The following is a 44,474-nucleotide window of genomic DNA, read 5'->3' as shown; positions in this document are numbered from 1 at the left end:
GCTCCTCTCTAGAACCCCATCAGGTGACGGCCACCGCGCCGATCCCGTACAGAAGCAGGTTCCCGGCGAGAGGATGGCGCAAAAAGGGATTGACTAACCAAGCCCGTTACAGAAGCCCGCATGAGCGTAGCGACATGCGGGACAGACCTACCCGGATATCGCTACGCTCATCCGGGCTACCGGAGCTTCAGCGCGGCCTCATCGCGCCAGCCACTCCGCGACTTCCTTCTGCGACTCCGCACGCGCTACCGCATCGGTGCCGAGATGGCCGTGCTCGGGCGCGGCGGTGTCGGTGCTGCCGGCGAGCGCGTGCAGCGGCGTGTTGGCGCTGTCGAAATCGTGATAGGCGCTGGGATAGACCACGATGCGCGCGAGCGCGCTTCGGCCATGCGCGCCCTCGACCATCTGGCGACAGGCCGGCGGCGACGAGACGTCGTCATTGGCGCCGATCAGCACCAGGGTCGGCACCCGTGTGCTCCACCCCAAGCCTGCGGAAATCCTGCAGTCCGGATAGAACGCGATCGCCGCGCGGAAATCGGGACCAGCATCGCGCGCCGCACCCTGCGGACGCACGGCCCAGAGCAGCGCGCTGGCGCCATTGGCCCAGCCGATCAGGCTGACTCGCTCGCGCGCCACCCAGGCCTGCTTCATCAACCAGGCCCGCGAAGCCGCGATGTCGGCAACGCGCTCGCGCCGCGCCTTGACGCGCATCTCCTTGACGCGGCATTGCGGCCCGAGCTCGCGCGAGCCGTAGCTGTCAGGGAGCAGCACGGCATTGCCGGCCTTCAAGAGGCGCTCAGCCCAATCGCGATAGCGCGGCAGGACGGAATCGGAATGGCCGCCGAGGCCGCCGCAGCCGTGCAGCGCGATCACGGTCGGAAACGGCCCCGCGCCCTCAGGCTTATAGAGCTGCGCATGAAGCACGCCGGACGCCAGCGGAATCTCGACCGGCTGCGGCGCCGGCGACGCGTGCGCGGCCGACATCAGGAAGGTCAGGAACAGGGCGGTTAACGGAAGGCGCATCGGACTCTGCCGTTGGATCCTTCGCTCAAGCATTATCACGCGGAAACGGCGGCAAAACATCACAAACCGGTGGGTTTACCGGGCGGACAAGCCACCCTATCTATGCTACATCCCGTCCAACACATCGTGCCCTCCAGGGTCTTCCACGGAGCGGCCTTCCACGGAGACTTTCGACCGTGCTGAACAAGTTCGGCCCCTCGGGCCATGGCGAAGCGCAGGTGCAATATCTCGACGGCGACTTCCGTGTGATCTCGCCGGGGACCTTCGTGCGTTGCGCGATCACCGACACGCGCATCCCGCTCGACGAGTTGAAGTACTGGAGTGTGGACCTGCAGGAAGCCTACGCCACGCCCGCCGCCGTGCTCGAGCGGCATTACCCCGGCGCGCCGAAGCCGCAGTCGTAAGGCCGCGGCCGCACGCCTATTGTTGCTCCGTGCCATCCGCGCCCACGCAGCTCTTCACGAAATTCTTCCTGGGCTCGCCGACGATCTTCTGATCGATCGCCTGCTTCAGGCAATCGACCCGCGCCTGGGCCATACAGAGCTGCATCTGGTCGCGCTTGTCCTGTCCCTTCAAATTTTGCGTCGTAGCGAGGCACGTCACCCGCTTGGTCGCGGGAACCGGCACCGTGCTGGTCGGATTTGCCGGAGCGGCCGGCGGCGTCGTTTGTGCAAACACCGGCGCAACGATCAGACACACAAGACTGGCGGCGACGGCCGCGGACGGCGGTTTCATCGAATTCTCCTGGTCGTCTGAAACTGGTAGGAGTTTTGCGATGAATGCCGCGTGAATGGCAGGCGGCCGCAGGGTGGGCAAAGCGCAGCTGCCCTGCAGCGTAGCACGAGCCGTGCAGCAGCTTATCGCGAGCACGGGGATGGTCTGCGTCGCCGCCGCGACGATTCGTGCGCCTGACGTGTGAGTGTCACAGCAAACGATCTCCGTCGTGCCGATCCGCGTTGCATCGAATCGTACTTGCACTCCGTGGTAAAGTCATTTCGCGCTGTGGTGGAGTTTTCGGTGCGGTTCAGCGCCCTTAAGTTGTTTGACGAAGTCTTGCTGAAACAGAGGGCTGCTATGGTGCGTGTTAGGTAATTAGCCCTGTTGCTTTTATCGCGCAGACGATCAAGTCAACCAAACAGCCATTGAGCTTTGGAATTGGCGCAGTCTGTGAACGGGCTCATATCGAAGAGCCATCCGACGGGCTACGATCACCTCGAAAATTCGCGGTGGAATATTTGTAAATCGAAAATCAAACGATGGGGGTGATCATGCCCACCATATTAGACCTGCTCTATCGTGAATATTGCCGCGCCCGCCTCGCTGAAATGCGGAAACAGCTTCTGATCGCAGCTGAACGCTCTGAAGCTCCCGAAGCGCATCATCATCCGGATCAGGGTGACGATGAGAGGACGGACGCACAACGCAAGACCGATCGCGGCACGCCGAATTGAAGCAGCCCCGAGACCGGCGATCTCTCCCGCGTAGCAGTGACCAAGCAATTGGCAACAGTTTGGGAGGCAGCAATGAATGCACCCGAGTACTATACCGTCATGGTGGCCTGCGTCTCGTGCCTGACCATTATCGGATTGATGGCCGTTGGGGCGTGGTGAGCATGATTGACTGCTGAACCGCAATCGCAGACCGTTACCGAGGCCGCTGGCAAGCACGTCCGGTCGGACCTATGGCGCCGGACGCAGCACGCGCCGTACAGCATGGTCCGTCAATGGCCGCCGGAAGGCCTTCGCCTCGCCTCGGTTTGCAGACGTGATTCTTGCTGTGAGGTGAGCGTTGCCGCCGCTTCGTTCGACTGCGGCGGCTTCGCTTTAGATCCGGATGTCAGCCTCCGGGCGGGGTATACGAAGAACGCAGCTTCGCCGCGTTCTGGCGGACCTGCTTGATCTCGTTCTGCGTGAACAGCCGCGTCAATTTCACGTTCTGCAGGGTGCCCGCCGAGACGGTCAGGCCGGAGATGGCCGGAGCCGCAGCCGGATCAGGCACATCGAAAATCACCAAAACGCCTGGGCCGTCGGCCGCAACGCTGTACATCGAAATCAGCTTTCCGCCGGCCGCTTCGATGAGTTTTCTTGCCGCCTCCTGGCGATCGGTCGTGGGATTCTCCAAAATGGCATTGAGAGCGCGTGGTGTGTATTGTCCGGTGAGGCAAAAATGCATGGCATGTCCTCCTCTGGGTTTTTGGCAATGACTTTCCCGGCCGTTCCGAACTCGTCGTTACGGCCGCCGCATCTGAAATGATGAAGGTACTGCCCGCCGTGGGCATAAACGCCGCCGATAATTTCCGGGAGTTCGGCACGTCCCGGTGACGGCTCTCATGAAAGGCTACATCAACTCCCGAACGTGCGGAAGGGAATTCATCAGCCGCGACATGTCGCCACGATCAATTGACGCATCACGCCGGGTGAACTGTTTTTCCATCACACCGTGGCGTCCACAAAGGAGAGAGCGATGCGCAATCTGATCTTTCGCCGAGTCACTTTGCTTCCGGTCGTTCGGGGCGGCATGGATACGGGGCGCGTCTTCGCCTTCGCTCTCTGGGCTACGGCGGAGTCGCTTTGCCCAACCTACGAGATCATCGCCTGCTGAACCGTCGCTCGCGCGCTTTGTAGAGATGGTCGCTGATCAACTGCCGAAGCGCTGCCGGATCATCGAATTCGAGCTGGACCGCGAACGGCACGATGCTGTCGGGCACGTCTTCGCGGCCGCGCAGGCGTGCGAGATCCTTTTCCGTCGTCACCAGTGTGTGCTGCTCGCGCTGCGCCTCCGCGGCGAGAGCTGCGATCTCGTCGTTTGAAAACATGTGATGATCGGCGAAGGAGCGGGTGCGCGCGACCTCGATGCCGCTGGCGCGCAAGCTGCGGAAGAATCGTTCGGGATCGCCGATACCCGCGAATGCGAACACCGGCTTGCCCAACAGTCTTGCGACCGACTCGGCGTCGGGTCTCAGCCGCGCGCGCAGCTCCGGCTTGTTGCGCTTGGCAAGCTCGGCCGCGACACCGTTGGCGGCGCGGCCGTCGCCGATCAGCACCAGTGCGTCAGTACGCGCGAGCTGCGCGTTCAGCGGCGCGCGCAGGGGGCCGGCCGGAAATACCTTGCCGTTGCCGAGGCCACGTTCGCTGTCGATCACGATCAGCGACGCGTCCTTCAGCAGACGCGGGTTCTGAAAACCGTCGTCCATCAGGATCACGGTGGCGCCTTGCGACTTCGCCAGCGCGACACCGTCGAGGCGATCGCGCGCGACCGTAACAGGGACGTCGCGCGCCATCATCAGCGGCTCGTCTCCGATGTCGGAAGCGGTGTGACGCATCCGGTCGACCATCACCGGGCCCGTCAGGCGTCCGCCATAGCCGCGGCTGAGCACCACCGGCGTCTCGCCGAGCTCGCGCAAGAGCTTCGTCAGCGCCAGCACGGTGGGCGTTTTCCCGGCGCCGCCGACATGGTAGTTGCCGACGCAGATCACGGGGATGCCGGCGTCCACGCCTTCGCTCAGCATCCGCCGTTCCGTGATCGCGCCATAGAGCGCACCCAGCGGCCCCAATGCGTACGACTCGAGGGAACGTGGCCGGTACCAGAAGGCCGGCTCACGCATTGGCGGCCCCCATCTCGATCCGCAACTGCAACAGGTAGGGCTCGAGCGCGGCCATGGTGCGGTTGAGCGCGCCGCCGAGATCCTGGACCACGCCGGCGCCCGACCGTTGCATCTTGTCACGCAGCGCCGGATCGGCCAGCAACTGCCCGAGTTGCTTGATCAGCAGTTCCTGCGTGTCGGCCTGGCGCGCGCCGCCACTGTGATCGAGCGCCTCGTAGACATCGGCGAAATTGAAGACGTGCGGACCATGGACGATCGCAGCGCCGAGCTTGATCGCCTCGATCGGATTCTGACCGCCATGGCGGATCAGCGATCCGCCCATGAACACGATTCCCGAGAGGCGGTAGAACAGGCCGAGCTCGCCCATGGTGTCGGCGACATAAACGTCGGTGGTCGCCGTCGGCAACTCGTCGCGCGAGCGCAGGGCCGGCTTCAGGCCGGATGCCGTGATCAGGCCTGTGATCGAGGAGCCGCGATCCGGGTGGCGCGGCACGATCACCGTCAAAAGCTGCGGGAAGAAACCCGCGAGGCTGCGATGCGCCGCCACCAGCATCTCCTCCTCGCCCGGATGGGTCGAGGCCGCGACGATGATCGGACGCCCGCGCGTCATTGCCATCAGGCGTTCGAGCTTGGCGGGATCGGCCGGCGGCGCCGGAACGTCGAGCTTGAGATTGCCCGTGGTGAGCACGTCGCGGCCGCCGAGCGTCGAGAAGCGCTCGGCATCGGTCTTCGACTGCGCCAGACAAATGTCGAACCGCGACAGCAGCGCCGAGATGGTGCCGTGCATACGGCGCCATCTCGGGAAGGAACGCGGCGACATCCGCCCGTTGATCAGCACCATCGGCACGCGGCGCGCAGCGCCCGCCAGGATCAGGTTCGGCCACAAATCGGATTCGATGAACAGCGCCAGCGACGGCTTCCAATGGTCGAGGAAGCGCGCGACATAACGCGGTGAATCGTACGGCACGTATTGATGGATGACATCGGGCGGAAAGCGTTTTGCCACGACCGCGGCCGAGGTGACCGTGCCGGAGGTGAGCAGAATGCGCAGGTTCAGATCGCGCAGTCGCTCGATCAGTGCGGCCGCGGCCAGCACCTCGCCGACGCTGGCGCCGTGAATCCAGACCAGCGGGCCGTGCGGCCGCACGTCCCGGGACAGGCCCCGCCGTTCGCCGACGCGCGCGGGATCTTCCTTGCCCTGCTTCAGCCGCCGCTTGATCAGCGCAGGCGCGAGCGGCACCAGGCCGCGAGCCAGGCGCCGATACATCCGCAGCGTGATCGGCAGCGAGCCTGGCAGCGATTTAGGCATCTGCAGGTCCCGGGCGACCGAGTTGCGCATAGGCGCGGCGGGTCGCCTCGTTCAAGGTCTCTTCCAGTTCGAGCCGCAGCGCTTCCATGGTGGCGGCGTCCGCATCCGGCGGAACGTGGATTTCCTTGATGCCGACCAATGCGCCCCGCCCGAACGGCAGGTTGATGGTGGTGCGGTCCCAGTTCTTGAGCCGGACGAAGCGGCTGGTCGCCATCGCAAAAGGCATGATCGGCCGCCCCGATTCCCGTGCCAGCATGATGATGCCGAGCCCGGCCACGCGCGAGCGTTTGGGGACATCGGCCGTCAGCGCGACATTACAACCGTCCTGGAGCGTCCGCACCATTTCCTTGAAGGCGCCGACCCCACCCTTGCGGTGAAACGCGCCGCCATGGTCGCCGGACCCGCGGATGGTGCCGATGCCGAGCCGCTCGGCGGCAATCGCGTTGAACTCGCCGTCGCGGTGACGGGAGATCAGGACCCTGGCCTTGTACCAGTCCTTGTTCTTGATGAAGGGGGTGAGGAAATGCTGGCCGTGCCAGAACGCGAAGATCGCCGGGATCTGCGGCTCGACGCGGTCATAGACGTTAGGCGGATCGAACGTGAATTTGTTGGTCCGCCAGACCAGACGCAGATATTCGGCCGCCAGGATTCCGACGGCACGCTGAACGAAGCTGCTCCGTAGCGTATTGCGAAGCAGCTTTTTCAACGCGCCGGTTCTTGATTCGGGTCGAGCAGCCGATGGAGATGGACGATGAAATAGCGCATCTGCGCGTTGTCGACCGTGCTCTGCGCCTTGGCTCGCCAGGCGGCGTGGGCGGTCGCATAGTTCGGATAGAGGCCGACGATCTCGACGTCGTCGAGGTTCTTGAAGGTGTTGTGCTCGAGATCGACGAGCTCGCCGCCGACGACGAGGTGGAGCAGTTGTTGCGGGGCACTATCTGGCATGGGTTCTGTTCCTAACGGGCTGCCCGGCAAAGCAGTGTTCGACAAGCACGAGAAAGCGCTTCACGGCAAGGGGCGGTTTCGAAAATGCGCGACAATGTTCGCATGACGATCGCGGCCCGCTGCCACCAGCACCCCGTGCGTGACTTCCCGGCGGTTATAGAGGATGGGATCTCCGGAGAGGTCGCTCATCCTACCATCCGCTTCCTGCACGATCAAATCGGCCGCCGCAAGGTCCCAATCATGGCTGTTGCCCCCCGCAAAAGCCGCATCCAGCGCGCCATGGGCGACCCGGCAGAGCCGCAGCGCGAGCGAACCGATTCGCGGATGCAGCTTGATCTCGCCCAGTGACGGCTTCAGGCGCTCAACCAGGGGCTTCGGGCCCGCGACACGCGAGAAGTCGAGCTCGGATCCAGCCGTCGCCCGTACCGGCGCGTCGTTGAGGGTCGTGCCATACCCCCGGGCCGCGAAGAAGAACTCGTCGCTGGTCGGCGCGAACACCGCGGCGAGGACGGGCGAGGCATCCTCGACCAGCGCGACGCTGACGCACCATTCGTCATGACCATTGAGGTAGTTGCGGGTGCCGTCGATGGGATCGACGATCCAGGTCAGCCGCCGCGACAGCCGCACCTCGTCGTCGGCGCTCTCCTCCGACAGCCAGCCATAGTCTGGCGTCGCTGCGCGCAGGCGCGCTTCGAGAAGGTCGTTGACGGCGATGTCGGCTTCCGAGACCGGTGAGGACACGCCCTTGGTCCACTTCCTCAGCTCGGTGCGGAACATCGACTGCGCGAGCGCGCCTGCCTCCCGCACCGTGTCTTGCAGTAGCGCCGCGTCACGCGCCAGGATGGTTTCGCCTGTTGAGTTCGCGTCAACGTCCGCCAAGCGTCAAACCCTCGATGCGCACCGTCGGCGCATTGACGCCGTAGCGGAACTCGAGATTGTTCGCCGGCTGCATCGACTTGAAGATCTCGAACAGATGGCCGGCGATCGTCACCTCGCTCACGGGATAAGTGAGTTCGCCGTTCTCGATCCAGAAGCCGGAGGCGCCGCGGCTGTAATCGCCGGTGACGCCGTTGACGCCCGAGCCGATCAAATCGGTGACGTAGAAACCCTGCTTGATGTCGGCGATCAGCTCGGCCGGCGTCGGCGTGCCGGGTTCGAGATGAAGATTGTAGGGCCCGGGCGACGGCGAGGAGGAGACGCCGCGATGGGCGTGGCCGGTGGTGGTGAGGCCGAGCTCACGCGCGGTGGCGCAGTCGAGCAGCCAGGTCGTCAGCACGCCTTCGTCGATCAGCGCGATCTTCTTCACGGCAACGCCTTCGGCGTCGAACGTCTGCGAGCGCAGGCCGCGTTTGCGCAAGGGATCGTCGATGATGCGGATGTTCTTGGCGAACAGCTGCTGGCCGAGCTTGTCCTTCAAAAAGCTGGTCTTGCGCGCGATCGAAGCGCCGTTGATGGCGCCGACGACGTGACCGACCAGCGAGCCCGCGACGCGCGGATCGAACACCACCGGCACCTTGCAGGTCTCGACCTTGCGCGGATTGGCGCGCGCCACGGTGCGCTCGCCCGCGGAACGGCCGACGATCTCCGGCGACAGCAGATCGGCACCATGCGGCGCCGAGGTGAAGTCGTAGTCGCGCTCCATGCCGGTGCCTTCGCCGACAATGGCGGTGGCCGAGATGCCCTGGCTGGAACGCAGATAAGAGCCGTGGAAGCCGGTAGAGGTGACGAGCACCATGCCGCCCATGCCGGCGGAGGCCGAGGCGCCGCCGGATTTGCTCACGCCCTTCACGCCGAGCGCCGCGGCCTCGGCTTCGAGCGCGCGGCGCTCGAGCTCCAAGGTCGCGGGCACGTCAGGGTCGAGCAGATCGAGATCGGGGAAATCGTGCGCGAGCAGCGCGGGATCGGCAAGGCCGACATATTTGTCGTCGGGCGCCACGCGTGCCATCGCAACCGCACGCTCGGCAAGCTTGGTCACGGCATCGCCGCTGGCGTCGTTGGTCGAGACCACCGCCTGGCGCCGGCCGACCAGCACGCGCAGGCCGACATCGTCGCCCTCGGACCGCTCGGATTCCTCGACGCGACCGTCGCGCACTTCGACGCCTTGCGAGACGCCGCGCACCGCGACCGCATCGGCCGCATCCGCGCCGGCGCGCTTCGCAGCCTCCACCAGCCGCTGCGCGAGATCGGAGAGCGCAGACTGGTCGAACAGGTCGCGACCGGCTGTGGACGAATCCTTGGGCGAAAGCGTCGAGCTTGGTGAAGGGTTCACAAACGAAATCCTGTTGGGGCGAGGTTCGGGACCGGAACCCACAGATGTGCCCTGATAGCGCGGACTTCAAGCATTTTCAGCCCACCAAAAGCTCAGATTCGCACCTTGCGCGCAACGTCTCGTCAATCATGCGCGCCAAGGTCTTGTCAATCATGCGCGACGGTGACGCTGGATTAACCAGCCTTTTTAAGCGGTTTCGGAAAGGCCCGCGCTAAGGTCCGCGCATCGACCGGGAACATAATCCCGGCGGGGAGAACTAAAGCCGTGAGGCGTCAAACAGCAACAAGCGGGGTCACTCCCGCCGGGTCGAGCCGCAGCCTGCGGCTCGACCCCCTTTCCCTTCCGGTCCGCTTCGATGCGCATGATCCGCGCGCCGACGGCTATGTCCGGCAGATCGAGCTTCATCGCGAACGTGTCGTGCTGCGCCGTGCCGTCCGCGGCATGCGGATGGCGATCAACGTCCGCGTCAGCGACTTCACCGGCGTCGCGCTGCGCGGCAACGACGAGGCCCAGACCCTCGTCCTCGTGCACCGCGATCCCTCGCTCTCCGTTCCGCTGCTGGTCAGCGCCGATGGCGACGAACTCGTTGAGGCCTGGGCGATCTGGAGCCAGCTGTTCGCGCTTCCGCAGCTCGACGAAGGCGCGCGCAAGCCCGCGCCGCGCCGTCGCCGCGCCAATGCGATCCGCGCCCGCCGTCCGAAATTTTTGATGCGCCGCCGCACCGGTGTCGCACGGGAGTTGTCGGTGCATCGCGATGAGCGCGAGATCATCGCGCGGAATTAAGCCGCCCGCATCACCGCGTCGGCCAGCAAACCCGCAAACAGCAGCAGCCCCGCATCCCTGTTCGAATAGAACAGGCGCTTGCAGAGTTCGCCGTCGCTGATATTAAGCCGCGCGATCTGCCACGCCAAATGCACGGCGAAGGCCATAAGTCCGAGCCAGGCCGGCCAGCGCGCGTCGCCTGACGCCAGCGCCACGCCGATCAGCATCACCGCAAGGCCGTAGAACAGGATCAGCGCCTGATGGGTATGGGCGCCGAACAGGCGCGCGGTGGACTTGATGCCGATCAGCGCGTCGTCCTCGGCGTCCTGATGCGCGTAGATCGTATCGTAGCCGATCACCCAGGAAATCGCGCCGGCATAGAGCACGAGCGCGGTGACGTCGATGCGCCCGAAGGTGACGGCAAAGCCCATCAAGGCGCCCCAGGAGAAGGCGAGCCCGAGCACGATCTGCGGCCACCATGTAATGCGCTTCATGAACGGGTAGACCGCGACAATCAGCAGTGAGGCAATGCCGGTCAGAATCGCGAAGCGGTTGAACTGCAGCAACACCACGAGCCCGATCAGCGCCTGCGCGACCATGAAGGCCAGCGCCTGCTTCGCGCTCACCTGCCCCGACGGCAGGGGCCGCGAGCGGGTGCGCTCGACCTTGTCGTCGAGATCGCGGTCGGTGATGTCGTTCCAGGTACAGCCCGCTCCGCGCATGACGAAGGCGCCGATGAAGAACAGGACGATGGTGAGCGGCAGGCGGCGGACGTCGTGCGCCATGCCGGCAGCGAGCGCCGCCGACCACCAGCACGGCATCAGCAGCAGCCAGGAGCCGATCGGACGATCGAAGCGGGAGAGCCGCAAGTAAGGCCGCGCCCATCGCGGCGCGCGCGTATCGACCCAGTTGCCGGTGGAATCGGCAACGCGGGCGGATGTGTCGCTCATCGGGTCAGGACGTTGCCGTTGAGTGTGTCGAAGGTGCTGCCGCCCTTCTTGCCGGCATTGGCCTCGGGCGCCGATCCCGAACCCAGCACTTCGCTCAATGACGGACCGGCCGGACCGCGCGGCTGGTTCTGCATCTGCTGCGCAACATTGCAGACCTTCGCCGCCATGGCCTCGGTGTTCTTGTGGCCGTCCTTCATCTGCGCGCCGACCTGCGCCGGAATCCCGCACTTCGAGGCGTTGGCCTCGATGTACTTGATCATCTTGGTCTCAGCCTGGCTGAAGTTGCGGATCAGCTTGCAGGCCTCGTCAGGCGGGGCGTGACGGTCGCTCGCGGCCTTGATCAGCTTGCCGCGCTTCTCGGCATCCTCGCGCAGAGGCATGAAGGCCTTCATGCAGTCCTCGCCGGGACCGCCTTGCGTCGGCGGGGCGGCACTGAAAGCGCCGGCGCCACCACCGACGGGCGCGGCGCCGTTCACGGGGAAGGACGATTGCGGCGCGCCGCCGACGGAGGCGGTCGGCGCGGAGCCATTCACGGGCGGGAACGCGGAACTGGTTGCGGCCTGGCCGGGCAGCGGCGCAGGGAAACCCTGCGCATAGGCACCCGCGGCGCCCATCGTGACCATGGCGGCAGTGATCGGAACCATCAAATGACGGATCATCAAGGCAGTCTCTCCGGCAGGAGCTCGCGGGATTCGGCGTCTTCCCAATTGAAGCGCAACCAGCGTGCTCGCGATTTTACGATTCCCGCCGGCCCTTAACAACCCGTCGAATAGGGCAAGAGCGCGGCGCGCCGACGCACCAATTTGGCAATATTTACCCCGAAAGTACTGCATTCGGTTAAGAACGGCGCCAAATTGGACCCTTGAACGATGCCCTCCCACGATTTCCGCGGCCCCCGCCTGTTCGTCGACGCCCCCCTTGCCCAGGACGGCAGGGTCGAGCTCGACCGCGACCAGAGCAATTATCTCGGCAATGTGCTGCGGCTTGCCGCCGGGGCCGAGGTTTTGGCGTTCAACGGGCGTGACGGCGAGTGGCAGGCCGCCATTGAAGGCCGCAAGCGCCCGGACGGCCTCGTCATCCTCCAGCAGACCCGGCCGCAGGACCGACTGCCCGATCTCGCCTACGTCTTCGCCCCGCTCAAGCATGCCCGGCTCGACTACATGGTGCAGAAGGCCATCGAGATGGGCGCCGCCACACTTCAGCCGGTCTTGACCCGGTTCACCCAGGCCTCCCGGGTCAATACCGAGCGGATGCGCGCCAATGTGGTCGAGGCGGCCGAGCAATGCGGCATTCTCAGCATCGCCACCGTTGCCGAGCCGGCGCCGCTGGAGCGTTTCCTCAGCCAGCGCGCCGCCGGCAGGCTGCTGATCTTCTGCGACGAGGCGGCGGAGGTCGAAAACCCCATTCAGAGCCTGCAAGGCGCACGCCCGGCGGAAGGCATCGACGTGCTGATCGGCCCCGAAGGCGGCTTTGCCGAGGAAGAGCGGGCGCTGCTGCTGCGGCAGCCGAAAATCCTGCGGCTGGCCCTGGGACCCCGGATCATGCGGGCCGACACCGCTGCAGTGGCCGCGCTGGCGCTGGTGCAGGCGGTGCTGGGCGATTGGGGTGGCAAGACGGCTTGATCTCGGCTTGATCCCGGAGGCCGACCCGTTAAGCGATTGATCCTTTGGAGGTCGAAACCGCTATCGGGCCATGCTAAGGCCTGCGCCAATTCACTTCCTTGCCCTGCCCGGTTCCGCCGGGACGATGGACTCGCTGCCATGACCACGACTGCCACCTCAAATGCTGCCGGCTCCGCCGCCTGGGCGGACACGCTGTTGCTGTCGTTCGCGCAGGCCGACTATGTCAGGGCCGAGCCCGCCATCCTGCAACCGGCCGAGCCGTTCCTGGACCTCTCCGGCGAGGACATCCGCAAGAGCCTGTACCTGACCACGGACCCGTCCGGCGAGGAGCTCTGCCTGCGCCCGGACCTGACCATTCCGGTAGCGCGCGACTATCTCGCCTCGGGCCGCGCCGGCCAGCCGGCCGGGTTCAGCTATCTTGGCCCGGTGTTTCGTTACCGCAGCGGCCAGGCTAGCGAATTTCTCCAGGCCGGCATCGAGTCGTTCGGCCGCCAGGATCGTGCCGCGGCGGATGCCGAGATGCTGGCGCTGGCGCTGGAAGCAACCGCCGCCTTCGGCGTCCGCGACGTCGAGATCCGTACCGGCGACGTGGCGCTGTTCAACGCGCTGCTCGATGCGCTCGACCTCTATCCGGTCTGGCGCCGCCGCCTGATCAAGGATTTCAACCGCAAGATCAGCCTGGAGCAGGATCTGGAGCGGCTGGCAGCCGCGACCACCGCGACGCGCAGCGAATATGAAGGCGTGCTCGCCGCGCTCGCCGGCTCCGACCGCAAGGCAGCGCTCGCCTTCGTCACCGATCTGATGTCGATCGCCGGCACCACCAATGTCGGCGGCCGCACCACGGCCGAGATCGCCGACCGCTTCCTCGAGCAGTCGACGCTGAAGGGCGGCGCGCTGCCGCGTGAGGCCATTGCCGTGCTCAAGCGCTTCCTCGGAATCTCCGGCAATCCCGACCACGCCGTCGCCGAGCTGCGCGCGCTCACCACTGACGCAAAGCTCGATCTCGCTGCTGCCATCGATCAGTTCGAGAGCCGGGTCGGCTTCATGGCGGCGCGCGGCATCGACGTGAAGCAGACGCGCTTCTCGACCGCGTTCGGACGCGGTCTCGACTACTACACCGGCTTCGAATTCGAAGTGCATCACAGGGGCAACGGCGCCGAGCCGCTGGTTGCCGGCGGCCGCTATGACGGGCTGATGACCCAGCTCGGGTCGCCCGACCCGATTCCGGCCGTCGGATTCTCCGTCTGGGTCGATGCGCTGACCCGGATCGGCCGCAAGGAGCTCAAATCATGAGCGCGCCATTCGTTCTGGCCGTTCCCTCCAAGGGCCGCCTTCAGGAGAACACTGAGGCCTTTTTCGCCCGCGCAGGCCTCAAGCTGTCGAAGGCCGGTGGCGCGCGCGACTATCGCGGCACGATCGCGGATCTCGACAATGTCGAGGTCGCCTATCTCTCGGCCAGCGAGATCGCCTCGCAATTGTCGCGCGGCGTGGCGCATCTCGGCGTCACAGGGGAAGATCTGGTGCGCGAGAACATCGCGGACGCCGACAAGCGCGTCGCGCTGATCGAGGGGCTTGGCTTCGGCTACGCCGACGTCGTCGTCGCGGTGCCGCAGGCGTGGATCGATGTCCGCACCATGGCCGACCTCGACGACGTCACCACCGGCTTCCGCGAGCAGCATCACATGCGGATGCGGGTCGCGACCAAGTTCATCAACCTCACCCGTACCTTTTTCTCGAGCCACGGCATCACCGATTACCGCATCGTCGAAAGCACCGGCGCGACCGAAGGCGCGCCGGCAGCCGGCGCCGCCGAGCTGATCGTCGACATCACCACGACAGGCGCGACGCTCGCTGCCAATGGCCTCCGAGTGCTCGACGACGGCGTGATCCTGCGCAGCCAGGCCAATCTGGTCGCCTCAAGGGACGCCGACTGGTCGCCGCAGGCGCGAGAGACCGCGCGAATCATCCTCGATCACATCGCGGCGCGGGCGCGGGCCAACAAGTACCGCGAGGTCCGCACCCGCTTCGGGCAGTGCGACGCAGCCCTGCTCGGCGAAGCCCACGACCGCTTCGGCGTCGAAGCGCCGTTCGGCGGCCCGACCTCGTCGGGGATGCTCACGCTGCACTGCCCGCCGGGCCAGCTCTATGCGCTCGCAAGCTTCCTCCGCGCGCATGGCGCCGAGACCGTCTCGGTGGTCTCGCTCGACTACGTGTTCGACCGGGAGAACCCGCTGTTTGCCAAGCTCGAGGCGTTCCTGCGGCAGTGAGCCCCAGGTCCGTTCAGCGTAGCGACAGGAAACGGCAGCTACCATATGCTGTTGAGATGACCTTGAACGCCTCTGGAACCTTGATCGATGACGCTGGGCTCTGACGTTTCCGGCATGACGACCACCGCGGCGAGCGCTGCCGCGAAGGGACTGTCGATTGTCGTCCCCGTCTACAACGAGGCGGCGGGCCTCGCCGCCCTGCACCAGCGCATCTGCGACATCGCGAAGACCTTGCGGCAGCGCTATCGCTTGGCTTGCGAGGTCGTCTATGTCGACGACGGCAGCGCGGACGCGACGCTGGCAATCGCCCGCTCACTGCCGGCCGACGCGGTCGACGTCCAGGTGGTGTCGCTGTCGCGCAATTTCGGCAAGGAGGCCGCGCTGATGGCCGGCCTCGACCATGCCCGGCTCGGCGCGGTGATGTTCATGGACGGCGACGGCCAGCATCCGCCGGCGCTGGTCGAGCAGCTGGTGCGGCACTGGATCGAGGACGGCTACGACGTCGTCTATACCGCCAAGGCGCATCGCGACAACGAGCCCTTCCTGCGGCGGCTCGCCGGGCGCGGCTTCTACGCGCTGATCAATTGGGGCGCGCGCCAGAAGATCCCTGAAGACGCCGGCGACTTCCGGCTGCTGTCACCGCGCGCCGTCGCAGCACTCAGGCAGCTGCCGGAGCGCAACCGCTTCTTCAAAGGCCTCGCGAGTTGGATCGGCTTCCGCCAGATCCGCGTCGATTACGAGCCCGCGCCGCGCACCCATGGCGTGACAACCTTCAGCGCCGCACGTCTGCTTGGTCTTTCGATCGAAGGAGTGACCTCGTTCTCGGTGGCGCCGCTGCGCTTCGCCAGCCTGCTCGGCGTGATCCTCGCCGGCGGCGCCTTCCTGTTTGGCCTGTCGATCCTCTGGGAGGTCTGGACCACCGGCAAGCAGGTGCCAGGCTATCCCTCGCTCGTGATCGGCCTGATGACCATCGGCGGCGTGCAGCTCATCATGATCGGCATCGTCGGCGAATATATCGGCAAGATCCTCTCCGAGCTGAAGGCGCGCCCGATCTACTTCGTTGCCGAGCACAGCGAAAAGCATTTCGAGTCCGACAAGGCCGACGCCTCGAAGAGGACGGCGGCCGAATGAGCGCGGCCGCGCCGCCGCGGCGGATATGGCTCTGCGCCGACGATTACGGCATCAGCCCAGGCGTCAATCGCGCCATCCGCGACCTGATCGAACGCGGCCGTCTCAACGCCACTTCCGTGATGATGGTGGGACCTGCCATCGAGCGCAGCGAGGTCGAGGAGCTTCAGGCTTCAGTGAAGACAAGCCCGCGCTGCGCGATCGGACTGCACGTGACGCTGTCGGCGCCATTCCGGCCGCTGACCATGCATTTCCGTCCGCTCGACGGCGACATGTTTCTCCCGTTTCCGAAACTGCTGCGCGCGGGCCTTGCGCGAAGGCTCGACCGCGAATTCTTTCGCAACGAGGTGAAGGCGCAGCTGGCAGCCTTCGCGAAAGCGTTCGGGCGCGCGCCTGACTTCGTCGACGGCCATCAGCATGTGCAGCTCTATCCGCAGGTGCGCGACGGCTTTGTCGACGCGGTCAGTGAAATCGCGCCAAAAGCCTGGGTGCGCCAGGGCGGCCGCGACCTGCCGCTTATGCAGCGGCTGGCCTCACCGAAAGCCATGGTGCTCGACATCCTCAGCGCGCAATTCCGCCGCCGCGCCGGCAGCGCGGGCCTCAGCTTCAATCCCGGCTTCGCCGGCGCCTACGACTTCACGCGAGCAAATGATTTTGGCGAGCTGATGCGGCAATTCCTGGAAGGCCTGCCGGACGGCGGCCTCGTGATGTGCCATCCCGGCTTCGTCGATGACGTCCTCGCTGGCCTCGACCCGATGACCGACGTGCGTGAACGCGAACACGCTTATTTCGTCAGTGACGCCTTTGCGCAGCTGCTGGCGGACCGCAACGTCACGCTGGGGTGACATTATGAACAATCGAGAACCGACTTTTCCAGAGCTGCCGGGTTGGCGTTTCATTCTGACGGAAACTTCCTTCGGTGTTTACCGGGCTGAGGGCTTCCACGAAGATGGTCGCTCTGTCAGCCGCATGGGACACGACCTCCCCCTCCTGATCAAGGAAACCGCGGAAGACGCGAGAAACCTGCCCAAGCGGCGAGGCAGCTTGTCGCATACCGAAATTTAATCCTGCCGGCACTGTTGGGGCCACAATGGAACCCTACATCTTCGTCGCGCTTGTTTTGCGCAAGGGAGACTGATCATGACGCCGCAGGAACGCCAGCTCGTCGACGACCTTTTCGACCGACTTTCGAAACTGGAAAATGCACCCCGCGATCCCGACGCGATCGCCGCGATCTCCGACGGCCTGCGCAAGGCGCCCGGCGCGATCTATGCGCTGGTGCAGACCGTGCTGTTGCAGGACGAGGCGCTGAAGCGCGCCCACGCCCGCATCCAGGAACTGGAGGCGGGGCAGGCGCCCGAGCAGGCGCAGTCCGGCGGCTTCCTGGATACCATGCGCGACACGCTGTTCGGCGGCGGTCCGTCGCGCGGCTCGGTTCCGAACGTGCCGCCGCGCGACTCGCGGCCGGTCTGGAACAGCGGCCAGGCAATGCAGCAGACCCAGCCCGGTTACGGCCAGCCGCCTTACGGTCCAGGTCAAGGTCCAGGTCAAGGTCCAGGTCAGGGCTATGGTGCCCCGCCCGTCGGCGGTGGCGGCGGCTCGTTCCTCGGCACGGCGGCGGCAGCCGCAGCCGGCGTCGTCGGCGGCTCACTGCTGCTCTCCAGCATTCGCGGCATGATGGGCGGATCGCACCAGCAGGCCTTCGGCGACACCAACGCCCTGGGCGACCGCAGCCCCTGGAGCGGTAGCGACCAGTCCGGCGGATCGCTCGCGCGCGATGCCGGTGTCGACGACATCGGCTCCAAAGGCGACCACGGCGACGCTTCCCGCCAGGGCTTCGCCGACCAGGCGTCAAACGACGACCGGAATTACAACGATCAGAACGACAATGACGACGACAACGTGGACGTCGCCGACGATAGCGACTTCGGCGGCGGCGACGATGGCGGCAGCGACTACGCCTGATGCTTCTTAATCCTTGCGCCAAGCGAAAGCGGCCGCCGATGAGGCGGCCGTTTTAGTTTCGAGCGCGATGCGCCTACATCACCACGACCCTGGTGCCGACATTGACGCGGCCGTAGAGGTCGATGACGTCCTCATTGCGCATGCGAATGCAGCCGGAGGAGACGTTGGTGCCGATGGTCCAGGGCTCGTTGGAGCCATGGATGCGGTAGAGCGTCGAGCCCAGATACATTGCGCGCGCGCCAAGCGGGTTTTCCGGGCCGCCCTCCATGTGCCGTGGCAGATCGGGGCGGCGCGCGATCATTTCCGCCGGCGGCGTCCAAGCCGGCCATTCGCGCTTGGCCGTGATCGACTTCACTCCAGACCAGGTGAAGCCGGGACGTCCGACGCCAATGCCGTAGCGCATCGCCTTGCCGTTGCCCTCGACGAGATAGAGGAACTTGTTCGGCGTATCGACCACCAGGGTGCCGACGCTTTCCGTGCCGCTATAGTCAACAAGTTGCTTCTCGAATCTCGGATCGAACTGACGCTGCCGCGGGTCGACCGCTTCCGGCTGCACGCCGGCTCCCTGCGGCTGAGGCTCGCCCATCGGCGGCAGACGGCGCTGGTCGTAATAACCCGGCTGCTGCTGATACATCGGCTGCTGCGGAGCGTAGGCCGGACCGCGGCCGGGCCCGTCGCCGAACATGAACTCGATGAAGCCGCCGCCCATGTTCGCATTGGAGGCGACGCGCACCGGTGCCGGCGGCACCTGCGGCTGGTAGAGCACCGCAGGCGGATCGTTCGGCACGGTGTTGTCGAAGGCGCTAGCGCTGGTCGCGCCGGCTACGAAGGTGCAAGCGCTGCCAAGCAGCGCGACAGACATTTTTTTGAACATCGACGTACTCTGTACTGTTTCGTCTAGTTACATTCGCCGTCGAACGCGTCTGGCTGATCCACGCTCGCGACGTGGTCAATAAAGAGCAAAAGCCGTTTTGTTTGGTAAACGGCCACGGCGTTTCGATTCACCACGTCGTCATTGGCGGTGCAATTTGGCGATCAGCGTTTATTTTCGATGAACGCTGCGCACCCATGGTTAATCGCCCGTTTGCACGCCGTCGCGCGCGGCCGCACGACAGTTCCGGCTGTGAACTTCGTGTTAAATCGCTTCTGCCTACAAAGACGCGTGAGTGAGGTGGGGGGAGTATCTATGGCTATTCACCGCAAACGTTTTCGTGTCGAAGAGGCTATTGTCGGCGAGATGCCCAGCCCCGAAATGATTGAGGAGGCTGCGCCGATGCATAGCGAGATCATGGCCGAGTTGCGTGCGATCCGCGCACAGATGGCGAAGGGCACTGTGCCCTTGTCCGGCAGCGCTGCCATGGCGGCGATCGACGCGTCCACCGCCCACGAGCTCTCCGAAGCTCGTACCATGCTCGATACTTACCGGGCGCAGATCGAGCAGTGCGAGAAGCTGAAGGTCGAGCTCGACCTCATCCACGACGCCATCGACCGTACCAAGCGCGAGATCGCGACGCTGCACGGCAAGAGCTTCGACGGCGGCGAAATGGCCAAGGTCAATGGCGAGCTCGGCGCGGTCGTCGGCGGCACCGAACAGGCGACCCAGCAGATCCTCGAAGCCGCCGAGTCGATCGATCAGGCGGCCAGCGCGATGTCCAAGGTGCAATCGGCCGATCAGCAGAAGCTGCTCGCCGACGACATCCAGGAACGCGTCATCTCGATCTTCGAAGCCTGCAACTTCCAGGACCTGACCGGCCAGCGCATCAGCAAGGTCATGACCACGATGAAGTTCATCGAGCAGCACATCAACTCCATGATGGAGATCTGGGGCGGGGTCGACGCGATCAAGTCCCATGTGCCCGCGCCGGCCGACACCCGCAGCGAGGACGAAAAACTCCTCAACGGCCCGAAGCTCGCCGGCGACGTCGGCCACGCCTCGCAGGACGACATCGACGCGCTGTTCGACTGAGCGGACGCGACACTCTGAAAAACAAAACGCCGGCGCAAGCCGGCGTTTTTTTGTTTGGGCCCCTTCCGCCACTGTCATCGTCCGCCTTGTGCGCAAATGCGCACCGGGGCGGACGATCCAGTAAACGCGGGCATCTCGGCTCAAGCACTGGCGGCGATTACTGGATGCCTCGCCTTCGCGTGGCATGACGACGAGCGGTGCCTACGCTCTCGGCGCGCAGCGGACGTAGACCATGTTGCCGTAGCGGGTGGCGGCGTCCTTGTCGATGAAGCGGGTGATGAGGACGCGGCCGTCGAAGGAGACGATCTCGCGGTCCTGCTCGCCGGGCGTCGGACCCGCCGGCCCGATATAGTTCTTGCCGCTGGGCGAGCCCTTCAGCCGCAGCTCCTGCGGCGTCGCCTGGTCCGCCAGATGCATGATCACACCGCCGGAGGAACCGGCGGTGATCACGTAGGGATTTTTGCACTGGGCCCGGGCGGCAGCCTCGGTGCGGGCGCGGTCGGCCGGGTTCTGGAACGAGGCGAGGCCCCAGCGGCCGACGACCTCGTCGGCGCGGATCGACGCGGGCATTTCCGGACCGGCGCCGGGCTCGGCCTCGGGCGGCGGTGAGGACGAAGAGAAGGACGGCAGGCTCATGCCGCCGCCGCAAGCGCCCAGCAGCAGCGCCAGGCAAGAGGCCGCCGCCAGATTGGCGACCGTGCGCGCGTGAGCTGAACTGATCATGGCATTCCCCCGAACAAGACCATGGCCGCACCCCACACGCAGCCAAGCGCAAAACCGCTGCCGGAGCAATGGCGTCCTTTTATACGCCGACGCTCCGAACAAGTTTCCAATGCCACCATCCTATATCCGCCTCACCAATCGCTTAACCACCTTTGCTTGACAGGATCGCGGCCAAGCCATATTCCCGGGCGGACTATTAGCACTCGGAAAGACCGATTGCTAAGCGCGCCGTTCGATCCTTGCAAGAGGGCGGACGGCAGCGCTGCCCCTCACCCACCTCCACTACTTCCGAAGCGAGCCTCCAAAGGGAAACGTCATGGCTAAATCCAAATTTCGTCCGCTGCATGACCGTGTCGTGGTCAAACGTATCGATGCCGAGGCAAAGACCAAGGGCGGCATCATCATTCCCGACACCGCCAAGGAAAAGCCGTCCCAGGGCGAAATCGTCGCCGTTGGCCCCGGCGGCCGCGACGAGGCTGGAAAGCTGATCCCGATCGACCTCAAGGTCGGCGACCGCGTGCTGTTCGGCAAGTGGTCGGGCACCGAGGTCAAGATCGACAACGAAGATCTCCTGATCATGAAAGAGTCCGACATCATGGGCGTGATGGCCTAAGGCCAGACGCCTGAACGGCCGCTGAATGCCATGCCCGGATCATCAGATCCGGGCATCCATCATTCCGCCGGGTTCTCACTTCGGATCCCGGAATTGATGCGACGAACACACAAGACACATCACGAAACAAGACCCATCACGAAGTAACAGGGATTGCAGAACATGGCTGCCAAGGACGTCAAGTTTTCCGGAGACGCGCGCGAACGCATGCTGCGCGGCGTCGACATTCTCGCCAACGCCGTCAAGGTGACGCTCGGTCCGAAGGGCCGCAACGTCCTCATCGAGAAGAGTTTTGGCGCGCCCCGCATCACCAAGGACGGCGTCACCGTCGCCAAGGAGATCGAGCTCGAAGACAAGTTCGAGAACATGGGCGCCCAGATGGTCCGTGAGGTCGCCTCCAAGACCAACGACCTCGCCGGCGACGGCACCACCACCGCGACCGTGCTGGCCCAGGCCATCGTGCGCGAAGGCGCCAAGTCGGTTGCTGCCGGCATGAACCCGATGGACCTCAAGCGCGGCATCGACGCCGCGGTTGCGGCCGTCGTCAAGGACATCGAGAAGCGCGCCAAGCCGGTCGCCGCTTCCTCCGAGGTCGCCCAAGTCGGCACCATCTCGGCCAACGGCGATGCTGCCATCGGCAAGATGATCGCGCAGGCGATGCAGAAGGTCGGCAACGAGGGCGTCATCACCGTCGAGGAGAACAAGTCGCTCGACACCGAGGTGGACATCGTCGAGGGCATGAAGTTCGACCGCGGCTATCTGTCGCCCTACTTCGTCACCAACCCCGAGAAGATGACCGCCGAGCTCGAGGACGCCTACATCCTCCTGCACGAGAAGAAGCTCTCCGGCCTGCAGGCCATGCTGCCCGTGCTGGAAGCCGTGGTGCAGTCGGGCAAGCCGCTCGTCATCATCGCCGAGGACGTCGAGGGCGAGGCGCTGGCCACCCTGGTGGTCAACCGCCTCCGTGGCGGCCTGAAGGTCGCCGCCGTCAAGGCGCCGGGCTTCGGTGATCGCCGCAAGGCCATGCTCGAGGACCTCGCGATCCTCACCGGCGGTCAGCTCATCTCCGAAGACCTCGGCATCAAGCTCGAGAGCGTCACGGTGAAGATGCTGGGTCGCGCGGGCAAGGTGGTGATCGACAAGGAGAACACCACGATCGTCAAGGGCGCCGGCAAGAAGCCGGAGATCGAGGCCCGCGTCGGCCAGATCAAGGCCCAGATCGAGGAGACCAGCTCGGACTACGACCGTGAGAAGCTCCAGGAGCGCCTCGCCAAGCTCGCCGGCGGCGTCGCGGTGATCCGCGTCGGCGGCGCGACCGAGATCGAGGTCAAGGAGAAGAAGGACCGCGTCGAGGACGCGCTCAACGCCACCCGCGCCGCGGTGCAGGAAGGCATCGTCCCCGGCGGCGGCGTCGCGCTGCTCCGCGCCAAGAAGGCGGTGGGCCGCCTCACCAACGCCAATGCGGACGTGCAGGCCGGCATCAACATCGTGTTGAAGGCGCTGGAAGCTCCGCTTCGCCAGATCGCCGAGAACGCGGGCGTGGAAGGCTCGATCGTCGTCGGCAAGATCCTGGAGAACAAGTCCGAGACCTTCGGCTTCGACGCCCAGACCGAGGACTATGTCGACATGGTCGCGAAGGGCATCATCGACCCCGCCAAGGTGGTGCGCACCGCGCTCCAGGACGCCGCCTCGATCGCCGGCCTGCTGGTGACGACCGAGGCCATGGTCGCCGAGTCCCCGAAGAAGGAAGCCGGGCCCGCCATGCCGGGCGGCGGCATGGGCGGCTTCTAGGGCCGATCCTCACCTGACAGTGTTGCGAAGGCCGCCTCCGGGCGGCCTTCTTTTTTGCCGATCATGGTCCATGCTTTCCAATTCAACCGGCGGCCAAAACCCACTACGGTGACGCGCCGATTCTAATGTTTGGGCATGATCTATCGGAACACACTTTTCCGGATCATGCCCCACTGCCCGAGGATTTCGTCGATGCGCGCGCTTCTGGTTTGCCCGACAGTTTTATTGGCGGCTCTGCTTGCAGTTTCGCCTGAGGTCGCATCCGCCCAGATGAAGCTGTCGCCGAAGGCCACGGCGCCCGGCGGCGCCGAGACGCGCTATTTCACCTCGATCGACGGGCTGATGGACGGCAATGCCGACGTGATCCTGAAGGAGACACGCCAGGGCAAGACCGTCACCGCAGCCGTGCTCGACGTCTGTTATCCCGTCGCGAAGAATTCCGACCGCAAGGACCGCTTCGTCGTCAATCTCCAGGTCGCGGGCCAGAACCTGACGGGCACGACGCAGAGCCTCGGCGCGAAGGCACCCGTCACCGTCAAGCTGCTGCGCAAGCAGGCCGGGGACACGTTCGAATTCCGCGGCCAGATCAGCATTGGCCAGGCCATGACCGAGGTCACCTCGCCCGACAATTCCGATCTCAGCGAGAAGGAGTTTCTGGACAACCAGACCTCCGACGACGGCATCACGCCGCAGCCGAAGGATTTCACCGACGTCTCGCCGGAAGCGATCGCGGTCAAGGTCAAGCTCGATACCGCGACCGATTTCCTGAAGAGCCTGAAGGGCCAGGACGTCGAGGTGACGCTGGCGAGCCTCAATGTCGGCTGCGACGCGCTGCGCGCCGGCGAGCAGACCATCAACATGTCGGTCGATCCGGAGCGCGCCGGCGCCCTGCTGGCGAAATTCAAGGCGATGCCCGGCGTCACCGCGGCGGGCTGGACCGCGGGCATCACCGAGATGGACCGCACCATCCGCATCCCCGCCGCCGATTGGCGCGACGGCGACAAGATCAATCGCGACAAGCTCGCATCAGCCGTCGCGGGCGTGCTGAGCAGGACGCTCGCGGCAAAGCCGGTCTCGCAAAGCTTCAACCCGGCGACCGGCAAGCTCAAGCTGGTCTTCAAGCGTCCGAACCTGGATTTCCCGGCACTCGAGCTCACCGACACGATCGAGGTCGCAGGGCTCGTCTCACCCGACAAGCCCGGCACGACCGACAAGCTCATGCTCTGGATCGGTAGCCCCGCGACCACGACCGCTGATGAGAGCAGCAGCGCCAAGCTCAATCTCTCGGACGAAGCCGCGGCCGACGAGGAAGGCGATCAGCCCGACGACAACGGCTCGGTCGAGGCGCTCGCCAAGGAGCTGAAAGGCCAGCGCTGGGACGCTGACAAGTCGGTGTGGAAGTGACGTAGCCACCTACTCTTGGTCATGGCCCGGCTTGACCGGGCAATCCAGTACGCCGAGACGGCTGTGGTTGCATCGATAGGCCGCCGCGTGCTGGATTCCCCGCTTGCCGCCTTCGCTAAAGCTTCGGCGCCCCTGGACCTGAACCCCGGCGAAGCCTTGGCGTAGCCGGGTCGCGGGGAATGACAGCGAGCGAAAAAGCTAGTTCCCGTTGACGCGAAAGCGCAGCGGCTTGGGGCCAAGAAGCGTGAGCACGTCGCCCTGGCGTTTCCAGGTCTCGACGCTGCCAAGCGCCGCGACGAGATCGTCGTCGGCCTGGACCCTTGCAGGCGGGCAGGAGCGGTCCTGGATCTGGCCGGGGACAAAGATCACGGTGTTGCCTGCGACCGAGAACTGGCCCTTGCCACCCTTGCACCAGAGCTCCAGCACGACTTCGCCGTTGTCGCCGATCTCGATGTTGGGTATCCGCTTCGAGCCCGGCTGCGGCAGCGCCTCCAGCGTCATCTCGGTGCCGAACGGAAAACCGTCCTCCGCACGCGCGAGCGTGGACATCGCGAGCATTGCAACCGCCGCACACACCATCTGCTTGAGCGAAACCATGAGACCTCTCGACCGACCTGATCTGCCGCACCTTCTATAAGACGATGGCGCCGTTGAGAAGGTTCGCCCCCGCGCGACGCAAAAATCCCCGCGGGGGCGAACCTCGCGGGGATTTGCGTCGAAGCCGGGCGTGGCCTGCTACTTCAGGACCATCGCCGTGAACGGATAGACATAGGCCTGCAACGTCACGAGCACACCGACGAGGCAGGCCAGCACGATCGAGTGCCAGAATACGAAGCGCAGGATCGTGCCCTCGTGGCCGTACCAATTGGTGGCTGTGGAGGCGACCACGATCGACTGCGCGTCGATCATCTTGCCCATCACGCCGCCGGAGGAGTTCGCCGCGCCCATCAGGATCGGCGACAGGCCGAGCTGCTCGGAGGTGATTTTCTGCAGGTTTCCGAACAGCACGTTGGAGGCTGTGTCCGACCCCGTCAGCGCCACGCCGAGCCAGCCGAGCAGCGTGCCGAAGAAGGGATAGAGCACGCCGGTTGCCGCGAAGGCGAGACCGAGCGTCGCGTCGACGCCGGAGAGCCGCGTCAGCGTGCCGATGGCGAGCATCGCCGAGATCGTGATCAGCGAGATCGCGCACAGCCGGATGGTGCGGCCGTACTGGATCGCGAGCTTGCCGGGCCCGACGCCCATCAGGAAGCCGGAGATGATCGCGGCCATCAGCATGCCCGTGCCGGTGAACGACAGATAGGTGAAGCCGAACACCGCGCTCTCTTTCGTCGGTCCTGGCGCGACCGGCGGCATCTTGTTGATCATCTGGTGCAGCTCGGGAACGGGATAGTTCCAGGTGAAGATCGAGTTCGCCCAGGTCTTGAAGGCGCCGTTGCCCCAGATCAGCATCACGACGCAGACGATGATCCAAGGCAACAGCGCGCTGAAGAGCTCGCTCTGCGTCAGCGGCGTCTTGTCCATCGGTTTTGCCGCGGCCATGGTGGCGGCCGATTCATCACGGCCGCGCAGCGCCGGCGACAGCCAGAGCTGCCTGGGCTGCCACACCTTCAGGAACAGGATCAGCGCGCCCATCGAGATCAGCGATGCGCCGATGTCGACGATCCAGGGATTGACGTAGTTCGAAATCACGAATTGCGGCACCGCGAACGACACGCCGGTGACCAGGATCGCCGGCCAGACGTCCTTCATGCCCTTCCAGCCCGCGAACGCCCACACCACCCAGAACGGCACGATCAGCGAGAAGAACGGCAATTGCCGGCCGACCATCGCGCCGAGGATGTAGGGATCGAGCCCGGTGACCGAGGCAAGGCCCTGGATCGGCGTGCCCAGCGCGCCATAGGCGACCGGCGCAGTGTTGGCGATAAGCGACAGGCCGGACGCCGCAAGCGGCGAGAAGCCGAGGCCGATCAGCACTGCGCCCGTGATCGCGACCGGCGTGCCGAAGCCCGAAGCGCCCTCGAAGAAGGCGCCGAACGAGAACGCGATCAGCAGCAATTGCAGCCGCCGGTCCTCGGTGACGCCGCCGACCGCGCGCTTGAGCAATTCGAAGCGTCCGGTGGTCACCGTCACCTGGTAGAGGAAGATGACGTTGAGAACGATCCAGCCGATCGGGAAGAAGCCGGTGACGATGCCCAGCACCGAGGCGCGGATCGACATGTTCGCCGGCATGGTGAAGACGAAGATCGTGATCAAATTGGCCACGATCACGGCGATGACGGCGGCAATATGAGCCTGGACACGACCGCTCGCGATCAGGACCAGCAGTGTGACGACAGGGATTGCCGCTGCGATCGTCGACAGCACAGGGCTGTGCATCGGGTCATAGACTTGATTCCACATGGTCTTCCTCCCCCACGCATGTTGTGCGGCAGGCGGCCCGCGTGGACAGCCGATCCTGCTTGACGCTGAAGCGATAACCCCCGAGCCGGACGCGAATTCCTCGCCAATGCAGCGGTTCCCGTCCGCTCACAAGCTCGCGAAATCCCGAAGGCCCCCACCCCGCGCCGTTAAGCCCCATGCTAGGGTTGCAAGCTGCGACAAGCCAACGCAAATTGCAGGACTTGCGACTTTAGTCTAAGCGCGCCCATTTCCGCCATCGTCTCAAGTCTTTGGCCCCCGGGCAATTGTGCACATCCCCTCAGGAGACTCAGCTCTGTGAAGAACATCAGCGCCACGCTCGCGATCGTCTGGCGAATCGCCGCCCCTTATTTCCGGTCGGAAGACAAATGGGCCGGCCGCGGCCTGCTCGCCGCCGTGGTCGCGATGGAGCTGGCGCTGGTCGCGATCGACGTCTTGGTAAACCAATGGCAGAACCGATTCTACAGCTCGCTGCAGGCAAGTGACTGGGATAGTTTCGTCAGGGAGATCTGGATCTTCATCGGCCTCGCCTCCACCTTCATCGCGCTGGCGGTCTACAAGCTGTACCTGAACCAGTGGCTCCAGATCCGTTGGCGGCAATGGCTGACCCGGCACTATCTGGGCGAATGGCTGCAAGGCGCCACCCATTACCGCATGCAGCTCAAGGGCGATGCGGCCGACAACCCGGACCAGCGCATCACCGAGGACGTCAAGAACTTCGTCGAGCAGACCCTAACCATCGGGCTCGGCCTGCTCTCGTCGATCGTGACGCTGTTCTCCTTCGTGATCATCCTCTGGGGGCTTTCGAACGCCGCGCCGTTGCACCTGTTCGGCACCGACCTCATGATCCCCGGCTATCTGTGCTGGGGCGCGATGATCTACGCGATCTTCGGCACAGCGTTGACGCACTGGATCGGCGCCCCGCTGGTCAATCTCAATTTCGAGCAGCAGCGCTTCGAGGCCGACTTCCGCTTCAACCTCGTCCGCGTCCGCGAAAATTCCGAGCAGATCGCACTGCTCAAGGGCGAAGGCGCCGAACGCGGTCGCCTGCTGGATCGCTTCGGCTTCGTGATCGGCAACTGGTACGCAATCATGAGCCGTACCAAGCGCCTCACCGCGTTCACCGCGAGCTATCAACAGGCCGCCGTGATCTTTCCCTACGTGCTGGTGGCGCCGGCCTTCTTCGCCAAGAAGATCCAGCTCGGCGACATGATGCAGACCGCCTCCGCCTTCTCCAGCGTGCAAGGCGCACTGTCGTTCTTCGTCACGGCGTACCGGTCGCTGGCGGAATGGCGCTCGATCGTCGCGCGCCTCGACGGCTTCGAGATGTCGGTCGATGCGGCCGCGAACCTGCCGCCGCACGAGCCGGCGATTGCCCTCAAGGCCGCCGGCGGCAGCCGCACTATCGCCCTTGAGCAGCTCTGCGTGAACCTGCCGAGCGGCACGCCGCTGGTCGCTGCCGACGCCTTCGCCATCCAGACGCCGGAGCGCGTGTTGGTGACCGGACCGTCAGGGTCCGGCAAGTCGACGCTGTTCCGGGCCATCGCCGGCATCTGGCCGTTCGGCACCGGCACCATCTTCGTCCCCGAAAAGGCGAAGCTGATGATGCTGCCGCAGCGCCCCTATTTCCCGGTCGGCGTGCTGCGCGACGCCGTGGTCTATCCGGCCGCGCCGGGCGCATTCGAAACCGCACGCGTCAGGGACGCGCTGATCGCGGTCGGGCTGCCCGACCTCGCCGAGCGACTCGATGAGGAAGGCCATTGGAACCGGATGCTGTCGCTCGGCGAGCAGCAGCGCCTCGGGCTCGCCCGCGCGCTGCTGCACGCGCCCGACTATCTGTTCCTCGACGAGGCCACCGCCTCGCTCGACGAGCCGTCCGAGGCCCGGCTGTACCGGCTGCTGACGGAAAAGCTGCCACTGGCCACCATCGTCTCGATCGGCCACCGCTCGACGCTCGACGCCTTCCACACCCGCAAGGTGACGATGGTGAAGAGCGGCGCGATCCACGTTCTCGGTAAAGGTGATGCGCCAGCCGAGAAGGAGCCGTCCGCGGCGCGCTGAAGCGCCAGCGGGCGCCGCGGAGCCCGGGGCCCTTCGTTGCGGTTCATCCTTCGAGACGCCCGCCTCTGGCGGGCCCTCAGGATGAGGTCTTGTCTCGCGGCGAAATCCTAACCCTCATGGCGAGGAGCGCCACCTTGTGGCGCGTCTCGCACCATGAAGTCCACGCCCTTTCGCAGACCCCACCCCAAAGCAAAAGGGCGGCAGGTTGCCCTGCCGCCCTCATCAAGTCGCTTCAGCAAGAAACTTACTTCAGATTGCTCATCGCCGTCAGGTCGAACGACAGCTTGGCAATGCCGGCCGCGCCGCACCAGTTGGAGCCAGCGCCGCCCGGATTGATCGCGGTGACGTTGGTGGTGCCGGTGGCGTTGAAGGCGCTGGTGAAGGCGTTGCAATCACCCTTGTTCAGGTCGGTGTCGGAGTAACGCAGGTCCAGCGTGAACACCTTGTAGGTGAAGCCGATGCCGATGTTCCAGGTGTTGTAGTCCTTGTAGGGAATGCCGTTGGCGAAAACGGTACCGGCACCGGTGCCGTAGAAGGCGTCCGAAGTACCGAACCACTGCCGGCCGAATTCACCCGACACATACATGCCCATGCCGGAGGCGCCGAAGGCCGTGCTGGGCGCCGTGTACTTGGCCGTCAACGAAGCGTAGTTGCCCCAGGCACCGGAGTTCAGGAAGTTCGGCGAGTAGTACTCGGTCGCACCGACCGTCCAGCTGTCGTTGATGGTGTAGTTCACCTTGCCGTAGACTTCGACGAAGCTGACGTCCTTCTTCATGACGTTGCCGTCGGCGAGGAAGATCGTGGTCGTGCTAACGCCGCAGACGTTGCCGCCGGGAATGCCGCCGGTGAGCACGTTGTCGGCGCAGCTGCCGCCCGGATACAGGTAGCCCCAGACACCGATGTCGAAGGCGAAGGCGCCGAAGGTCGGGCGGATACCGCCGTAGATATCGACTTCAGCAGCGGCGCGATTGGCGAAGGAGATGCTCTCCGCGGACACGCCGACGTAGAGCTGGAGGTCCTTGTTGATGTTGTAGCGCGGCTCGAAATAGGCCGCGACCGACGGCTTATGGTTCGACTGGGTGACGCCGCGGAAAATGTAGTCGCTCATGATGGCGCCGCCGAAGGCGATATCCCACGGGTCAAACGCAACCACCGGCGGGGCTTTCTTAGCCTTCACCGCCATGTCTGCCGCGAAAGCCGAGCCCGTCACCATTGCCAGCGCCGTTGCCAACAAAGCCACTTTTTTCATTTCGATCCCCATCACCAGTTCTAAGACCCCAGCCGGATCCCGGAAGCCCCCGGAACGCACGACCTGATTGTAAATTTCGTAACTGCGGCAATTTGGATGGGGTGACGTCAACCGTGAAGCAAAAAACGCGGGCATCTGCCGACTTTTTGGGCGTTCTGGCGATTCCGCGAAAGGTTGTCAGCCTGTGTGTCTTCTCCATCACATTATTTGCACTCCAAAGTGCAGAGGGAGGCCCGGATTCGTATGGGGACCACGGTACCGTGCTGTCCGCGCTACGAATCAGGCTGCCCCCGGACATGACGGCCTGCGGGAGTCGTCGCGCCGATGCAAAAAGGCCGCAGCGTCAGGGCTGCGGCCTTCCTGTTGTCGATCATGATCGTCGGACTGGATCCAGCGTTTGGCCTAACCTTGTCCCTCGGCCGACGTCGTTTCCGCAGAAGACGAAGGCATCGCCCAGCTTGTCTCGGCGGCAGGCTCGGGAACCGGAGCTGCCGGCGTTGACGGCTTCGGCGCGGGAGCTGCCTTCGCTTTCTTCGGTGCTGCTTTCTTCGCAGCCTTCTTGACTGCCTTCCTGGGGGCAGCCTGCTTAGCGGCCTTCTTGGCCGACTTCTTGGCGGCCTTCTTCGGCGCGGCCTTCTTCGCTGATTTCTTCGAGGCTTTCTTGGCCGATTTCTTCGCGGACTTCTTGGCTGCCTTCTTTGCGATCTTCTTCGCCGCTACCGCCTTCTTGGCCTTTTTGGCCTTCTTGCTTTTTTTCTTCTTCGCTTTCGCCATCGTGGTCCTCCTGTTGCCGCCGAACAATGGTCGATCGGGCGTCTTCAGCCGTCACCTCCGGACCAAAGCTCAGCCTTCGAAAGCTCAGCCTTGCGCGTTCAATGCCGGCCGTGACCCGCCCGTAGCCCAATCGAGAAGCTCAATCGTGTGTACGACCGGAACTGACGTGCCACTGGCAATCTGCACCATGCAGCCGATATTGCCTGCGGCAATCATGTCCGGCTTGACGCTCGCGATGTTGGCGACCTTGCGATCGCGCAACCGGCCCGCAAGCTCGGGCTGGAGAATGTTGTAGGTCCCCGCCGAACCGCAACACAAATGGCTCTCCGGCACATCTTTCACCACGAATCCATTCTTGGAAAGCAATTCTTTCGGAAGGTCCGTGATTTTCTGTCCGTGCTGCAACGAACACGCCGAGTGATAGGCGACGACGATGTTGTCCTGTCGCGCGATGGCCGCGAGTCCAAGGCCGGCGACGTATTCGGTGATGTCCTTGGCGAGCGCGGAGACCTTCGCCGCGTCGGCGGCAAACGCAGCGTCCTCGCGCAGCAGATAGCCGTAGTCCTTGATCACGGTGCCGCAGCCGGACGCCGTCACCAGGATGGCGTCGAGCCCATCGCCGGCCGCTTCCGTGCGCCACGCCGCGACGTTGGCGCGAGCCCGCGCCAATGCGTCCTGGTCGTTGCCGAGGTGATGGGTCAGCGCGCCGCAGCACTGCTCGTCCCTGACAAGGACGACCTCGATGCCGTGGCGCGTAAGGAGACTGATGGCGGCCTGGTTGATGCGCGGCGCCAGCACCTGCTGGGCGCAGCCCTGGAGAAGGGCGACCCGGCCGCGCTTCTTGCCGAGTGCTGCGAACACACTGCCGGCGGCGGGCCCCGGCGGCGGCAGCCGGTTCGGCGCCAGTGCCAGCATCGCCTTGAGGCGCTGGATCAGGCCGGGCGTCGCCGACGGCCGGGGCGTCGGCAGCAACACGGCCAGCGGGCGGGCCAGCCGCGCCAGCCACATGCTGGCGCGGAAACGCTGAGGGTCCGGCAGGACGAAGGCGAGCATCCGTCGCAGCAGCCGCTCGGCCAGCGGCCGCTTGTAACGCTGCTCGATCCTGACCCGGGCCTGATCGACCAGGTGCATGTAGTTCACCCCGGACGGACAGGTGGTCATGCAGGCAAGGCAGGACAGGCAGCGGTCGACATGCTTGACCACCTCAGCCGTCGGCGCCTGGTCCTTCTCCAGCATCTCCTTGATCAGATAGATGCGGCCGCGCGGGCTATCGAGCTCGTCGCCAAGCAGCACATAGGTCGGACAGGTTGCGGTGCAGAAGCCGCAATGGACGCAGGCGCGCAGGATCTTGTCGGCTTCCGCGATGTCGGGGTCGGCGAGCTGCGCCAGTGAGAATTCGGTCTTCATGCCGCAGCGCCCCGCGTCAGCCGGCCCCGGTTGAGGATGGTCTTCGGATCGAAACTGGCGCGGACCCGCTCGCTCAACGCGGCAATGCCAGCCGCCTGCGGATGGAACACGTCGACATCGCGCCTGATGTCCTCGGCCGCCCGGATCAGCGTGGCATGCCCTCCGACGGCATTCGCACGCTGACGCACGGAAGGCGCATGCGCGTCCGACTTCGGCGGCAACGCCGCCCAGATCAGTCCGCCGCCCCAATCGTAGATCACGTCGCCGCCGGTCTCGCGCGCCAGCAGCGTCCCGAGCGCTGCGCCTGACGCCGGCGGACAGACGATTCGCCAGACCGACCAGGCCCCCAACGCGCCGTCGGCCGCGAACGGCAGCACGTCGCGGATCGTGGCCCACAGCGTCGCGGACGCGATGTCCTCGACCAGCGTCGCGGTTCCGAACGGGGCCAGCAATTCGCGCAGCGAGCCGGCACGGTGGGCGGCGGAGGCGGTAATGCCTTCGAGCCGCAGCACGGTCAGCGCCTCGCCCTGGCCCGGGATATCGCCAAGCCCGTCGGTCCTGGTTCGGAACGCCGATTTCGGCAGGTGCGCGGCACCGGAGACGTCGAAGGGCGAGCCGAGCGCCGCGGTCATGGCCTTGTTGGCGGCCGCATCATCGAGCCCGCGCAGCAGCAGCGTTCGCTCGGCCTCCGGCTTCGGCATCACCTTCAGCGTGACCTCGGTCATGACCGACAGCGTGCCCCAGGAACCGGCGAGAAGCTTGCAGAGGTCGTAGCCGGTGACATTCTTCACCACCTTGCCACCGGTCTTGAAGCTGTCGCCGAAACCGGACACGGCATGCGCCCCGAGCAGATGGTCACGCGCCCCACCCGCCTTGATCCGGCGCGGGCCGGCCAGCCCGGCCGCGATCATGCCGCCGATGGTGCCTGATACCGGCATGCCGAGCAGCGGCGCGGTATTCATCGGCTCGAAGGCGAATTGCTGGTTCTTGGCATCGATCATCGACAGCACGTCGGCCAGCGGCGCACCGGCCTGGAGCGTGATGATTAGCTCGTTCGGCTCGTAGGACGTGACGGCATTCAGCGCGGAGACGTCGAGCACGGCGTTGGTCGCCATCGCGTGGCCAATGGCGCGCTTGCTGCCATGACCGATGATCTCGAGCGGCTGCTCGCTCGCGATCGCCGCGCGCACCACCTCTTCGACGTCTTTGGCGTCTCTGACCTTGAGCGTGTCCACGACTGAGCCGGTATCGAAGTTTGCAGCGGAAATCAAATTTGGCGCGTTGCAGCGAGGCGACGCTAGAACCGCGGAATGTCCGGAAACGCCACCTTCCCCGCATGCACATGCATGCGGCCGAGCTCGGCGCAGCGGTGCAAGGTCGGAAACACCTTTCCGGGGTTGAGCAGCCCTTGCGCGTCGAAGGCGCATTTCAGGCGCTGCTGCTGGTTGAGGTCGATCTCGGAAAACATCTCCGGCATCAGGTCGCGCTTCTCGATGCCGACGCCGTGCTCGCCGGTGAGCACGCCGCCGAACTCGACGCAGGCGCGCAGGATGTCGGCGCCGAAGGCTTCGGCGCGCTCGATCTCGCCGGGCTTGTTGGCGTCATAGAGGATCAGCGGATGCAGGTTGCCGTCGCCGGCATGGAACACGTTGGCGCAGCCGAGCTGGTATTTTTCCGATAGCTCGCGGATGCGCGCCAGCGCCTTCGGCAGCGCGCCGCGCGGGATGGTGCCGTCCATGCAGAGATAGTCCGGGGAGATGCGGCCGACGGCGGGAAACGCGGCTTTCCGGCCCGCCCAGAACAGATTGCGCTCGGCCTCCGAGGTCGAGATCTGGCAGGTGGTCGAGCCGCAAGCGTTCGCAATCGTCTCGACCCGCGTGATCAGCTCGTCGACCTCGATCTTGGGACCGTCGAGCTCGATGATGAGGAGCGCCTCGACATCAAGCGGATAGCCGGCATGGACGAAGGCCTCCGCGGCGTGGATCGCAGGCTTGTCCATCATCTCCATGCCACCGGGAATGATGCCGGCGCCGATGATGCGCGCCACGCATTCGCCGGCCGCCTCGACTTGCGCGAAGCCGACCATCAGCGCGCGCGCCGTCTCCGGCTTTTGCAGAATGCGCACCGTGATCTCGGTGATGACGCCGAGCAGCCCTTCGGAGCCGGTGATGACGCCCATCAGGTCGTAGCCGGGGGTCTCCGCCGACTTGCCGCCGATGCGCAAAATCTCGCCGCTCATCAGCACGATCTCGCAGCCGAGCACGTTGTTGGTTGTCATGCCGTATTTCAGGCAGTGCACGCCGCCGGAGTTCTCCGCGACATTGCCGCCGATCGAGCAGGCGATCTGCGACGACGGATCGGGCGCGTAGTAGAAGCCGGCATGGGCGACCGCCTGGCTGATCGCCAGATTGGTGACGCCGGGCTCGGTGACGACGGCCCGGTTGTCGAAATCGATCTCGCGGATGCGCTTGAACTTGCCGAGGCCCAGGAGCACGCCGTCTTCCAGCGGCAGCGCGCCTCCGGACAGCGAGGTGCCGGAGCCGCGCGGCACCACCTTGATGCCCTGCTCTGCACAATATTTCAGGACGAGCGAAACCTGCTCGGTCGTGTCGGGCAGCACCACGACCATCGGCGGCTGCCGATAGGCCGTCAACCCGTCGGATTCATAGGCCCGCATCTCCGCGGCGCTGTCGATCACGCCTTCGCCGGGTACGATTGCGCGCAATGCAGTCACGATCTCGGCGCGGCGCGCGAGCACGGCCTGGTCGCTCGCAGGCATCATGATGGCCATAACATTTCCTTCATGGCATATCCTTCCGGCTGGCGCCGCACGATCGATTTGTCGCGGCAAATCAACCACGTCCGCGGTGGTTTGGGTAGGCCATCCGAAAGTCGGATCGACGATCTTGCGCGAGTTCGCTCTGGGACAAGTAGGAAATCGTGAAACCTGTCATGGTTTGGCGGCTTGTCCAAGCCGAGCGGGCCTGCCAAAACCGGCAGGTCCGACGATTGCCGATCAGGCAAGTACTGACCATCCCCAGGGAAGAGACGAAGAGCACCCGATGACAAAACTGATTTTTGGCGCACTGACCATCCTCACCGCGATTGCCACCGCACCCGCCGCGATGGCGCAGGATGTCGCGGCCGGCAAGTCGTCGTTCAACAAATGCCTGGCCTGCCACGCGATCGGCGAAGGCGCCAAGAACAAGGTCGGCCCCGAGCTCAACGGCCTCGACGGCCGCAAGTCCGGCACCGCGCCGGACTACAATTACTCCGACGCGAACAAGAATTCCGGCATCACCTGGAACGAGGCGCTGTTCAAGGAATACATCAAGGATCCCAAGGCCAAGATCCCCGGCACCAAGATGGCGTTCGCCGGCATCAAGAACGAGACCGAGATCAACAATCTCTGGACCTATGTGTCGCAGTTCGACAAGGACGGGAAGATCAAGCAGTAAGCGCGTGAACGGCGGCGTCCTCGCCGCCAAATCCAGGTTATTTTCCTGAAAGAAGCCCCGCCGGCTATGAGCATTGCCATTGTACCACTATGTGGTACAATGCCTCAATCGGCGGGGCTTGTTGATGATCTCGAGTTTCCGTGACGAATGGCTGCACGCCTTCTTCGTTGACGACGTCAGATCAAGACGGATTCCCGCCGATATCGAGGACAGACTTTTTCGCAGACTTCAGATGCTCGACGACGCGACGTCGGATCAGGACCTTCGGGTGCCCCCTAGCAATCATTTCGAGAAGCTGCGCGGCAATCTGGCAGGACTGCATTCGATCCGCATCAACAGGCAATGCGGCTGGTCTTTCGATGGTCCAGCAGCCGGGGCGAGGCCGAAGAAGTCTATTTGGACGATCACAGCTACAGATAGGCAGACCGCATGCTGATGACCAAGCGCAAGCCTGCAACGGTCGGGCAAATTCTAACCGAAGAGTTCATGGATCCCTTTGGCCTGACCCAGGGAGCGCTCGCTGAGGCCATGGGTGTGCAGCGCAAGCACGTCAACGAGCTTTGTAACGATCGCCGGAACGTGACCGCGGCAACGGCGCTCATTCTCGCGCGCGTCTTTGGCAATAGTCCCGATTTCTGGCTGAACATTCAACGCCGCACAGATCTTTGGGAAGCAATGAATTCGCCGAGTGAGCGCAAGCGGATCGAGCGTGCCAGGCCTCTCGCGGAGAAGGCTGCTTAGCCGCTTACCGCCTTTACGGAAGCTATTTTCCCGATCAACATCTCGATCTCCGTCTTCACGAGATCCGGCACCGCGTTCTGCACCATGTGGCCGAGATCAGGCAGCACGATCAGCTTTGCATTTTGTACGGTCGCGGCGAACGGGCGCGCGTGAATGTTGGTCTTCACCGTCTTGTCCGGCTCGCCGGCGATGATCGTGACCGGCGCCGATATCTCGCCGTAGCGCGCAACCTGCGCGGCGACCGCTTCCTTCAGCGTCACCAGATCATAGGCGTTGGCGATGAACTCGCGCGGGCGCAGCAGCAGCGGCGTCGCGGAGTCCTGCACGAAACCATCCGGCATCATTTGCGGCAGGAAGACGTTGCGCGCGCCGGGCTCGCTCAGGAAATAGCCGAGCGGCAGGGTTATGGTGTAGGCGAGCAGCGGGCCGATCACGGGCGTTGCGATGATCTCGTTGTAGCGGCCGACGCCGCCGCGCCAAGGATGGGTGACGGGCGCGAGCATCACAAGGCCCGCGACGCGGCCGGGATGATCGAGTGCCAACCGCGCGCCGAGCGCGCCGCTCCAGGAATGCACGACGAAGACCGCGCGATCGATCCCGAGCTTGTCGAGCGCCTCATCGATCATCCGCGCCTGGACCTCCGGCGTCGAATCCTGCCGCCGCGCCCGCGTGCTCCAGCCATGGCCGGGACGGTCGATCAGGATGACGCGGTGGTTGTTGGCGAGGAGGTCGCCGAGCGGCCGCCGCATCGCTTCCAGGTTGGAGCTCGCGCCGTGCAGCATCACGATCGGCAGGCCCGGATCGCGAGGGCCGATATCGACGACGTGAAGCACAGCCCCATCGACCTCGATCATCCGGCCCAGCGGTGGAAAGGCGCGTTGCACGGCGAGGACGCCGGCCTGCGTGACCAGCGCCAGCAGCACCAGCGCCGTCACGACTGACATCACGATCATGGATGGAATCCGGGCGATGCAGGGCACAGGGCAGTTACGTGGCTTGCGGGCGGCAGTTTCGCCCGGGGAGACCCCGCGCTCCACTGAAATGCCGGGGCTGTGGATATGTGCATAATTCCTGCAGGAAAAAAGGCAACGAAATCAACGTTATTCCCCCGCAGCAGCAAGCTTCGAAACAGCTTCATGCAGTCGTCATCACGGCTTCCATATAATCGCCACGGTCGGTTCCGCCATTTAGACGCGGGTGGGCGCCGATCCTGCTCGCAACCCCTGGGGATGCGAGAAGGCCGGTAGGATTTGTCCTGATTTGAACCGGAGAATTTCAATGAGCTTCAGATCCAAAGACACTGCGATCGACGAGATCGTGGCAAGCTGCAACGGCGACCTGCGCGGTGCCGTGCGCGCGCTGCTGCTGATCAACGAGCACCTCGAGACGGAGCTTGCAAAGGCCTACGCCGCAGCGATCGATCGCGGCCTCGCCGAGCGCGGCGGCAGCGCTTTGCACTAGGTCGCTGTCGACCTAGTTTGTCCTGTCCTCGTCCTTTTCCTCGTCAGGCGTGAGTGCGGGACAGGCGCGGATCGTCGAACGGGCAAGCTTGGCGTCGGCTTTCGATTTGTACGGGCCGTCACCGAACCAGACGTCGCCGATGATGACGGGATTGCTGGTCACAATGTTGCATTTTCCGGTGGCGCGGTTGCCGACCACCCAGAACAGTCCGTCGGCGAGGCTCACCGTGCCCGACGCGAGCAGCAATATCCCTGCAAAGATCAAACGCTTCATGGCTGTGCTCCCGCCATGAAGGTAGGCCTGCGGCCGTGCCACCCATACCCCTTGTAACGCGCCGCGTGTCATCGTGGTTAACACGCCTGCGCCGCATTCGATCGAGCAATGATCGACTTGTCCGCTAAATATCGCGGCCTTCGACCTTCTCGGTCAGCGCCTTGACTTGGTCGGGGATCTTCTCGAGGTGCGGATTGACGGCGAGCGCCTTGCGGTAGGCCTCGAGCGCGCGCTTTTCGTCGCCGATCTCCTGCATGATCATGCCAAGGCCTGCGAGCGCGCCGAAATGGCGGGGCTCGCGGATCAGCACCTCGCGGATGTCGGCAAGCGAGCGGCCATAGTCGTTCTGCATGTAGTAGAGCGTCGCGCGCCGGTTCCAGGCCTCGATGTAGTCGGGCCTGAGCTTGACGACCGAATCCAGCAACTTGATCGCAACCTCGATCTTCTTTGCGTCGACCGCGGTCTTGGCCCGCGCCATCAACAGCGCCGCGGTGTCGCTCGGCGTCTGGATCCAGATCGCCCAGATCCGCGCCTCGACATGCTTGGCGCTGACCTCGTCGGGCGCAGCTTTCAGCGCGCCGAACAGGAAATCGAGATTCTTGGTGCGGTCGACCTTGGGCAGCTTGGCCGGCGCTTCCGGAAGTTTCTTCTGCTTGCCGGGCGGGGCCGGCGGATCAATCTGCTGCGCCAGCGCAGGAGCGAGGCCGGCGGCTCCCAGCACGAGGGCCAGACACAGGGTGCGCGCGAAGAGGAATCTCACTGCCATGGTCGAAGTGTAAACGCGTAAAGCCGCCCTTGCAAAGCAGGGCGGCGTCAAACTCGTGTGAGACCGTGGTCTTGCGGGGCGCGCGCTCGGGCGTCCGGCAGGGCGAAATCAGCCGCCCAGATCAGCCGCCCAAATCAGCCCTGGCGAGCCTTGAAGCGGCGCTGCACCTTGTTGATCACATAGACCCGGCCCTTGCGGCGGACCAGGCGGTTGGCGCGATGGCGACCGCGCAGCGATTTCAGCGAGTTACGGACCTTCATGGCAGAATCCTGAACGTTCGAAAGGCCGTGTTCGGCACTACCGTTTCGGCACGCGCGAATGAGGCAAAATGAGATTTTTCCCGCTGGCAGATCGACCGCCCGGGACGCGGCGGTTCTTAAGGCATGGGAGGACCGGATGTCAATGTTAACTGCCCCGTTCCTACCCAGCAAATTCTTGAAAACAACCCCATGCAAAGTAGAAGGAGCCGGATCGGCCCCAATCTGCATCCCCCACAACGCCTTGCCAAATTCGTTATATCATATAATCAAATCGGCAACCGTCGGGAGGAAACCAATGCCGAAGCTGAAGCTGCCCAATATCGACGACGTCGTCGCCATCGACATCCACACCCATGCCGAGGAGCCCTGCGGCACCCATCCCGACGACGGCTATGACGATTTCCAGGCGCAGATGGCCGACTATTTCAAGTCGCCGCACAAGCATCCGCCGACCGTGCCGGAAACCGCCGCCTACTATCGCTCCAAGAACATCGCCGCGGTGATCTTCCCGGTCGATGCCGAGCGCGAGACCGGCTTCCGCCGCTACAAGAATGAGGAGATGCTGGAGATCGCCTCCGACCATCTCGACGTCCTCATCCCCTTCGTCTCGATCGACCCGCACAAGGGCAAGCTCGGCGTGCGCGAGGCACGCAAGCTGATCGACGAATACGGGGTGCGCGGCTTCAAATTCCACCCGACCATGCAGGGCTTCTACGCCAACGACCGCATGGCCTATCCGCTCTATGAAGAAATCAACAATGGCGGCGCGATCGCGCTATTCCACACCGGCCAGACCGGAGTCGGCTCCGGCATGCCCGGCGGCATGGGGATGCGGCTGAAATTTTCCAACCCGATGTACATGGACGACGTCGCGGCTGACTTCCCCGACCTCAAGATCATCCTCGCCCACCCCTCCTTCCCCTGGCAGGAAGAGGCGCTGTCGGTCGCGACCCACAAGCCCAACGTCTATATCGACCTGTCCGGCTGGTCGCCGAAATATTTCCCGCCGATCCTGGTCCGTTACATCAACTCGATCCTGCAGGACAAGATGCTGTTCGGCTCGGACTGGCCGGTGATCACGCCGGACCGCTGGCTGTCGGATTTTGCCAAGATCGATATCCGCGACGAGATCCGGCCGAAGGTGCTCAAGGCCAACGCAAGGAAGATTCTGGGAATCTAGGCGCGTAAGTCATCAGCGCATCGAGGGCTTCGACGCTGTTATCGAAGCCCTCACGCTCAGGCGCTCAAGGCCTCAGACTTGCGCCAGGCCTCCATCGACGAAAGTGCCTCCGCTAGTAGACTACAGTCTCGCCCCTTTGGGACACAGGTTGGCCGATGCCCTCGTGCCGCTCTGCTCGTGGGGAGCCGGTGAATCTGATGGCCACGGTGTGCGATCAGTTCACGCTTGCGAGGAAGCCAGCCAAAATTGTCCGGCTTTGGCTCAGCGTCTCGATACGTTCGTCGATCAGGCCGACCTGCTGAGTGAGTATCTTTCGCAGTTCGTTGCACGGCGTGAAAGCCGGATCGTTGTTCTTCACGCAGGGGAGCAACCGCTGAATCGTTTCGAGCGTCATCCCGGCGCCGCCGAGCATCTTGATCCGCCGTACGGTTTCCTCTTCGGCCGGGCCATAGTCGCGATAGCCGGAGTTCGTCCGCTGCGGCGCAAGCAGTCCTTCACCTTCGTAGTAGCGCAGCATTCGGACGCTGACTCCCGTCCGCCGGGAAAGCTCACCAATCTTCACCTGAAAACCTCTTGACCCTGACAGCACTGTCAGAGCTTACAGCCTCTGCTCGTCCAAGTGAATGCCGCTTGCGAAGGGAGCAACGATGAAAGCCTACCATCTGAATGGCCATGCTGGTGCCGCTAGCCTTGTGCGGGCCGACGTCAGTCAACCGGAACCCGCCAACGGCGAGGTCCGCATCCGGGTCGAAGCCGCAAGCCTCAACTACCGCGACCTCCTGATCCTCGACCGCGCAGCCCAAGGCGAGCTCAACGGCCGCGTACCGCTCTGTGACGGTGCAGGCGTCGTTGATGCCATCGGCGCCGACGTCGTGCAATGGAAGGTGGGCGACCGCGTCGCCGCATCGTACTTTCGCGATTGGATCTCGGGGCCGTTCAAGGCCAGCTACATTCTGTCAGCTCTCGGCGGCAACACCTTGGATGGAATGCTGGCTGAGTATGTCGTGCTGCCGGCAACCGCACTGGTGTCCGTGCCGGCGCATTTGTCCTCGGTCGAGGCCGCGACCCTGCCCTGTGCCGGCGTCACGGCTTTCCATGGCCTCATCGCACGCGGCGGGATGGGCAAAGGCGATACGTTGCTGGTCCAGGGAACGGGTGGCGTCGCGCTGTTCGGCCTTCAGTTCGCAGTGGCGCTGGGCGCGCGCGCGATTGTGATATCCTCCTCTGACGAAAAACTCGCCCGCGCCAAGGCGCTGGGCGGCTCGATTCTCATCAACTACCGCGACACCCCTGACTGGGATGCCGCCCTGATGAAGGCGACGAATGGCTCAGGAGCCAGTCATGTCCTCGAACTCGGCGGTCCCGGCACCTATGACCGATCGCTGCGATCGGTCGCTTCGGGTGGCAAGATCGTTCAGATTGGCGTTTTGACGGGGTTCGGCCCCAAGCCCGACCTCGCGCGTCTTCAGTGGGAGAATGCCGACATCATCGGCGTCACCGTCGGATCGGTCGAACACTTTGCCGCGATGAATCGCTTCCTGACCGAACATGCGATCCACCCTATCGTCGATCGGATCTATGGCTTCGACGAGGCCCCCGAAGCATATGCGCACCTCCGAACCGGCTCACACTTCGGCAAGATCGTCATAAAATTTTAGAAGCCAACGGCCCAATTCGCGTTTCCGTCTTGGATCGATATAGCTGCGCCTAGTATAGTCCATGCGCCTGCAGCGATCCGGAGGACCGGTCAATTGAGCCTGAAAGCCGTTGTCTTCGATGCCTACGGAACGCTCTACGACATCCAGTCGGTCGCCGAGATCACCGAGGATGCGTTTCCGGGCTACGGCGAGATCATCACGCAGGTCTGGCGGATCAAGCAGCTCGAATACACCTGGTTGCGCTCGCTGATGCGACGCTATCAGGACTTTGCAGCCGTCACGCGCGATTCGCTTGCCTATACGCTGCGCGTGCTCGGGCTCGCTTACGAGAACGAGGCATTCGAGCGCGTCATCGAGAAGTACCTGCATCTCGATCTCTATCCGGATGCGACGGCAGCGCTCACGGCGCTGAAGCCGCGAAAACTCGCCATCCTCTCCAACGGCAGCCCGGACATGCTGAATGCGCTCGTGCGCAACTCCGGGCTCGACGCCCTGCTCGACGCCACCATCAGCGTCGATGCGAAGACTATCTTCAAGCCGAGCCCGGAGGCTTACATGCTCATCGGCGAGGTGCTCGGCACCGCGCCCGACGAGGTGCTGTTCGTCTCGTCCAATCCTTGGGACGTCGCGGGCGCAAAATCGTTCGGGCTGAACGTCGCCTGGATCGAACGGGTGACGCCCGAAGCGATGGCGCTGGCTTGCGTCGAGAACGAACTCGTGGCACCGCTGACGATGTTCAAGGCGATCCGCACCCAGATGGACGAGCTCGGGTTTGCGCCGGATCATCGTGTCCGCGCGCTCTCCGAGCTGCCCGGGATCATCCAAGGATGACCCGGGGATCGTCGCCCGCCCGTAGGTCTGGAATGAGCTGACTGGAATGAGCCTGGAATCCGTTCGCGATTTCTTCGCTGAAAAAGCCCCCGACATCACCGTCATCGAATCCCCGATCAGCTCCGCGACGGTGCCGCTGGCCGCCGAAGCCTATGGCGTCGAACCCGGAATGATCGCCAAGACGCTGTCGCTGCGGATCGGCGAGCGCGTGATCCTGATCGTCGCGGCCGGCACCTCGCGCATGGACAACAAGAAGGTGAAGGCTGCGTTCGGCGGCAAGCCGAAGATGCTGGGCCTGGAAGAGGTCGCCGACATCACCGGCCACGAGGTCGGCGGCGTCTGCCCGTTCGGACTGAAGTCGCCGCTGCCGGTCTATTGCGACGTGTCGCTGAAGGCGTTCGACGTGGTCGTGCCCGCCGCCGGCTCGACCCATAGCGCGGTGCGCATCACGCCGGACCGGATGGCCGAGCTGACCGGGGCTGAATGGGTCGATGTCTGCGAGATCAGGCCGTAAGGCAGCTGCGGGATGCCTGATGCATTCGCCGGTCAGGGAGGCTAGTGTATGGACCATGCCCGACGATAAGGTAAAACGACGGCTGACCACCGTGCTGTGCGCTGATGTGCACGGCTATTCTCGCCTCATGGAAGCAGACGAGGCGGGAACGCTGGAGACACTCCGCCGCTACCGCACGGCCATTGCGGGATTGGTGGAGCGCCATGACGGGCGGATCGTAAACACCTGGGGTGATGCTGTCATCGCCGAATTCGCCAGCGTCGTCGAAGGCGTGCAATGTGCGGTCGAGATTCAGCAGGAAATTTCCAACCGGGATTCGGACCCACCTCCCCCGATGCGTTTTCGCATCGGCATCAATCTCGGCGATGTGATGGTGGATGGTTCCGACCTTTATGGAGACGGGGTCAATATCGCGGCGCGTCTGCAAGAACTTGCCGAACCCGGTGGCATCGTGATCTCCAGCTCCGCCTATGATCAGGTGCACAACAAATTATCTGTTGGCTTCGACTGTCTCGGCCAGCGTCCAATGAAAAACATTGCTCCCGTGACCAGCTATCGTGTGACCATGAGCGGCCAAACCGCTCAAGCACGGAGCTTGCCGCCTGGCGAACGCCTGGCTTCTCAGGGCGCAGTTGCGGGCTCGGAAACTGACGCAGTACACCGCGACAGATACGAGTTATCCACGTGGATGCGCTTCGTTTCAGATGGGCTGGCGAAGCTGCCCCGCCCGCTTGCAGCGGCCCTCACGGTGTCGGCCTTTCTGATTCTGATCAATATTTTCACCGGCATGCACAAGATCTGGTTCCATTGGCCGGTCGCAGCTTTGCTCTTCGGCGCCATCATGCGGACGGCGCTCCGGCATCGACCTGAGTCGGACAGCAAGGGGGAGCGCTGAACGAGGCGGCACGACCGCATCTTCGCGCCTGCTGCTGCGCACGCTCCCGGATCATGCTCTCTAGGGTCTGTTGGGATTCATCGGGAGTTTATCACGGCTGCGGCCAGATGGATCATGGCTGCGAAGCTTTGATCGGTCTTATCTGCGCGCAACGGGATACGTTTGAATTCCTTGAGCTTGCAGAAGA

At 64.4% G+C, this 44,474-nt stretch carries 48 protein-coding genes and 1 pseudogene; 24 read left to right on the top strand and 25 right to left on the bottom strand.

The window, feature by feature from the left end; all coding sequences use genetic code 11:
* Window positions 1–198 precede the first annotated feature (198 nt).
* A complete protein-coding gene (locus QCM77_RS38790) occupies window positions 199–1,023 on the bottom strand; it encodes a dienelactone hydrolase family protein (protein WP_279690121.1) in 825 nt (274 codons plus the stop codon).
* A 176-nt stretch (window positions 1,024–1,199) separates the two neighbouring features.
* Here QCM77_RS38790 and QCM77_RS38785 point away from each other — a divergent pair, with 176 nt between their 5' ends.
* On the top strand, window positions 1,200–1,427 hold the full coding sequence (locus QCM77_RS38785) for a DUF2093 domain-containing protein (RefSeq protein WP_247343579.1): 228 nt from the start codon (window positions 1,200–1,202) through the stop codon (window positions 1,425–1,427).
* Window positions 1,428–1,443: 16 nt separating this feature from the next.
* Here the strand turns inward: QCM77_RS38785 and QCM77_RS38780 are convergent, their stop codons facing one another.
* Window positions 1,444–1,758, bottom strand: a complete 315-nt coding sequence (locus QCM77_RS38780; RefSeq protein WP_280096373.1) for a hypothetical protein — start codon at window positions 1,756–1,758, stop codon at window positions 1,444–1,446.
* Window positions 1,759–2,279: 521 nt separating this feature from the next.
* On the opposite strand from QCM77_RS38780, the gene QCM77_RS38775 reads away from it, so the two are divergent.
* Window positions 2,280–2,474: a hypothetical protein gene (locus QCM77_RS38775; RefSeq protein WP_280096372.1), complete on the top strand. Its 195-nt coding sequence runs from the start codon at window positions 2,280–2,282 to the stop codon at window positions 2,472–2,474.
* 385 nt (window positions 2,475–2,859) lie between these two features.
* Here the strand turns inward: QCM77_RS38775 and QCM77_RS38770 are convergent, their stop codons facing one another.
* On the bottom strand, window positions 2,860–3,195 hold the full coding sequence (locus QCM77_RS38770) for a GYD domain-containing protein (RefSeq protein ID WP_280096371.1): 336 nt from the start codon (window positions 3,193–3,195) through the stop codon (window positions 2,860–2,862).
* Between the two features lie 291 nt (window positions 3,196–3,486).
* Between QCM77_RS38770 and QCM77_RS38765 the strand changes: the two genes are divergently transcribed.
* Window positions 3,487–3,624 (top strand): hypothetical protein, encoded by a 138-nt coding sequence (locus tag QCM77_RS38765; protein WP_279690131.1) that lies wholly within the window; start codon window positions 3,487–3,489, stop codon window positions 3,622–3,624.
* Here QCM77_RS38765 and lpxK read toward each other — a convergent pair.
* Genes lpxK through QCM77_RS38735 form a run of 6 tightly spaced genes read right to left on the bottom strand, consistent with a single transcriptional unit; the run spans window position 3,611 to window position 9,150 of the window.
* Window positions 3,611–4,627: a tetraacyldisaccharide 4'-kinase gene (gene lpxK / locus QCM77_RS38760; RefSeq protein WP_280096370.1), complete on the bottom strand. Its 1,017-nt coding sequence runs from the start codon at window positions 4,625–4,627 to the stop codon at window positions 3,611–3,613. The genes QCM77_RS38765 and lpxK overlap by 14 nt on opposite strands.
* A complete protein-coding gene (locus QCM77_RS38755; RefSeq protein WP_462804385.1) occupies window positions 4,620–5,936 on the bottom strand; it encodes a 3-deoxy-D-manno-octulosonic acid transferase in 1,317 nt (438 codons plus the stop codon). Before QCM77_RS38755 ends, lpxK begins: the two co-directional genes overlap by 8 nt.
* On the bottom strand, window positions 5,929–6,642 hold the full coding sequence (locus QCM77_RS38750) for a lysophospholipid acyltransferase family protein (protein WP_279667298.1): 714 nt from the start codon (window positions 6,640–6,642) through the stop codon (window positions 5,929–5,931). The genes QCM77_RS38755 and QCM77_RS38750 overlap by 8 nt, the downstream gene beginning before the upstream one ends.
* The gene (locus tag QCM77_RS38745) at window positions 6,639–6,881 is read right to left on the bottom strand and encodes a DUF4170 domain-containing protein (RefSeq protein WP_007596929.1); all 243 of its coding nucleotides are present in this window, start codon (window positions 6,879–6,881) and stop codon (window positions 6,639–6,641) included. Before QCM77_RS38745 ends, QCM77_RS38750 begins: the two co-directional genes overlap by 4 nt.
* 60 nt (window positions 6,882–6,941) lie before the next feature.
* Entirely contained in the window at window positions 6,942–7,760 is an 819-nt protein-coding gene (locus tag QCM77_RS38740) for an inositol monophosphatase family protein (protein ID WP_279667299.1), read from the bottom strand.
* A complete protein-coding gene (locus QCM77_RS38735; RefSeq protein WP_279667300.1) occupies window positions 7,747–9,150 on the bottom strand; it encodes a TldD/PmbA family protein in 1,404 nt (467 codons plus the stop codon). Before QCM77_RS38735 ends, QCM77_RS38740 begins: the two co-directional genes overlap by 14 nt.
* Before the next feature lie 264 nt (window positions 9,151–9,414).
* Here QCM77_RS38735 and QCM77_RS38730 point away from each other — a divergent pair, with 264 nt between their 5' ends.
* Window positions 9,415–9,933, top strand: a complete 519-nt coding sequence (locus QCM77_RS38730; RefSeq protein ID WP_279667301.1) for a DUF6101 family protein — start codon at window positions 9,415–9,417, stop codon at window positions 9,931–9,933.
* Here the strand turns inward: QCM77_RS38730 and ubiA are convergent.
* Both ubiA and QCM77_RS38720 read right to left on the bottom strand, forming a co-directional pair.
* The gene (gene ubiA / locus QCM77_RS38725; RefSeq protein WP_279667302.1) at window positions 9,930–10,862 is read right to left on the bottom strand and encodes a 4-hydroxybenzoate octaprenyltransferase; all 933 of its coding nucleotides are present in this window, start codon (window positions 10,860–10,862) and stop codon (window positions 9,930–9,932) included. The genes QCM77_RS38730 and ubiA overlap by 4 nt on opposite strands.
* On the bottom strand, window positions 10,859–11,521 hold the full coding sequence (locus QCM77_RS38720) for a hypothetical protein (protein ID WP_279667304.1): 663 nt from the start codon (window positions 11,519–11,521) through the stop codon (window positions 10,859–10,861). The genes ubiA and QCM77_RS38720 overlap by 4 nt, the downstream gene beginning before the upstream one ends.
* Before the next feature lie 210 nt (window positions 11,522–11,731).
* On the opposite strand from QCM77_RS38720, the gene QCM77_RS38715 reads away from it, so the two are divergent.
* From QCM77_RS38715 to QCM77_RS38690, 6 genes are all read left to right on the top strand, one after another.
* Complete coding sequence (locus QCM77_RS38715; RefSeq protein ID WP_280096368.1) at window positions 11,732–12,484, top strand: 16S rRNA (uracil(1498)-N(3))-methyltransferase; 753 nt, start codon at window positions 11,732–11,734, stop codon at window positions 12,482–12,484.
* 138 nt (window positions 12,485–12,622) lie between these two features.
* Window positions 12,623–13,777, top strand: a complete 1,155-nt coding sequence (locus QCM77_RS38710; RefSeq protein WP_280096367.1) for an ATP phosphoribosyltransferase regulatory subunit — start codon at window positions 12,623–12,625, stop codon at window positions 13,775–13,777.
* Complete coding sequence (gene hisG / locus QCM77_RS38705) at window positions 13,774–14,751, top strand: ATP phosphoribosyltransferase (protein ID WP_279690139.1); 978 nt, start codon at window positions 13,774–13,776, stop codon at window positions 14,749–14,751. Before QCM77_RS38710 ends, hisG begins: the two co-directional genes overlap by 4 nt.
* 87 nt (window positions 14,752–14,838) lie before the next feature.
* Entirely contained in the window at window positions 14,839–15,882 is a 1,044-nt protein-coding gene (locus QCM77_RS38700) for a glycosyltransferase family 2 protein (RefSeq protein ID WP_279690140.1), read from the top strand.
* Entirely contained in the window at window positions 15,879–16,724 is an 846-nt protein-coding gene (locus tag QCM77_RS38695; protein WP_280096366.1) for a ChbG/HpnK family deacetylase, read from the top strand. The genes QCM77_RS38700 and QCM77_RS38695 overlap by 4 nt, the downstream gene beginning before the upstream one ends.
* A 295-nt stretch (window positions 16,725–17,019) precedes the next feature.
* The gene (locus tag QCM77_RS38690) at window positions 17,020–17,844 is read left to right on the top strand and encodes a DUF2076 domain-containing protein (protein WP_280096365.1); all 825 of its coding nucleotides are present in this window, start codon (window positions 17,020–17,022) and stop codon (window positions 17,842–17,844) included.
* A 73-nt stretch (window positions 17,845–17,917) separates the two neighbouring features.
* Here QCM77_RS38690 and QCM77_RS38685 read toward each other — a convergent pair whose 3' ends face one another.
* Window positions 17,918–18,718, bottom strand: a complete 801-nt coding sequence (locus QCM77_RS38685) for a L,D-transpeptidase (protein WP_279667315.1) — start codon at window positions 18,716–18,718, stop codon at window positions 17,918–17,920.
* Window positions 18,719–19,030: 312 nt separating this feature from the next.
* Here QCM77_RS38685 and QCM77_RS38680 point away from each other — a divergent pair, with 312 nt between their 5' ends.
* A complete protein-coding gene (locus tag QCM77_RS38680; RefSeq protein ID WP_279667362.1) occupies window positions 19,031–19,810 on the top strand; it encodes a protein phosphatase CheZ in 780 nt (259 codons plus the stop codon).
* 201 nt (window positions 19,811–20,011) lie between these two features.
* Here the strand turns inward: QCM77_RS38680 and QCM77_RS38675 are convergent, their stop codons facing one another.
* Window positions 20,012–20,533, bottom strand: a complete 522-nt coding sequence (locus QCM77_RS38675) for a hypothetical protein (protein WP_279667317.1) — start codon at window positions 20,531–20,533, stop codon at window positions 20,012–20,014.
* A gap of 316 nt (window positions 20,534–20,849) precedes the next feature.
* Between QCM77_RS38675 and QCM77_RS38670 the strand changes: the two genes are divergently transcribed.
* The 3 genes from QCM77_RS38670 to QCM77_RS38660 all read left to right on the top strand — a co-directional run bounded on the left by QCM77_RS38670 (window position 20,850) and on the right by QCM77_RS38660 (window position 24,341).
* Window positions 20,850–21,146 (top strand): co-chaperone GroES, encoded by a 297-nt coding sequence (locus QCM77_RS38670; RefSeq protein WP_045003881.1) that lies wholly within the window; start codon window positions 20,850–20,852, stop codon window positions 21,144–21,146.
* A gap of 162 nt (window positions 21,147–21,308) precedes the next feature.
* Entirely contained in the window at window positions 21,309–22,937 is a 1,629-nt protein-coding gene (groL, locus tag QCM77_RS38665; RefSeq protein WP_280096364.1) for a chaperonin GroEL, read from the top strand.
* Window positions 22,938–23,129: 192 nt separating this feature from the next.
* Window positions 23,130–24,341, top strand: coding sequence for a hypothetical protein (locus QCM77_RS38660; RefSeq protein ID WP_279667321.1), 1,212 nt, complete (start codon window positions 23,130–23,132; stop codon window positions 24,339–24,341).
* Window positions 24,342–24,539: 198 nt separating this feature from the next.
* Here QCM77_RS38660 and QCM77_RS38655 read toward each other — a convergent pair whose 3' ends face one another.
* Entirely contained in the window at window positions 24,540–24,938 is a 399-nt protein-coding gene (locus QCM77_RS38655; protein ID WP_279667322.1) for an META domain-containing protein, read from the bottom strand.
* Between the two features lie 138 nt (window positions 24,939–25,076).
* Window positions 25,077–26,741 (bottom strand): L-lactate permease, encoded by a 1,665-nt coding sequence (locus tag QCM77_RS38650; RefSeq protein ID WP_279690152.1) that lies wholly within the window; start codon window positions 26,739–26,741, stop codon window positions 25,077–25,079.
* 315 nt (window positions 26,742–27,056) lie between these two features.
* On the opposite strand from QCM77_RS38650, the gene QCM77_RS38645 reads away from it, so the two are divergent.
* A complete protein-coding gene (locus QCM77_RS38645; protein WP_279667325.1) occupies window positions 27,057–28,820 on the top strand; it encodes an ABC transporter ATP-binding protein/permease in 1,764 nt (587 codons plus the stop codon).
* Window positions 28,821–29,064: 244 nt separating this feature from the next.
* Here QCM77_RS38645 and QCM77_RS38640 read toward each other — a convergent pair whose 3' ends face one another.
* From QCM77_RS38640 to QCM77_RS38620, 5 genes are all read right to left on the bottom strand, one after another.
* Window positions 29,065–30,069, bottom strand: coding sequence for a TorF family putative porin (locus tag QCM77_RS38640; RefSeq protein WP_279667326.1), 1,005 nt, complete (start codon window positions 30,067–30,069; stop codon window positions 29,065–29,067).
* A 402-nt stretch (window positions 30,070–30,471) separates the two neighbouring features.
* A complete protein-coding gene (locus tag QCM77_RS38635; RefSeq protein WP_279667328.1) occupies window positions 30,472–30,843 on the bottom strand; it encodes a histone in 372 nt (123 codons plus the stop codon).
* 84 nt (window positions 30,844–30,927) lie between these two features.
* A complete protein-coding gene (gene glcF / locus QCM77_RS38630) occupies window positions 30,928–32,250 on the bottom strand; it encodes a glycolate oxidase subunit GlcF (RefSeq protein ID WP_279667329.1) in 1,323 nt (440 codons plus the stop codon).
* Window positions 32,247–33,485, bottom strand: coding sequence for an FAD-binding protein (locus tag QCM77_RS38625; protein ID WP_280096363.1), 1,239 nt, complete (start codon window positions 33,483–33,485; stop codon window positions 32,247–32,249). Before QCM77_RS38625 ends, glcF begins: the two co-directional genes overlap by 4 nt.
* Window positions 33,486–33,547: 62 nt before the next feature.
* Window positions 33,548–35,041, bottom strand: a complete 1,494-nt coding sequence (locus tag QCM77_RS38620; RefSeq protein ID WP_280096362.1) for an FAD-linked oxidase C-terminal domain-containing protein — start codon at window positions 35,039–35,041, stop codon at window positions 33,548–33,550.
* 271 nt (window positions 35,042–35,312) lie between these two features.
* On the opposite strand from QCM77_RS38620, the gene cycA reads away from it, so the two are divergent.
* From cycA to QCM77_RS38605, 3 genes and pseudogenes are all read left to right on the top strand, one after another.
* Window positions 35,313–35,708 (top strand): cytochrome c-550 CycA, encoded by a 396-nt coding sequence (gene cycA, locus QCM77_RS38615; RefSeq protein ID WP_280096361.1) that lies wholly within the window; start codon window positions 35,313–35,315, stop codon window positions 35,706–35,708.
* A gap of 124 nt (window positions 35,709–35,832) precedes the next feature.
* A pseudogene (locus tag QCM77_RS38610) lies at window positions 35,833–36,128 on the top strand (type II toxin-antitoxin system RelE/ParE family toxin).
* A 9-nt stretch (window positions 36,129–36,137) separates the two neighbouring features.
* Entirely contained in the window at window positions 36,138–36,449 is a 312-nt protein-coding gene (locus QCM77_RS38605) for a HigA family addiction module antitoxin (protein ID WP_279667336.1), read from the top strand.
* On the opposite strand, the gene QCM77_RS38600 is transcribed toward QCM77_RS38605, so the two are convergent.
* The gene (locus tag QCM77_RS38600) at window positions 36,446–37,402 is read right to left on the bottom strand and encodes an alpha/beta fold hydrolase (protein WP_279667337.1); all 957 of its coding nucleotides are present in this window, start codon (window positions 37,400–37,402) and stop codon (window positions 36,446–36,448) included. The two genes, QCM77_RS38605 and QCM77_RS38600, sit on opposite strands and share 4 nt — an antisense overlap.
* A gap of 325 nt (window positions 37,403–37,727) precedes the next feature.
* Here QCM77_RS38600 and QCM77_RS38595 point away from each other — a divergent pair, with 325 nt between their 5' ends.
* Window positions 37,728–37,910: a hypothetical protein gene (locus tag QCM77_RS38595; protein WP_279667338.1), complete on the top strand. Its 183-nt coding sequence runs from the start codon at window positions 37,728–37,730 to the stop codon at window positions 37,908–37,910.
* Between the two features lie 12 nt (window positions 37,911–37,922).
* Here the strand turns inward: QCM77_RS38595 and QCM77_RS38590 are convergent, their stop codons facing one another.
* From QCM77_RS38590 to ykgO, 3 genes are all read right to left on the bottom strand, one after another.
* The gene (locus QCM77_RS38590; RefSeq protein ID WP_279667339.1) at window positions 37,923–38,183 is read right to left on the bottom strand and encodes a hypothetical protein; all 261 of its coding nucleotides are present in this window, start codon (window positions 38,181–38,183) and stop codon (window positions 37,923–37,925) included.
* 124 nt (window positions 38,184–38,307) lie between these two features.
* Complete coding sequence (locus QCM77_RS38585) at window positions 38,308–38,949, bottom strand: tetratricopeptide repeat protein (protein ID WP_279667340.1); 642 nt, start codon at window positions 38,947–38,949, stop codon at window positions 38,308–38,310.
* A gap of 134 nt (window positions 38,950–39,083) precedes the next feature.
* On the bottom strand, window positions 39,084–39,209 hold the full coding sequence (gene ykgO, locus QCM77_RS38580) for a type B 50S ribosomal protein L36 (RefSeq protein ID WP_006611362.1): 126 nt from the start codon (window positions 39,207–39,209) through the stop codon (window positions 39,084–39,086).
* Window positions 39,210–39,504: 295 nt separating this feature from the next.
* On the opposite strand from ykgO, the gene QCM77_RS38575 reads away from it, so the two are divergent.
* Window positions 39,505–40,389 (top strand): amidohydrolase family protein, encoded by an 885-nt coding sequence (locus QCM77_RS38575; RefSeq protein WP_280096360.1) that lies wholly within the window; start codon window positions 39,505–39,507, stop codon window positions 40,387–40,389.
* A 214-nt stretch (window positions 40,390–40,603) separates the two neighbouring features.
* On the opposite strand, the gene QCM77_RS38570 is transcribed toward QCM77_RS38575, so the two are convergent.
* Window positions 40,604–40,951: a MerR family transcriptional regulator gene (locus QCM77_RS38570; protein ID WP_280096359.1), complete on the bottom strand. Its 348-nt coding sequence runs from the start codon at window positions 40,949–40,951 to the stop codon at window positions 40,604–40,606.
* Window positions 40,952–41,036: 85 nt separating this feature from the next.
* Here QCM77_RS38570 and QCM77_RS38565 point away from each other — a divergent pair, with 85 nt between their 5' ends.
* The 4 genes from QCM77_RS38565 (at window position 41,037) to QCM77_RS38550 (ending at window position 44,287) form a co-directional block, all read left to right on the top strand.
* Window positions 41,037–42,047 carry a zinc-dependent alcohol dehydrogenase family protein gene (locus QCM77_RS38565; protein WP_280096358.1) on the top strand — a complete coding sequence of 337 codons (1,011 nt, stop codon included), beginning with the start codon at window positions 41,037–41,039 and terminating at the stop codon, window positions 42,045–42,047.
* Between the two features lie 93 nt (window positions 42,048–42,140).
* Complete coding sequence (locus tag QCM77_RS38560) at window positions 42,141–42,878, top strand: haloacid dehalogenase type II (RefSeq protein WP_280096357.1); 738 nt, start codon at window positions 42,141–42,143, stop codon at window positions 42,876–42,878.
* A gap of 46 nt (window positions 42,879–42,924) precedes the next feature.
* Window positions 42,925–43,392 carry a YbaK/EbsC family protein gene (locus QCM77_RS38555; protein ID WP_280096356.1) on the top strand — a complete coding sequence of 156 codons (468 nt, stop codon included), beginning with the start codon at window positions 42,925–42,927 and terminating at the stop codon, window positions 43,390–43,392.
* A 55-nt stretch (window positions 43,393–43,447) separates the two neighbouring features.
* The gene (locus tag QCM77_RS38550; RefSeq protein ID WP_280096355.1) at window positions 43,448–44,287 is read left to right on the top strand and encodes an adenylate/guanylate cyclase domain-containing protein; all 840 of its coding nucleotides are present in this window, start codon (window positions 43,448–43,450) and stop codon (window positions 44,285–44,287) included.
* The last annotated feature ends 187 nt before the right edge of the window (window positions 44,288–44,474 follow it).

The organism is Bradyrhizobium nivariense (assembly GCF_029846695.2).
In the GTDB taxonomy this organism is placed as follows: Bacteria; Pseudomonadota; Alphaproteobacteria; order Rhizobiales; family Xanthobacteraceae; genus Bradyrhizobium.
This window is presented reverse-complemented; position numbering and strand designations above follow the sequence as displayed.

Excerpts from the sequence above, each read along its gene's own strand:
- QCM77_RS38790 (WP_279690121.1), bottom strand. The coding sequence starts at position 1,023 with ATGCGCCTTCCGTTAACCGCCCTGTTCCTGACCTTCCTGATGTCGGCC.
- QCM77_RS38780 (WP_280096373.1), bottom strand. The coding sequence starts at position 1,758 with ATGAAACCGCCGTCCGCGGCCGTCGCCGCCAGTCTTGTGTGTCTGATC.
- QCM77_RS38775 (WP_280096372.1), top strand. The coding sequence starts at position 2,280 with ATGGGGGTGATCATGCCCACCATATTAGACCTGCTCTATCGTGAATAT.
- QCM77_RS38770 (WP_280096371.1), bottom strand. The coding sequence starts at position 3,195 with ATGCATTTTTGCCTCACCGGACAATACACACCACGCGCTCTCAATGCC.
- QCM77_RS38765 (WP_279690131.1), top strand. The coding sequence starts at position 3,487 with ATGCGCAATCTGATCTTTCGCCGAGTCACTTTGCTTCCGGTCGTTCGG.
- lpxK (WP_280096370.1), bottom strand. The coding sequence starts at position 4,627 with ATGCGTGAGCCGGCCTTCTGGTACCGGCCACGTTCCCTCGAGTCGTAC.
- QCM77_RS38755 (WP_462804385.1), bottom strand. The coding sequence starts at position 5,936 with ATGCCTAAATCGCTGCCAGGCTCGCTGCCGATCACGCTGCGGATGTAT.
- QCM77_RS38745 (WP_007596929.1), bottom strand. The coding sequence starts at position 6,881 with ATGCCAGATAGTGCCCCGCAACAACTGCTCCACCTCGTCGTCGGCGGC.
- ubiA (WP_279667302.1), bottom strand. The coding sequence starts at position 10,862 with ATGAGCGACACATCCGCCCGCGTTGCCGATTCCACCGGCAACTGGGTC.
- QCM77_RS38720 (WP_279667304.1), bottom strand. The coding sequence starts at position 11,521 with ATGATCCGTCATTTGATGGTTCCGATCACTGCCGCCATGGTCACGATG.
- QCM77_RS38715 (WP_280096368.1), top strand. The coding sequence starts at position 11,732 with ATGCCCTCCCACGATTTCCGCGGCCCCCGCCTGTTCGTCGACGCCCCC.
- QCM77_RS38710 (WP_280096367.1), top strand. The coding sequence starts at position 12,623 with ATGACCACGACTGCCACCTCAAATGCTGCCGGCTCCGCCGCCTGGGCG.
- hisG (WP_279690139.1), top strand. The coding sequence starts at position 13,774 with ATGAGCGCGCCATTCGTTCTGGCCGTTCCCTCCAAGGGCCGCCTTCAG.
- QCM77_RS38700 (WP_279690140.1), top strand. The coding sequence starts at position 14,839 with ATGACGCTGGGCTCTGACGTTTCCGGCATGACGACCACCGCGGCGAGC.
- QCM77_RS38695 (WP_280096366.1), top strand. The coding sequence starts at position 15,879 with ATGAGCGCGGCCGCGCCGCCGCGGCGGATATGGCTCTGCGCCGACGAT.
- QCM77_RS38690 (WP_280096365.1), top strand. The coding sequence starts at position 17,020 with ATGACGCCGCAGGAACGCCAGCTCGTCGACGACCTTTTCGACCGACTT.
- QCM77_RS38685 (WP_279667315.1), bottom strand. The coding sequence starts at position 18,718 with ATGTTCAAAAAAATGTCTGTCGCGCTGCTTGGCAGCGCTTGCACCTTC.
- QCM77_RS38680 (WP_279667362.1), top strand. The coding sequence starts at position 19,031 with ATGGCTATTCACCGCAAACGTTTTCGTGTCGAAGAGGCTATTGTCGGC.
- QCM77_RS38675 (WP_279667317.1), bottom strand. The coding sequence starts at position 20,533 with ATGATCAGTTCAGCTCACGCGCGCACGGTCGCCAATCTGGCGGCGGCC.
- QCM77_RS38670 (WP_045003881.1), top strand. The coding sequence starts at position 20,850 with ATGGCTAAATCCAAATTTCGTCCGCTGCATGACCGTGTCGTGGTCAAA.
- groL (WP_280096364.1), top strand. The coding sequence starts at position 21,309 with ATGGCTGCCAAGGACGTCAAGTTTTCCGGAGACGCGCGCGAACGCATG.
- QCM77_RS38660 (WP_279667321.1), top strand. The coding sequence starts at position 23,130 with ATGCGCGCGCTTCTGGTTTGCCCGACAGTTTTATTGGCGGCTCTGCTT.
- QCM77_RS38655 (WP_279667322.1), bottom strand. The coding sequence starts at position 24,938 with ATGGTTTCGCTCAAGCAGATGGTGTGTGCGGCGGTTGCAATGCTCGCG.
- QCM77_RS38650 (WP_279690152.1), bottom strand. The coding sequence starts at position 26,741 with ATGTGGAATCAAGTCTATGACCCGATGCACAGCCCTGTGCTGTCGACG.
- QCM77_RS38640 (WP_279667326.1), bottom strand. The coding sequence starts at position 30,069 with ATGAAAAAAGTGGCTTTGTTGGCAACGGCGCTGGCAATGGTGACGGGC.
- QCM77_RS38635 (WP_279667328.1), bottom strand. The coding sequence starts at position 30,843 with ATGGCGAAAGCGAAGAAGAAAAAAAGCAAGAAGGCCAAAAAGGCCAAG.
- glcF (WP_279667329.1), bottom strand. The coding sequence starts at position 32,250 with ATGAAGACCGAATTCTCACTGGCGCAGCTCGCCGACCCCGACATCGCG.
- QCM77_RS38620 (WP_280096362.1), bottom strand. The coding sequence starts at position 35,041 with ATGGCCATCATGATGCCTGCGAGCGACCAGGCCGTGCTCGCGCGCCGC.
- cycA (WP_280096361.1), top strand. The coding sequence starts at position 35,313 with ATGACAAAACTGATTTTTGGCGCACTGACCATCCTCACCGCGATTGCC.
- QCM77_RS38605 (WP_279667336.1), top strand. The coding sequence starts at position 36,138 with ATGCTGATGACCAAGCGCAAGCCTGCAACGGTCGGGCAAATTCTAACC.
- QCM77_RS38600 (WP_279667337.1), bottom strand. The coding sequence starts at position 37,402 with ATGATCGTGATGTCAGTCGTGACGGCGCTGGTGCTGCTGGCGCTGGTC.
- QCM77_RS38595 (WP_279667338.1), top strand. The coding sequence starts at position 37,728 with ATGAGCTTCAGATCCAAAGACACTGCGATCGACGAGATCGTGGCAAGC.
- QCM77_RS38590 (WP_279667339.1), bottom strand. The coding sequence starts at position 38,183 with ATGAAGCGTTTGATCTTTGCAGGGATATTGCTGCTCGCGTCGGGCACG.
- QCM77_RS38585 (WP_279667340.1), bottom strand. The coding sequence starts at position 38,949 with ATGGCAGTGAGATTCCTCTTCGCGCGCACCCTGTGTCTGGCCCTCGTG.
- ykgO (WP_006611362.1), bottom strand. The coding sequence starts at position 39,209 with ATGAAGGTCCGTAACTCGCTGAAATCGCTGCGCGGTCGCCATCGCGCC.
- QCM77_RS38575 (WP_280096360.1), top strand. The coding sequence starts at position 39,505 with ATGCCGAAGCTGAAGCTGCCCAATATCGACGACGTCGTCGCCATCGAC.
- QCM77_RS38565 (WP_280096358.1), top strand. The coding sequence starts at position 41,037 with ATGAAAGCCTACCATCTGAATGGCCATGCTGGTGCCGCTAGCCTTGTG.
- QCM77_RS38555 (WP_280096356.1), top strand. The coding sequence starts at position 42,925 with ATGAGCCTGGAATCCGTTCGCGATTTCTTCGCTGAAAAAGCCCCCGAC.
- QCM77_RS38550 (WP_280096355.1), top strand. The coding sequence starts at position 43,448 with ATGCCCGACGATAAGGTAAAACGACGGCTGACCACCGTGCTGTGCGCT.